This window comes from Peteryoungia aggregata LMG 23059, assembly GCF_030814435.1.
Lineage (GTDB): Bacteria > Pseudomonadota > Alphaproteobacteria > Rhizobiales > Rhizobiaceae > Allorhizobium > Allorhizobium aggregatum.
The window spans coordinates 394,295-451,393 of the sequence record NZ_JAUSUW010000003.1; the positions used below are offsets into that span (position 1 = coordinate 394,295).

At 61.8% G+C, this 57,099-nt stretch carries 55 protein-coding genes, 1 pseudogene and 1 riboswitch (2 of these 57 only partly in view); of the genes and pseudogenes, 22 read left to right on the plus strand and 34 right to left on the minus strand.

Translation table 11 applies throughout. The features are described 5' to 3' along the window. From glpK to J2045_RS07165, 12 genes are all read right to left on the minus strand, one after another. Window positions 1–725 carry the start of a glycerol kinase GlpK gene (glpK, locus tag J2045_RS07110; RefSeq protein WP_307370967.1) on the minus strand. It extends 769 nt beyond the left edge of the window, so only the first 725 of its 1,494 coding nucleotides appear in the window; its start codon is at window positions 723–725; the stop codon falls past the left edge of the window. A gap of 80 nt (window positions 726–805) precedes the next feature. Next, the gene (locus J2045_RS07115) at window positions 806–2,527 is read right to left on the minus strand and encodes an ABC transporter substrate-binding protein (RefSeq protein ID WP_166600184.1); all 1,722 of its coding nucleotides are present in this window, start codon (window positions 2,525–2,527) and stop codon (window positions 806–808) included. 84 nt (window positions 2,528–2,611) lie between these two features. Continuing rightward, window positions 2,612–2,893 (minus strand): DUF2160 domain-containing protein, encoded by a 282-nt coding sequence (locus J2045_RS07120; RefSeq protein WP_307370971.1) that lies wholly within the window; start codon window positions 2,891–2,893, stop codon window positions 2,612–2,614. A gap of 10 nt (window positions 2,894–2,903) precedes the next feature. Beyond that, the gene (locus tag J2045_RS07125; protein ID WP_307370975.1) at window positions 2,904–3,722 is read right to left on the minus strand and encodes a carbohydrate ABC transporter permease; all 819 of its coding nucleotides are present in this window, start codon (window positions 3,720–3,722) and stop codon (window positions 2,904–2,906) included. Between the two features lie 11 nt (window positions 3,723–3,733). Further along, entirely contained in the window at window positions 3,734–4,600 is an 867-nt protein-coding gene (locus J2045_RS07130; protein ID WP_166600187.1) for a carbohydrate ABC transporter permease, read from the minus strand. Between the two features lie 2 nt (window positions 4,601–4,602). Beyond that, window positions 4,603–5,673: an ABC transporter ATP-binding protein gene (locus tag J2045_RS07135; RefSeq protein WP_307370978.1), complete on the minus strand. Its 1,071-nt coding sequence runs from the start codon at window positions 5,671–5,673 to the stop codon at window positions 4,603–4,605. An 11-nt stretch (window positions 5,674–5,684) separates the two neighbouring features. Continuing rightward, window positions 5,685–6,764 (minus strand): ABC transporter ATP-binding protein, encoded by a 1,080-nt coding sequence (locus tag J2045_RS07140; RefSeq protein ID WP_307370980.1) that lies wholly within the window; start codon window positions 6,762–6,764, stop codon window positions 5,685–5,687. Between the two features lie 51 nt (window positions 6,765–6,815). Further along, a complete protein-coding gene (gene glpD / locus J2045_RS07145) occupies window positions 6,816–8,327 on the minus strand; it encodes a glycerol-3-phosphate dehydrogenase (RefSeq protein ID WP_307370982.1) in 1,512 nt (503 codons plus the stop codon). 91 nt (window positions 8,328–8,418) lie between these two features. Continuing rightward, window positions 8,419–9,207 carry a DeoR/GlpR family DNA-binding transcription regulator gene (locus J2045_RS07150; protein ID WP_307370984.1) on the minus strand — a complete coding sequence of 263 codons (789 nt, stop codon included), beginning with the start codon at window positions 9,205–9,207 and terminating at the stop codon, window positions 8,419–8,421. A 72-nt stretch (window positions 9,208–9,279) separates the two neighbouring features. Then, entirely contained in the window at window positions 9,280–10,290 is a 1,011-nt protein-coding gene (locus J2045_RS07155; protein ID WP_307370986.1) for a FecCD family ABC transporter permease, read from the minus strand. Window positions 10,291–10,347: 57 nt separating this feature from the next. Continuing rightward, the gene (locus tag J2045_RS07160) at window positions 10,348–11,304 is read right to left on the minus strand and encodes an ABC transporter substrate-binding protein (RefSeq protein ID WP_307370989.1); all 957 of its coding nucleotides are present in this window, start codon (window positions 11,302–11,304) and stop codon (window positions 10,348–10,350) included. Between the two features lie 20 nt (window positions 11,305–11,324). Continuing rightward, window positions 11,325–12,119 (minus strand): ABC transporter ATP-binding protein, encoded by a 795-nt coding sequence (locus tag J2045_RS07165; protein WP_307370992.1) that lies wholly within the window; start codon window positions 12,117–12,119, stop codon window positions 11,325–11,327. 202 nt (window positions 12,120–12,321) lie between these two features. After that, a riboswitch (cobalamin riboswitch) is annotated at window positions 12,322–12,554 on the minus strand. Window positions 12,555–12,881: 327 nt separating this feature from the next. On the opposite strand from J2045_RS07165, the gene J2045_RS07170 reads away from it, so the two are divergent. From J2045_RS07170 to hutC, 17 genes are all read left to right on the plus strand, one after another. Continuing rightward, entirely contained in the window at window positions 12,882–13,835 is a 954-nt protein-coding gene (locus J2045_RS07170) for a sugar-binding transcriptional regulator (protein WP_307370995.1), read from the plus strand. A gap of 148 nt (window positions 13,836–13,983) precedes the next feature. Beyond that, window positions 13,984–15,297 carry an ABC transporter substrate-binding protein gene (locus J2045_RS07175; RefSeq protein ID WP_307370997.1) on the plus strand — a complete coding sequence of 438 codons (1,314 nt, stop codon included), beginning with the start codon at window positions 13,984–13,986 and terminating at the stop codon, window positions 15,295–15,297. A 142-nt stretch (window positions 15,298–15,439) separates the two neighbouring features. Further along, window positions 15,440–16,312 carry a carbohydrate ABC transporter permease gene (locus tag J2045_RS07180; RefSeq protein ID WP_166600197.1) on the plus strand — a complete coding sequence of 291 codons (873 nt, stop codon included), beginning with the start codon at window positions 15,440–15,442 and terminating at the stop codon, window positions 16,310–16,312. Between the two features lie 11 nt (window positions 16,313–16,323). Then, window positions 16,324–17,148, plus strand: a complete 825-nt coding sequence (locus J2045_RS07185; RefSeq protein WP_307371000.1) for a carbohydrate ABC transporter permease — start codon at window positions 16,324–16,326, stop codon at window positions 17,146–17,148. Window positions 17,149–17,160: 12 nt separating this feature from the next. Next, entirely contained in the window at window positions 17,161–18,159 is a 999-nt protein-coding gene (locus tag J2045_RS07190) for an ABC transporter ATP-binding protein (protein WP_307371003.1), read from the plus strand. Beyond that, window positions 18,156–18,935, plus strand: coding sequence for an L-iditol 2-dehydrogenase (locus J2045_RS07195; protein ID WP_307371006.1), 780 nt, complete (start codon window positions 18,156–18,158; stop codon window positions 18,933–18,935). Before J2045_RS07190 ends, J2045_RS07195 begins: the two co-directional genes overlap by 4 nt. Before the next feature lie 34 nt (window positions 18,936–18,969). Continuing rightward, window positions 18,970–20,454, plus strand: a complete 1,485-nt coding sequence (locus J2045_RS07200) for a mannitol dehydrogenase family protein (RefSeq protein WP_307371009.1) — start codon at window positions 18,970–18,972, stop codon at window positions 20,452–20,454. Window positions 20,455–20,460: 6 nt separating this feature from the next. Further along, a complete protein-coding gene (locus J2045_RS07205) occupies window positions 20,461–21,168 on the plus strand; it encodes an HAD family hydrolase (RefSeq protein ID WP_307371012.1) in 708 nt (235 codons plus the stop codon). Continuing rightward, the gene (locus J2045_RS07210) at window positions 21,161–22,786 is read left to right on the plus strand and encodes an FGGY family pentulose kinase (protein WP_307371015.1); all 1,626 of its coding nucleotides are present in this window, start codon (window positions 21,161–21,163) and stop codon (window positions 22,784–22,786) included. Before J2045_RS07205 ends, J2045_RS07210 begins: the two co-directional genes overlap by 8 nt. 138 nt (window positions 22,787–22,924) lie before the next feature. Continuing rightward, window positions 22,925–24,298 carry a formimidoylglutamate deiminase gene (gene hutF / locus J2045_RS07215; protein ID WP_307371018.1) on the plus strand — a complete coding sequence of 458 codons (1,374 nt, stop codon included), beginning with the start codon at window positions 22,925–22,927 and terminating at the stop codon, window positions 24,296–24,298. Window positions 24,299–24,341: 43 nt separating this feature from the next. After that, the gene (locus J2045_RS07220) at window positions 24,342–25,850 is read left to right on the plus strand and encodes an HAL/PAL/TAL family ammonia-lyase (protein WP_307371020.1); all 1,509 of its coding nucleotides are present in this window, start codon (window positions 24,342–24,344) and stop codon (window positions 25,848–25,850) included. After that, window positions 25,847–27,067, plus strand: coding sequence for an imidazolonepropionase (hutI, locus tag J2045_RS07225; RefSeq protein ID WP_307371023.1), 1,221 nt, complete (start codon window positions 25,847–25,849; stop codon window positions 27,065–27,067). Before J2045_RS07220 ends, hutI begins: the two co-directional genes overlap by 4 nt. Next, complete coding sequence (gene hutH / locus J2045_RS07230; protein WP_307371025.1) at window positions 27,064–28,599, plus strand: histidine ammonia-lyase; 1,536 nt, start codon at window positions 27,064–27,066, stop codon at window positions 28,597–28,599. The genes hutI and hutH overlap by 4 nt, the downstream gene beginning before the upstream one ends. Before the next feature lie 235 nt (window positions 28,600–28,834). Further along, entirely contained in the window at window positions 28,835–29,635 is an 801-nt protein-coding gene (gene hutG, locus J2045_RS07235) for an N-formylglutamate deformylase (protein WP_307371174.1), read from the plus strand. Window positions 29,636–29,647: 12 nt separating this feature from the next. Then, the gene (hutU, locus tag J2045_RS07240; RefSeq protein WP_307371027.1) at window positions 29,648–31,321 is read left to right on the plus strand and encodes a urocanate hydratase; all 1,674 of its coding nucleotides are present in this window, start codon (window positions 29,648–29,650) and stop codon (window positions 31,319–31,321) included. Window positions 31,322–31,338: 17 nt separating this feature from the next. Further along, window positions 31,339–31,956 carry a HutD/Ves family protein gene (locus tag J2045_RS07245; protein WP_307371030.1) on the plus strand — a complete coding sequence of 206 codons (618 nt, stop codon included), beginning with the start codon at window positions 31,339–31,341 and terminating at the stop codon, window positions 31,954–31,956. Between the two features lie 88 nt (window positions 31,957–32,044). Next, window positions 32,045–32,782, plus strand: coding sequence for a histidine utilization transcriptional repressor HutC (gene hutC, locus J2045_RS07250; protein WP_307371032.1), 738 nt, complete (start codon window positions 32,045–32,047; stop codon window positions 32,780–32,782). A gap of 36 nt (window positions 32,783–32,818) precedes the next feature. Here hutC and J2045_RS07255 read toward each other — a convergent pair whose 3' ends face one another. From J2045_RS07255 to J2045_RS07290, 8 genes are read right to left on the minus strand one after another with little or no spacing between them, the layout of a single operon-like run. Beyond that, window positions 32,819–33,151: a cupin domain-containing protein gene (locus J2045_RS07255; RefSeq protein ID WP_307371035.1), complete on the minus strand. Its 333-nt coding sequence runs from the start codon at window positions 33,149–33,151 to the stop codon at window positions 32,819–32,821. Further along, a complete protein-coding gene (locus J2045_RS07260) occupies window positions 33,144–33,809 on the minus strand; it encodes a cysteine hydrolase family protein (protein ID WP_307371039.1) in 666 nt (221 codons plus the stop codon). The genes J2045_RS07255 and J2045_RS07260 overlap by 8 nt, the downstream gene beginning before the upstream one ends. Then, window positions 33,809–35,347 carry an ABC transporter ATP-binding protein gene (locus tag J2045_RS07265; protein ID WP_307371042.1) on the minus strand — a complete coding sequence of 513 codons (1,539 nt, stop codon included), beginning with the start codon at window positions 35,345–35,347 and terminating at the stop codon, window positions 33,809–33,811. Before J2045_RS07265 ends, J2045_RS07260 begins: the two co-directional genes overlap by 1 nt. Next, window positions 35,344–36,021: a biuret amidohydrolase gene (gene biuH, locus J2045_RS07270; protein ID WP_307371044.1), complete on the minus strand. Its 678-nt coding sequence runs from the start codon at window positions 36,019–36,021 to the stop codon at window positions 35,344–35,346. The genes J2045_RS07265 and biuH overlap by 4 nt, the downstream gene beginning before the upstream one ends. After that, a complete protein-coding gene (locus tag J2045_RS07275; RefSeq protein WP_307371046.1) occupies window positions 36,018–37,034 on the minus strand; it encodes a formamidase in 1,017 nt (338 codons plus the stop codon). The genes biuH and J2045_RS07275 overlap by 4 nt, the downstream gene beginning before the upstream one ends. Before the next feature lie 11 nt (window positions 37,035–37,045). Beyond that, window positions 37,046–37,966: an ABC transporter permease gene (locus J2045_RS07280; RefSeq protein WP_307371048.1), complete on the minus strand. Its 921-nt coding sequence runs from the start codon at window positions 37,964–37,966 to the stop codon at window positions 37,046–37,048. Further along, window positions 37,963–39,075 (minus strand): ABC transporter permease, encoded by a 1,113-nt coding sequence (locus J2045_RS07285; RefSeq protein ID WP_307371051.1) that lies wholly within the window; start codon window positions 39,073–39,075, stop codon window positions 37,963–37,965. The genes J2045_RS07280 and J2045_RS07285 overlap by 4 nt, the downstream gene beginning before the upstream one ends. Before the next feature lie 20 nt (window positions 39,076–39,095). Next, window positions 39,096–40,220, minus strand: coding sequence for a BMP family ABC transporter substrate-binding protein (locus J2045_RS07290; protein WP_307371054.1), 1,125 nt, complete (start codon window positions 40,218–40,220; stop codon window positions 39,096–39,098). Between the two features lie 174 nt (window positions 40,221–40,394). Here J2045_RS07290 and J2045_RS07295 point away from each other — a divergent pair, with 174 nt between their 5' ends. Next, entirely contained in the window at window positions 40,395–41,303 is a 909-nt protein-coding gene (locus tag J2045_RS07295; protein ID WP_307371056.1) for a LysR family transcriptional regulator, read from the plus strand. Between the two features lie 15 nt (window positions 41,304–41,318). Here J2045_RS07295 and J2045_RS07300 read toward each other — a convergent pair whose 3' ends face one another. The 5 genes from J2045_RS07300 to cyoA are packed head-to-tail and all read right to left on the minus strand — an operon-like array spanning window position 41,319 to window position 46,248. Continuing rightward, a complete protein-coding gene (locus J2045_RS07300; RefSeq protein ID WP_307371059.1) occupies window positions 41,319–42,023 on the minus strand; it encodes an SURF1 family protein in 705 nt (234 codons plus the stop codon). A gap of 12 nt (window positions 42,024–42,035) precedes the next feature. Continuing rightward, a complete protein-coding gene (gene cyoD / locus J2045_RS07305; protein ID WP_307371061.1) occupies window positions 42,036–42,440 on the minus strand; it encodes a cytochrome o ubiquinol oxidase subunit IV in 405 nt (134 codons plus the stop codon). After that, window positions 42,440–43,060 (minus strand): cytochrome o ubiquinol oxidase subunit III, encoded by a 621-nt coding sequence (gene cyoC / locus J2045_RS07310; RefSeq protein WP_370873018.1) that lies wholly within the window; start codon window positions 43,058–43,060, stop codon window positions 42,440–42,442. The genes cyoD and cyoC overlap by 1 nt, the downstream gene beginning before the upstream one ends. A gap of 5 nt (window positions 43,061–43,065) precedes the next feature. After that, entirely contained in the window at window positions 43,066–45,069 is a 2,004-nt protein-coding gene (cyoB, locus tag J2045_RS07315) for a cytochrome o ubiquinol oxidase subunit I (protein ID WP_307371063.1), read from the minus strand. Window positions 45,070–45,081: 12 nt separating this feature from the next. Beyond that, the gene (gene cyoA / locus J2045_RS07320; RefSeq protein WP_370873019.1) at window positions 45,082–46,248 is read right to left on the minus strand and encodes a ubiquinol oxidase subunit II; all 1,167 of its coding nucleotides are present in this window, start codon (window positions 46,246–46,248) and stop codon (window positions 45,082–45,084) included. Between the two features lie 276 nt (window positions 46,249–46,524). Between cyoA and J2045_RS07325 the strand changes: the two genes are divergently transcribed. Then, the gene (locus J2045_RS07325) at window positions 46,525–47,859 is read left to right on the plus strand and encodes an MFS transporter (RefSeq protein WP_307371067.1); all 1,335 of its coding nucleotides are present in this window, start codon (window positions 46,525–46,527) and stop codon (window positions 47,857–47,859) included. Window positions 47,860–48,030: 171 nt separating this feature from the next. On the opposite strand, the gene cydX is transcribed toward J2045_RS07325, so the two are convergent. From cydX to cydD, 5 genes are all read right to left on the minus strand, one after another. Further along, the gene (gene cydX, locus J2045_RS07330) at window positions 48,031–48,165 is read right to left on the minus strand and encodes a cytochrome bd-I oxidase subunit CydX (protein WP_307371070.1); all 135 of its coding nucleotides are present in this window, start codon (window positions 48,163–48,165) and stop codon (window positions 48,031–48,033) included. A 15-nt stretch (window positions 48,166–48,180) separates the two neighbouring features. Then, on the minus strand, window positions 48,181–49,332 hold the full coding sequence (gene cydB / locus J2045_RS07335) for a cytochrome d ubiquinol oxidase subunit II (protein WP_307371072.1): 1,152 nt from the start codon (window positions 49,330–49,332) through the stop codon (window positions 48,181–48,183). A 5-nt stretch (window positions 49,333–49,337) separates the two neighbouring features. Then, window positions 49,338–50,939 (minus strand): cytochrome ubiquinol oxidase subunit I, encoded by a 1,602-nt coding sequence (locus J2045_RS07340; RefSeq protein WP_307371074.1) that lies wholly within the window; start codon window positions 50,937–50,939, stop codon window positions 49,338–49,340. Between the two features lie 124 nt (window positions 50,940–51,063). Continuing rightward, the gene (locus tag J2045_RS07345; RefSeq protein ID WP_307371076.1) at window positions 51,064–52,716 is read right to left on the minus strand and encodes an amino acid ABC transporter ATP-binding/permease protein; all 1,653 of its coding nucleotides are present in this window, start codon (window positions 52,714–52,716) and stop codon (window positions 51,064–51,066) included. Then, window positions 52,713–54,401, minus strand: coding sequence for a thiol reductant ABC exporter subunit CydD (gene cydD / locus J2045_RS07350; RefSeq protein WP_307371078.1), 1,689 nt, complete (start codon window positions 54,399–54,401; stop codon window positions 52,713–52,715). Before cydD ends, J2045_RS07345 begins: the two co-directional genes overlap by 4 nt. A gap of 180 nt (window positions 54,402–54,581) precedes the next feature. Here cydD and J2045_RS07355 point away from each other — a divergent pair, with 180 nt between their 5' ends. Both J2045_RS07355 and J2045_RS07360 read left to right on the plus strand, forming a co-directional pair. Further along, a complete protein-coding gene (locus J2045_RS07355) occupies window positions 54,582–55,136 on the plus strand; it encodes an RrF2 family transcriptional regulator (protein ID WP_307371081.1) in 555 nt (184 codons plus the stop codon). Window positions 55,137–55,209: 73 nt separating this feature from the next. Then, window positions 55,210–55,482: pseudogene (locus J2045_RS07360) on the plus strand (ANTAR domain-containing response regulator); the annotation flags it as partial. 29 nt (window positions 55,483–55,511) lie between these two features. On the opposite strand, the gene J2045_RS23155 reads toward J2045_RS07360, so the two are convergent. Further along, window positions 55,512–55,940, minus strand: coding sequence for an integrase core domain-containing protein (locus tag J2045_RS23155; protein WP_370873020.1), 429 nt, complete (start codon window positions 55,938–55,940; stop codon window positions 55,512–55,514). A 24-nt stretch (window positions 55,941–55,964) separates the two neighbouring features. Continuing rightward, window positions 55,965–56,183 (minus strand): hypothetical protein, encoded by a 219-nt coding sequence (locus tag J2045_RS23160; RefSeq protein WP_370873033.1) that lies wholly within the window; start codon window positions 56,181–56,183, stop codon window positions 55,965–55,967. On the opposite strand from J2045_RS23160, the gene J2045_RS23165 reads away from it, so the two are divergent. Then, complete coding sequence (locus J2045_RS23165; protein WP_370873034.1) at window positions 56,080–56,406, plus strand: hypothetical protein; 327 nt, start codon at window positions 56,080–56,082, stop codon at window positions 56,404–56,406. The two genes, J2045_RS23160 and J2045_RS23165, sit on opposite strands and share 104 nt — an antisense overlap. Here J2045_RS23165 and J2045_RS23170 read toward each other — a convergent pair. Continuing rightward, window positions 56,403–56,681 (minus strand): transposase, encoded by a 279-nt coding sequence (locus J2045_RS23170; protein WP_370873021.1) that lies wholly within the window; start codon window positions 56,679–56,681, stop codon window positions 56,403–56,405. The genes J2045_RS23165 and J2045_RS23170 overlap by 4 nt on opposite strands. Before the next feature lie 70 nt (window positions 56,682–56,751). Then, window positions 56,752–57,099 carry the 3' portion of a GntR family transcriptional regulator gene (locus tag J2045_RS07370; RefSeq protein ID WP_307371082.1) on the minus strand. The gene runs 306 nt beyond the window's last position, so 348 of the gene's 654 nt are visible here — the last part of the coding sequence; the start codon falls outside the window, past its right edge; the stop codon is at window positions 56,752–56,754.

Genomic DNA, 57,099 nt, shown 5'->3' on the forward strand with positions numbered 1-57,099 from the left:
CCGGCGACCCCGAGGATCGGGATTGCGGCGCCGAGCACGGACGCATCCGTAATGCCGAAATCATCGGCGCAGTCCTTGACCTCCGGCAGCATGGCGCGTGGGATCTCAAGGATGGACAGAAGCTCATCGTCGAAGCGGTTGGCGCCGATGTCATAGATCAGGGTGCGCGAAGCATTGGTTGCGTCGGTCGCATGGACCTTGCCGCCGGTCAGCTTGTAGATGAGCCAGCTATCGACCGTGCCGAAGCAGATCTCGCCCTTTTCGGCGCGCGCCTTCAGGCCGTCGACATTCTTCAGGAGCCAGGACAGCTTGGTTCCGGAAAAATAGGGATCGAGCAGAAGACCGGTCTTTTCGGTGAAAAGCGGCTCCAGGCCCTTGTGCTTCAGCTCATCGCAGAAGCGCGCGGTGCGGCGGTCCTGCCAGACGATCGCGCGATGGGCGGGCTTGCCCGTGGCGCGGTCCCAGACGACGACGGTTTCGCGCTGGTTGGTGATACCGATTGCGGTGACATCGCCGATCTTGATCCTGGCGGCCGCGAGCGCCTTTTCGATGGTCGCCAGCACACTCTGCCAGATCTCGTCCGCATCATGCTCGACCCAGCCGGAATCCGGGAAATGCTGGGTGAACTCCTGCTGGGCGACGCCGACGATATGCATCTCGTGATCGAAGATCATCGAGCGGGTCGAGGTCGTTCCTTGGTCGATGGCCAGAATGTAACCGCTCATCAGGCGCAAACTCCTTAATTGAAGAAGCCGGGGCGTAGATTTCGCCCCGGCGGTTGTCAACGATCAGGGATTGATCGGGATCACTTCTGCCAGCTCTTGACCAGTTCGTCGTAGTTGACGGTGATCGGCTTTTCTTTTTCTTCGGCGATCTTCAGCTGCGGAGCGAGATTGCCCTTGGCAACGGCATCGGCATTCCACTCTTCGAGGGTCTTTTCCTCGGCAAGCTTCGGACCGATGTCGCCCTGAACGCCAGCGCGTTCGAGACGCTCAAGGACCTTTTCCTGCTCGGCGCAGAGCGAGTCCATGGCTTCCTGGGCAGTCTTTGCGCCCGAAGAGGCGTCACCGATTGCCTGCCACCAGAGCTGAGCCAGCTTCGGATAGTCAGGAACGTTGGTGCCGGTCGGCGACCACTGCAGGCGAGCCGGCGAGCGGTAGAATTCGACCAACCCGCCGAGCTTCGGAGCACGATCAGTGAAGGACTGGTGGTCGAGGGTCGACTGACGGATGAAGGTCAGGCCGACATGGCTCTTCTTCACATCAACAGTCTTCGAGGTGACGAACTGTGCGTAGAGCCAGGCGGCCTTTGCACGGTCTTCCGGGGTGGACTTCATCAGCGTCCAGGAACCGGCGTCCTGATAGCCGAGCTTCATGCCGTCCTTCCAGTAGACGCCATGCGGGCTCGGAGCGAAACGCCACTTCGGCGTGCCGTCCGCGTTGACGACCGGCAGGCCTTCCTTGACGAAGTCGGCCGTGAAGGCGGTGTAGGTGAACATCTGCTGGGCGATTTCACCCTGCGACGGCACCGGACCGGATTCGGAGAAGGTCATGCCCTGGGCAGCCGGAGGGGCGTACTTCTTCAGCCATTCGAGATACTTCTCGATGGCATAGACGGAAGCAGGGCCGTTGGTGTCACCGCCACGGGCGACGCAGGAGCCGACCGGCCGGGAGTTTTCGTCGACCTTGATGCCCCATTCGTCAACCGGGTTGCCGTTCGGAATGCCCTTGTCGCCGTTGCCAGCCATGGAGAGCCAGGCATCGGTGAAGCGCCAGCCGAGCGACGGGTCCTTCTTGCCGTAGTCCATGTGGCCGAAGACCTTCTTGCCGTCGATTTCGCGACCGGTGAAGAATTCGGCGATGTCCTCGTAAGCCGACCAGTTGACCGGTACGCCGAGATCGTAGCCGTACTTCGCCTTGAAGTCGGTCTTGTTCTTTTCGTCGTTGAACCAGTCGTAGCGGAAGAAGTAGAGGTTGGCGAACTGCTGGGTCGGCAGCTGGTAGAGCTTGCCATCCGGAGCGGTCGTGAACGACTTGCCGATGAAGTCATCGATGTCGAGGGTCGGGCTGGTGACGTCCTTGCCTTCGTTCGCCATCCAGTCGGTCAGGTTGCGAACCTGCTGATAGCGCCAGTGGGTGCCGATCAGGTCAGAGTCGTTGATATAGGCGTCGTAGATATTCTCGCCCGACTGCATCTGGGTCTGCAGCTTTTCGACCACGTCACCTTCACCGATCAGGTCGTGGGTGATCTTGATGCCGGTGATGGCTTCGAAGGCCGGTGCAAGCACCTTGGATTCGTATTCATGCGTGGTGATGGTTTCGGAGACGACCTTGATTTCCATGCCGGAGAAGGGCTTGGCGGCGTCAACAAACCACTGCATTTCGGCTTCCTGCGTGGCACGATCCAGTGCCGACATGTCGCCGATCTCAGCGTCCAGGAATTTCTTCGCCGCTTCCATATCGGCGAAGGCGACGCCCGTCATGGCCAGAAGCATGGCAGCCGTCGTCGTCAAAAGGTGCTTTCGCATTATGTCCTCCCTAAGGTTGCGATTGCATTCAGTTTTTCAGTCTCGAGGATGGCGACCTCCCGCCGCCATCCATCTTGTCTTGCCCTAGACGAAGCGGAAAACGCCGATGGCGTAGACCACGGACAGGGCCAGAGCCCACCACAGGTTCGGTCCAACGAGACCGAGCCAAGCGAGATTGATGAAAGCCGATCCGAGCAGCGACACGAAGAGACGGTCGCCGCGGGTCGTCTCGAAGCGCAGGATGCCGGTGCGCGGATTGCCGCCCGGCGACAGGTATTCCCAGACCGCCATCGACAGGATCAGGCCAAAGATCACGAGGAAGAATGTCGTGGTCGGTATTGTCCAGGCCATCCATGTAAAGTCCATTGGAACCTCCTCAGACGCGGCCCAGGGCAAAGCCCTTGGCAATGTAGTTGCGGACGAAATAGATCACGAGTGCGCCCGGTATGATGGTGAGAACACCGGCAGCTGCCAGCACGCCCCAGTCCATGCCGGAGGCAGAAACGGTACGCGTCATGATGGCCGCGATCGGTTTTGCATCCGTTGTCGTCAGGGTCCGGGCAATCAGCAGCTCGACCCAGGAGAACATGAAGCAGAAGAAGGCGGCGACACCGATGCCGGATGCGATCAGCGGCATGAAGATCTTCACGAAGAACTTCGGGAAGGAATAGCCGTCGATATAGGCCGTCTCGTCGATCTCCTTCGGTACGCCCGACATGAAGCCTTCCAGGATCCAGACAGCCAGCGGCACGTTGAACAGGCAGTGCGCAATCGCAACGGCAATATGCGTGTCGATGAGGCCAAAGGCGGAGTACAGCTGGAAGAAGGGCAGCGCGAAGACGGCCGGCGGCGCCATGCGGTTGGTCAGCAGCCAGAAGAACAGATGCTTGTCACCAAGGAAGCGATACCGTGAGAAGGCATAGGCTGCCGGCAGGGCGACAGCGACTGCGATCACCGTGTTCATGCACACATAGATGATCGAGTTGATGTAGCCCTTGTACCACGACGGATCGGTGAAGATCACCGCGTAATTGGCAAGTGTCGGGTCAACGGGCCAGAGCGAGAAGGCGCCGGTGATCTCCGCATTCGTCTTGAAGCTCATGTTCACGAGCCAATAGATCGGCAGCAGAAGGAAGATGATGTAGATGGTCGGAACCAGTAAGCCGAAGCGGGTGCGGTCATCAGTGCTTTTCATCGGTATCTCCCTCAGCCCTTCGCGTCACTGTTGGTCATGACGGTGTAGAAAACCCAGGACAGCGCCAGGATGATCAGGAAGTAGATGATCGACATGGCCGCCGCCGGACCGAGGTCGAACTGGCCAACCGCCATCTTGACGAGGTCGATCGACAGGAAGGTGGTCGAATTGCCGGGGCCGCCGCCGGTCAGGACGAAGGGCTCGGTATAGATCATGAAACTGTCCATGAAGCGCAGCAGGACGGCGATCAGAAGCACGCGCTTCATCTTCGGCAGCTGAATGAAGCGGAACACGGACCAGCGCGATGCGCCGTCGATCTTGGCTGCCTGATAGTAGGCATCCGGGATCGAGACGAGACCGGCATAGCAGAGCAGCACGACGAGGCTCGTCCAGTGCCAGACATCCATGACGATGATCGTCACCCAGGCATGGATCGGGTTCTGCGTGTAGTTGTAGTCGAAGCCCAGGGCGTTCAGCGAGTAGCCGAGCAGACCGATGTCAACGCGACCGAATACCTGCCAGATGGTGCCGACGACATTCCACGGAATGAGCAAGGGCAGCGCCATCAGGACAAGGCAGACCGGTACACCCAATCCCTTTTTCGGCATGTTGAGCGCGATGAAGATGCCAAGCGGCACCTGGATCGCCAGAATGATCATGGAGAAGATCAGGTTACGCCCGAGCGCATCCCAGAAGCGCTCCGATGTCAGGATATCGGTGAACCAGTCGGTGCCGGCCCAGAAGAACTGGTTGTTGCCGAAGGTATCCTGGACCGAATAGTTGACGACCGTCATCAGCGGGATCACGGCGGAAAACGCCACGAGCACCAGCACCGGGATGACCATGAACCAGGCCTTGTTGTTCCAGGTCTTTTCCATGATCAGCCCTCCATTTCCACACGCCAGCTATCGGCGAAGATGCCCATGCCGTCGGACACGAAGGTGACCTTGGGATCTGCGGGGATTTCCGAATCCTCTGGGATGACGATCGACAGCGGATTGCCGGCAAACTGTGCGCGCACGATCTTCTGACGGCCGATGTCCTCAATCTTGGCGACGGTCACGGGCAAGCCTTCGCGTCCGATACGCAGGAATTCGGGGCGGATGCCGAGTTCGATCTTGCCCTGGCCTGAAAGTTTGGGCGTGCCCGGCAGGTTTACCGTCTGATCGCCAACGATGGCGGTTGCGCCACTCACCTTCACGGGCATGACATTCATGCCCGGAGAGCCGATGAAGTAACCGACAAAGGTGTGGCTGGGGCGCTCGAAAAGTTCGGCAGGCGTTCCAATCTGGACGATCTGGCCGTCATACATGACGACGACCTTATCGGCGAAAGTGAGCGCTTCGGTCTGGTCATGAGTGACGTAGACCATGGTGAAGCCGGACTGGCGATGCAGGCGCTTCAACTGCGAGCGAAGCACCCACTTCATATGCGGGTCGATCACCGTCAGCGGCTCGTCGAAGAGGATCGCGTTGACATCCGAGCGCACGAGACCGCGACCGAGCGAGATCTTCTGCTTCTGGTCCGCCGTCAGGCCCTGCGCCTGCTTACGGGCCATGGGCTGCAAGTCGATCATGTCGAGGATCTCGTTGACCCGCTTGTGGACCTGATCGTCCGGGACATTCCGATTGCGCAAGGGGAAGGCCAGGTTGTCGTAGACGCTCATGGTGTCGTAGACGACCGGGAACTGGAAGACCTGGGCGATGTTGCGGGCAGCCGTCGGCAGGTTGGTGACGTCAACGCCGTCGAATTCGATCCGGCCATCCGAGGGATGGATCAGGCCCGAGATGATGTTGAGCAGCGTGGTCTTGCCGCAGCCTGAGGGACCGAGCAGCGCATAGGCGCCGCCATCGTCCCATTCGTGATGGACTTCCTTCAGGGCGTAATCGCCGGCTGCGCGGGCGGCCGGGGTGTACGCGTGGCGGATATGGTCGAGGTTGATGCGTGCCATGACGTTCCTCCTCACGCAGCCAGTTCGGCGGGGGCGCCAAGCGCCTTGCCGTCGGCGCCAAACGCCATCAGGTGACGGGTGTCGATGAAGACGTCGATCTCGCGGTCGGGATCAATGTCGTGGATGCCATGCGCCAGGCAAACCCAGCGGGCACTTCCATATTCGACGTGGATGAAGCTCTCGGAGCCGGCGATTTCCGAGACGAGGGTGCGTGAGCGCATGGCCATGGCGCCAGGCAGGGCAGTAAGCGACAGGTGGTGCGGGTGAAAGGCCACGGTCACTGGACCATCCGCAATGGATGAGAGATGGGCCGGCATGCCGAGGACCGGCTGGCCGTTCAGCTCGAAGCTTGCGCCCTTTTTGACGAGCGCGATTGTGTTGAGCGGCGGATCGGCGAAGGTCCGGGCCGTCAGGAGATCCGACGGGCGACGGTAGACATTGATTGTCTCGCCGAACTGGGTGATGCGGCCTTCGGAGAGCGTCGCCGTGTTGCCGCCGAGCAGCAGAGCCTCGGATGGCTCGGTCGTGGCATAGACGAAAATCGCGCCGGACTCGGCGAAGATCTTCGGCAGTTCCTCGCGCAGTTCTTCGCGCAGCTTGTAATCGAGATTGGCAAGCGGTTCGTCGAGGAGGACGAGGTTGGCCTTCTTGACGATCGCGCGCGCCAGTGCGGTGCGCTGCTGCTGGCCCCCTGAAAGGTTAAGCGGCGTGCGGTTGAGATATGGCGTCAGGCGCAGGAGATCTGCTGCCTTGCGCACCTCGCGATCGATGGTCGCCGCATCCTTGCCCGCGACACGCATCGGCGAGGCGATGTTTTCATAGACCGTCAGCGCCGGATAATTGATGAACTGCTGGTAGACCATGGCGACGCTGCGCTTCTGGACAGGCATGCCCGTCACATCCTGCCCGTCGAAATGGACGGTTCCGGATGTCGGTTTCTCAAGGCCCGCCATCAGGCGCATCAGGGTTGTCTTTCCCGAAAGCGTGGGGCCGAGCAGGACGTTGAGCGTACCCCGCTGCAGCGTCAGGTCGGTCGGGTGAATGTGATATTCACCTCCCACCATTTTCGAGACTTTACGCAGTTCCAACATATGTCCTCAGGCCTCCTCCAAACCGTCGGTCTTTTTCAGTGGGATAGGCGATCAGGCCGCCGCCAACATCCCCAGATAGGCATCCAGCCCCTTCGCCTCCTCTGGCGTCAGGAACAGACCCTGTTTCGTTCGGCGCCACAGCACGTCTTCGGCTGTGACCGCCCATTCCTGCTCGACCAGCCAGCGAACTTCAGCTTCGTAAAGCGTGCCGCCGAAGCGGCGGCCGAGATCGGCATTCGACCGGGCCTTGCCCAGGATCGATTTCGAATCCGTGCCGTAGCAGCGGATCAGGCGCTCTGCATGTCCACGCTCCAGGAAGGGATAGGCCTTCAGTAGATCCGCAACCGTCACCTCGAAGGCGGTCGCCGCAAAGTCGCCACCCGGCAGGCGGCTGCCTGCGGTCCAGGGCGTACCCTTTTCGCCAATCGATTCGCCGATCTTTTCCAGCGCATGTTCGGCGAGGCGCCGATAGGTGGTGAGCTTGCCACCGAAGACGTTGAGCAAGGGGGCATCGCCCGCCGTTCCCTCAACCTTTAGCACGTAATCGCGCGTCGCTTCCTGTGCTTTCGAAGCGCCGTCATCGAAAAGCGGGCGGACGGCGGAATAGCTCCAGACGATATCATCCGGGCGCACCGGTTCCTGGAAGTATTCGCTGGCCGCGTCGCAGAGGTAGTTCACCTCTTCGGGGCTGATGCGCACATCCTTCGGATCTTCGGTGTAGTCACGGTCGGTCGTGCCGATCAGCGTGAATTCGCCTTCATAGGGGATGGCGAAGATGATGCGGTTATCGGGGTTCTGGAAGAAGTAGGCACGCGGATCCGTGAACTTCTTGCGGACGATGATATGGCTACCCTGGACCAGGCGGACATTGTGTACGTTGTTGCGGCCAAAGGCGCCGGCCAGCACTTGATCAACCCAGGGGCCGGCGGCATTGACCAGCATGCGGGCCTTGTGCGTCACGACTGAGCCATCACGCTGTGATTTCGTCGTCACAAGCCAATAGCCGTCTTCGCGATGGGCGGACACAACGCGGGCGCGGCTCAAGATGTTTGCGCCACGGATCTGCGCGTCGCGGGCATTGAGCACGACCATGCGAGCGTCATCGACCCAGCCGTCGGAATATTCGAAGGCCTTGGAGAAGACCGGCTTCAACGGCTTGCCGGCGGGATCGCGGCGCAGGTCGAGGGTCTTCGTCGCCGGCAACAGCTTTCGGCCACCGAGATTATCATAAAGGAAGAGGCCGAGGCGGATGAGCCAGGCCGGGCGAATGCCGCCCTTCTGGAACGGCAGCACGAAACGCAGCGGCCAGATGACGTGCGGCGCCATGGCCCAGAGGACCTCGCGCTCCATCAGAGCTTCGCGCACCAGGCGGAATTCGTAATGCTCAAGATAGCGCAGGCCACCATGGATCAGCTTGGTGGCGCCCGACGAAGTACCGGAGGCGAAGTCGTTCATTTCAGCCAGGGCAACGGAGTAACCACGGCCGGCCGCGTCGCGCGCGATCCCGCATCCATTGATCCCGCCGCCGATCACAAACAGATCGTAGATTGGCTGCCCCGACATTATCCCTCCACATGTTCGCACCTGCAGCATTTGCTGCCATTGCGAAAGCATGAATATATTTTTCGAAATTTAAACGAATGTCAAACGAAACTTATTCTGCAGATATGTGATCGCTCTCCGGAGCGGTTTCGATGATGCGGACGTCCTGCTCCGCGCAGATGGCGCGAATGCTGTCAGAGGGACAGTTGTCGGTGATAAAGGTCTGAACCTGCGAGATATGGCCGATCCGGACCGGCGCCGTGCGCTCGAATTTCGAGGCGTCGGACACCAGAATGACGTGGCGCGCATTGGCGATGATCGCCTGGGCGACTTTCACTTCGCGGAAATCGAAATCAAGCAGTGCACCATCTTCATCAATGGCCGAAACGCCGATAACGGCGAAATCCACCTTGAACTGGCGGATGAAGTCCACGGCCGCCTCGCCGACGATACCGCCATCCGAGCCGCGTACCACGCCGCCGGCGATCACCACCTCAATTGAGGGGAAAACTCGCAAGTGATTGGCAACATTGATGTTATTGGTAATGACCATCAATTCCTTATGGTCGACCAATGCGTCACCGACCGCTTCCGTCGTGGTGCCGATGTTGATGAAGAGTGAGGAATTGTCGGGTATCAGGTCGGCCGCGGCGCGGCCTATCGCCTGTTTCTCGGTTGCGGCCATGGAACGGCGCGCTTCGTATTTGACGTTTTCATTTCCGCTTGGGAAAACGGCTCCGCCGTGAATGCGGTTGAGCGCCCGGGCATCACACAGGTCGTTCAAATCCTTGCGGATTGTCTGAGGCGTGACGGCAAACCGTGCCGCGAGTTCATCCACCAGAACGCGGCCCTGCTCCTTGGCCAGAGCCATGATCTCCGCCTGTCGTGCCGAAAACATCATAGCGCCCCTCCCTCTTTTCGTTTTTCTTCAGTCTAGGCCAAAACGAAACAGGGGCAATAGCCCACTTTGAAACTAACGACGCCGAAGCAGCAGAATGAAGGCGAGGCCACCGGCAAGCCCGGTGATGACGCCGATCGGCATATCCTCTGGCGCCATGATCGTGCGCGAGACGATGTCCGCGAGAATGAGGATGACGGCTCCCGCGAGCGCGGAAAGCGGAATGACGCGGATGTTGTCGCTGCCTGCCGTCAGGCGGATGAAATGGGGCACGAGCAGGCCCACGAAGCCGATGGCGCCCGAGAAGGCAACCATGACGCCTGTCAGCAGCGCCGTGACAACGAAGAGTTCGGCGCGGAAGCGGGCGACCGGTACGCCGAGGGTCGCAGCCGTTTCGTCGCCCATGGCCATGGCGTTGATTTCCCGCGCCCGCACAACGAGGAAGACAAGACAGGCGGCGAGCACGATCGCGGGATAGATGAGCTGCGACCACTGGGCGAGGCCGAAGCCGCCCAGCATCCAGAAGACCACCGTATGGGCCGCTCTCGGATCGCCAAGGAAGATGGCGAGATTCCCGAGAGACGTAGCGACGAAGGCAATCGCCACACCCGAGAGGACAAGGCGATCGGCGCCGGCGCCGGTGAAACGGGTCACGGCGACAACGGCAAGCGTCGCAAGCAGCGAGCCGCCGAAGGCGAAGAGCGGGACGGTGACCAGGCCGAAGATCAGCCCGGTGTGGAGGAGCGCGATGATCGCGCCCAAAGCGCCACCGGAGGAGACCCCGAGCAGATGAGGATCGGCCAGCGGATTGCGTGTCACGGATTGCAGGACGGCACCGACCGTTGCCAATCCGGCGCCGACGAGGCCGGCGAGGATGACGCGCGGGAAGCGAACGTCCCAGACGATGCTTTCGCGCCCTGCCGACCAGGTCGGCTCGAAGGTGCCGGGCGCGAGTTTGTTGATGAGGATCGACCAGACGGTCTCCGCCGGAATGGCGGCAGAGCCTAAGGACACGCCAGCCGTCACACATAGGGCCAGCAGGACAAAAGCCAGCCCCGCCCAGAAAAACAATCGACCCTGCATCATGCTGCCTTGTGTATCTCCTGCCGGGCGGGGCTGCAAAGCGGCCCCGCCTCAGGCGCATTACATGTTGCGCGGGTGGAAGGCGTTCGCGAGGCGATCGATCGCCTGGACGTTACGCGGGCCTGGTGTTGCCTCGACATATTCGAGCACGACGAAACGATCCTGCTTGACCGCATCCAGGTTCTTGAAGGCCGGGTTTTCCTTCATGAAGGCGATCTTCTGCTCGGCGGTCACATCGCCGTAGTTGACGATGACGATGACTTCCGGGTTTCGCTCGATCACCGGCTCCCAGGAGACTTCCGTCCAGCTCTTTTCAACGTCGTCCATGATGTTGACGCCACCAGCCGCCTCGATCATCGCCGTTGGGATGCCGAAACGCCCGGAGGTGAAGGGCTTCTCCGTGCCGGAATCATAGACGAAAACGCGCACGGGCTTTGCGACGCCACCGATTCGCGTGGTGATCTCGTCAAGCTGCTTGCGGTAGCCGGCAACCAGCGCGTCGGCACGATCCTCGACGCCAAAGATCTTGCCGAGGTTGACCAGGTCCACGAACATGTCGTCCATGGTCGGCTTGTTCTTGTTCATGATGTGAATGCAGGATTCGGTGAGTTCGTAGACCTTGATGCCGAGGGGCTCCAGCGTCTCGGGCGTCACCTCGCCGCCAACCTTCATGCCGTAGTTCCAGCCGGCGAAGTAGAAGTCCGCATCGGCGTTCAGCAGCACTTCCTTGGTCGGATATTTCGGCGAAAGCTCCGGCAATTCCTTCACGCCTTCGCGCAGGCCCTCATCCAGCGTCTTCCAGCCGGAAATGCCGGTGTAGCCGACCATGCGGTCCTGCAGTTTAAGGGCCAGCATCATCTCGGTCAGATTGACGTCGTTCGAAATCGCGCGAGCGGGTGCGGCGTCGAAGGTGACGTCACGATTGCAGCTCTTGACAGTCACCGGATAGGCAAAGGCGGATGAGGCGACGAAGACCGAAGCAAAAAGCGTGGCGGACAGTAGAAGACGGGAAGCCATAGGGGCGGATCCTTTCAAAATCAGTTCAAAGCAAGAGAGAAGGAAAAGTGATGATGGCGGAGGCCGCCCGCCTGCTGGCGGGCGGCGAGAACGCCGAATGTCCCGGACAGAGCCTGCTCGGTCAGAACCGCTTCCGGGGCGCCAAAAGCGCTCATCCGTCCGCCCTGCATCAGGGCGACATGGGTGGCGAATTCGGCTGCGAGATTGATGTCGTGCAGCGTCGTGATGATCGTCAGGTTCAGGGCTCCGAGCAGGTCGAGGATCTCGAGCTGGTGGCGGATATCGAGATGATTGGTCGGCTCATCGAGGATCAGGATCTCGGGCTTCTGGGCGAGTGCGCGGGCCACGAGGACGCGTTGCTTCTCGCCGCCCGACAGCGTCGAGAACTGCCGATTCGCCAAGCGCAAAAGGTCGAGGTGATCGAGGGCATGCTCGGCTTCGGCGCGGTCCTGATCGTTCCAGCCGGCAAGCCCCTCGCGCCAGGGAACCCGGCCCATCATGACCACATCCCGAACGGTGAAAGGGAAATCTCCCGGCATTTCCTGGAGAACGACGGCAACACGGCGGGCAACCTGGCGCGCACTCAGCTGCCAGATATCCTGGCCGTCAACTTCGACGCGACCTTCGAGCGGAGCGACGCCGCGATACAGGCAGCGCAAAAGCGTGGTCTTGCCGGCCCCGTTGGGTCCAACGATCGCCAGCCGGTCGCCTGCGTCGAGCACGAAGGACACATCCCGCACGAGGAAATGTGATGGTTTCGGACCCCAGCCGATATCGGTGACGCGGATGGGGCACCCCTTACTGCTGCAGCTCATGGCCGAGCCTCCGAAAGGCAAGAGCCATAGGCTGTCATGCCAGGGGCATGAACAAGGGCCGGACTTGCCGGCTCACAATCTGGAAGGAAATGCATGCCCGTCCTCCGCAGGATTTCTCCGGAGGTAAAATGGCATGTGATCGGCGCGCCAGACAGCGCGGCGCGAAAGCCAGTTTTTATCCATCGGAACACCCCGTCCGCTTCGTTTTCAACACTTGACGGCAGGTCTCCTGGCTCGCGGATATGCGCTGCTCCATTTGCCTTCCCACGGTGACCCGCAGTGGCCCGACGCTCTCACGCCGCGAGAATGGACAGCAATCCGCTTACAGTTGCGGGGGCAGCCACGGTCTTGGTCCCTTTTGGGTCTTCCGCACCGTGTTCCCTATTAATCCCCTCGGAGTCATCCGGTGGGGGAACCGTCACCTGCTTGCATAGGACCTGCAGACCCAGGCGGTCAAGCCTTGATCTTTTTCGTTATGTAATACCATTACGTTTATCGTCTGTTTTTCCTGTTGTCCACACCCGATCTCACCCCTTCGAATCTCCGGCCATGCCCCTGGAAAAGATCAGCAACTCGCAATCGCCGAATGGTGGCTGTGCGGCGGCGCGTCCGGTCACAGTGGCTCAAAGCAATGATCAGGGCCGTTCTTGCGCCCTGCAAAACCGCGCAGACACCCGCACATTCCAGTCGGCACCGGGCGACCGCTGATTTGACAGGACAGGGCAAACTTGGCAGCAGTGTTGCAGACGGGGAGGAGACCGCATGGCACGGCGCAGCGAGGGACAGACGAGACTGGATGATGCGGCACGAGCCGGCTGGCTCTACTATGTCGCCGGCCGGACTCAGGACGAGATCGCAGCAGCCATGGGGATTTCTCGACAGAGTGCCCAGCGTCTCGTTTCGCTCTCCGTCGCGGAAAAGCTCATCAAGGTGCGGCTTGACCACCCGATCGCCGCCTGCCTCGAACTGGCGGAAGCACTCAAGCGGAAGTTCGGATTAAAGGAGGTGGAGATTGTTCCGACCGATCCGACATCGGAGTCGGCGACCGTCGGTGTTGCCGAAGCAGGAGCAGCACAGCTGGAGCGCTGGCTCAAGCAGACCGATCCGCTGGTCATCGCGATGGGCACCGGTCGTACCCTGCGTGCAATGATAGACCAGTTATCGCCGATGGAATGTCCGCAGCACAAGATCGTTTCGCTGACGGGCAATATCAGCCCTGATGGTTCGGCTGCCTATTTCAACGTCATCTTCTCGATGGCCGATGCGATCAAGGCGCCGCACTTCCCGATGCCCCTTCCGGTCATCGTGTCTTCACCCGAAGAAAAGCAGCTTCTGCACCAGCAGCCGCTGGTGGCGCCGACAATTGCGCTCGGCCGTCAGACGGACGTGACATTTGTCGGCATCGGCGAAATGAACATGAACGCGCCGCTGCTCGTCGATGGGTTCCTGAAACCGGGCGAGATGGAGGACCTGCTCGCCGCAGGTGCGGTGGGAGAAATCTGCGGCTGGATCTTCGGAGAAAATGGCATGCTCCTCGCGCACCCCGTCAATGAGCGGGTGGCCAGCCTCGAGGTTCCCTCGCGCGAAACCTCCAGCGTGATTGGTCTGGCCAAGGGGCGACGAAAGCATCCGGCCATCCTTGCTGCGGTTCGCGGCGGCCATATCAACGGCCTGATCACAGACGAAGAGGCTGCGCGGCACCTTCTCGCCAGTTGATCTCAATTAAAATTTTCAATCTCTGAACAAAGACTTAGCTGGACCTTGCGGCGCTGCAGCATGGAATCCGGATTGACATTTCGTGCGCCTAAACTGAGTATTTGCCCATGAGCAAAGCGAATGCTCATTACTCTTCTGGGAGGAAGACATGAACTTGAAGACGATTTTGCTGGGCGCCTGCTCAGCGCTGGCGCTTGCCGGCATGGCCTCGGCCGAAACCCTGACGATCGCGACCGTCAACAATGGCGACATGATCCGGATGCAGGGGCTGACCTCCGAATTCACCTCTAAAAATCCCGAGATTCAGGTCGAATGGGTCACGCTCGAAGAGAACGTGTTGCGCGAGCGCGTGACGACGGACATCGCGACGAAGGGCGGCCAGTACGACATCATGACGATCGGCACCTATGAAGTTCCGATCTGGTCCAAGCAGGGCTGGCTGCTGCCGCTCGAAAATCTCGGCGCGGACTACGACGTCGATGATCTGCTGCCGGCGATCCGCTCAGGCCTGACCGGCGGCGACGGCAAGCTCTATGCTGCCCCGTTCTACGGCGAGTCCTCGTTCATCATGTACCGCAAGGACCTGATGGAGAAGGCCGGGCTCACCATGCCCGATGCTCCGACCTGGGAATTTGTTGCCGACGCCGCTCGCAAGATGACGGACCGCGCCAACGACATCAACGGCGTCTGCCTTCGCGGCAAGGCCGGCTGGGGCGAGAACATGGCCTTCCTGACGGCCACGTCGAACGCGTTCGGCGCCCGCTGGTTCGACGAGAACTGGAAGCCGCAGTTCGACCAGCCGGAATGGAAGAACACGCTCGACTTCTACGTCAAGCTGATGAACGACGCCGGCCCGCAGGGCGCGTCCTCAAACGGCTTCAACGAGAACCTCGCGCTCTTCCAGCAGGGCAAGTGCGGCATGTGGATCGACGCCACCGTCGCCGCTTCCTTCGTGACCAACCCGAAGGATTCGACCGTTGCCGACAAGGTGGGCTTCGCGCTCGCCCCCGACACGGGCCTCGGCAAGCGCGGCAACTGGCTCTGGGCCTGGAATCTCGCCATTCCGGCAGGCTCTCAGAAGTCCGAAGCTGCCGAGAAGTTCATCTCCTGGGCAACCAGCAAGGCCTATCTCGAACTCGTCGCCTCCAAGGAAGGCTGGGCCAACGTTCCTCCGGGCACGCGCACCTCTCTCTACGAGAACCCGGAATACCAGAAGGCGGCGCCTTTCGCGAAGATGACGCTCGACTCGATCAACGCGGCTGACCCGAAGAACCCGACCGTCAAGCCGGTGCCTTATGTCGGCGTGCAGTTTGTGGCGATCCCCGAGTTCCAGAGCCTCGGCACCTCCGTCGGTCAGCTCTTCTCGGCAGCGCTTGCAGGCCAGATGCCGGTCGATGATGCGCTGGCCCAGGCCCAGAGCCTGACGGAGCGCGAAATGACCCGCGGCGGCTATACCAAGTAATCCACCTCCCAAACCTGCCTGCCCGGATCGCGATCCGGGCAGGAGAGACCTCGACCGCTTGCGGCCAATGCCGGTCGTTGTCACCTAGCCTCCAACGGGTCCCGGACCTTGTCCGCTTGGGGCCATCAGGGCGAGCTTTATCATGGCTACTCAAAACACACGCACCCTGGCCCGTCTGATGATGGCGCCGTCCGTCGGTCTCCTGCTGATCTGGATGATCGTGCCGCTGGCGATGACCTTGTGGTTCTCCTTCCAGAACTACAATCTGCTCAATCCGGCCAATGTCAGCTTCGGTGGGTTGTTCAACTATCGCTACTTCTACACCGATCCGGCCTTCTTCCAGTCGGTCTGGAACACGCTGCTGATCGTTGGTGGCGTGCTGTTCATCACCATCGTCGGCGGCATTCTTCTCGCCCTGCTGCTGGACCAGCCGATGTTCGGCCAGGGAATCGTGCGCATTCTGGTGATCTCACCCTTCTTCGTCATGCCGCCGGTTGCCGCGCTGATCTGGAAGAACATGATCATGCATCCGGGCTACGGCGTGCTCGCCGACATCAACCGCGCGCTCGGCTTCCAGCCGGTGGACTGGTTCGCGCAATATCCGCTGCTCTCGATCATCATCATCGTTGCCTGGCAGTGGCTGCCATTCGCGACGCTCATTCTCCTGACCGCCCTGCAGTCGCTCGATGGCGAGCAGCAGGAGGCGGCCGAGATGGATGGTGCACGCTTCATCGACAAATTCATCTATCTGACGCTGCCGCATCTCGCCCGCGCGATCACCGTGGTCATCCTGATCCAGACGATCTTCCTGCTCGGCGTCTATGCAGAGATCCTGGTCACGACCAATGGCGGTCCGGGCTATGCCTCGACCAACCTCGCCTTCCTCATCTACCGCACGGCATTGCTCGGCTACGACGTCGGCGGAGCCTCTGCGGGTGGCATCATCGCTGTCGTGCTTGCCAATCTCGTCGCCATCTTCCTGATGCGCGCCGTTGGCAAGAACCTGGACCGGTAAGGAGACCCGCCATGGCCCGTGCCACAAGCCCCCGCCGCAAGATCCTCTTCACGGTCCTCGCCTGGAGCATCGCCTTCGTGATCTTCTTCCCGATCCTCTACACACTGATCACCAGCGTGAAGACGGAGACGGAGGCGATCCAGGGCTTCGACCTGATCCCGACCTTCACGCTGGAAAATTACGTGACGGTGCAGACGCAGCGCGACTACATCAAGCCGTTCATGAACTCGGTCATCCTATCCGTGGGCTCGACGATCCTGGCACTGATCGTCGGCATTCCCGCCGCCTGGGCCATGGCGTTTTCGCCGACCAAACGGACGAAAGACATCCTGATGTGGATGCTCTCGACCAAGATGATGCCGTCCGTTGCCGTACTCGTGCCGATCTATCTGCTGTTTCGCGATTTCGGCCTGCTCGACACCCGTATCGGCCTCACATTGATGCTGACGCTGATCAATCTGCCGATCGTCGTGTGGATGCTCTACACGTATTTCCGTGAAATCCCGGGCGAGATCCTCGAGGCCGCCCGCATGGACGGTGCCTCGCTGTTCAACGAGATCGTCTATGTGCTGACGCCCATGGCGCTGCCGGGGATCGCCTCGACCTTTCTCCTCAACATCATCCTCGCCTGGAACGAAGCCTTCTGGACGATACGGCTGACCACCACCAACGCGGCGCCGCTCACCGCCTTCATCGCCTCTTTCTCCAGTCCGCAAGGCCTGTTCTGGGCGAAGCTGTCGGCGGCTTCGACGATGGCAATCGCGCCGATCGTCATCCTGGGCTGGTTCAGCCAGAAACAACTCGTGCGCGGCCTCACCTTCGGCGCCGTCAAGTAAGGATACCCCATCATGGGCAGCATCAAACTCGAACAGCTCTCCAAGTCCTTCGGCGAGCATGCGGTCATCCCGGGGATCGACCTGGAAATCAACGACGGCGAGTTCGTCGTCTTCGTCGGCCCCTCGGGCTGCGGCAAGTCCACCCTTCTGCGCCTGATCGCAGGCCTGGAAGACGCGACAGGCGGCCGGATCCTGATCGACGGCAAGGACCAGACGCAGACACCGCCGTCCCAGCGTGGTCTGGCGATGGTGTTCCAGTCCTATGCGCTTTATCCGCATATGAGCGTGCGCTCGAACATCGGCTTTCCGCTGAAGATGGCGAAGATCGACCCGGCCGAGATCAGCCGCAAGGTGGAGGAGGCAGCCCGTATCCTGAACCTCACCGACTATCTGGAACGTCGTCCGGGGCAGCTCTCGGGCGGCCAGCGCCAGCGCGTCGCCATCGGACGGGCCATCGTGCGCAATCCGCGCTGCTTCCTCTTCGACGAGCCGCTCTCCAACCTTGATGCCGCCCTGCGCGTCGCGATGCGCCTCGAGATTACCGAACTGCACCAGAAGCTGAAGGCGACCTCGATCTATGTGACCCATGACCAGGTGGAAGCCATGACCATGGCCGACAAGATCGTGGTCCTCAACAAGGGGCGCATCGAGCAGGTGGGCTCGCCGCTCGAACTCTATCGCAGCCCGGCCAACCTCTTCGTCGCCGGCTTCATCGGCTCGCCGAAGATGAACCTGATTTCCGGCCAGGCGGCTTCGGCACAGGGCGCCCATACGATCGGCATCCGGCCGGAGCATGTGAGGCTGTCGACCACCGAGGGCATGTGGCGCGGACTGGTCACGGTTGCAGAGCATCTCGGCTCCGACACCTTCCTGCATGTTCAGGTGGAAGGTGTCGGCACGATTACCACACGCACCGGTGGGGAATTCCCCGTTCGTCACGGCGACACGGTTCACGTCACGCCGGATCTTACCCGACTGCATAAATTCAATGACAAGGGACTGGCCCAATGACTGGCAGACTGAACGGAAAATCGGCAGTGATCACGGGGGCAGCACGCGGCATCGGTCGCGCCTTTGCCGAAGCCTATGTGCGGGAAGGGGCAACAGCCGTTGCCATCGCCGACATCGACTTCGACCGTGCTTCGGCAACGGCTGCAGAAATCGGCTCGGCCGCCTATGCCGTGCGTATCGATGTCTCAAACCAGGAATCGATCGACGAGGCCGTTGCGGCCTGCGTGGCGCGCGCCGGCGGCATCGACATCCTGGTCAACAATGCCGCCATCTTCGACCTCGCGCCGATCGTCGAGATCAGCCGAAAGAGCTATCAGCGGGTTTTCGATATCAATGTCGGCGGTACGCTTTTCACCCTGCAGGCCGTAGCCAAGCAGATGATCTCTCAGGGACGCGGGGGCAAGATCATCAACATGGCGAGTCAAGCCGGTCGACGCGGCGAATCGCTGGTCGGCGTCTACTGCGCCTCGAAGGCTGCCGTGATCTCGATCACCCAGTCAGCCGGCCTCAATCTCATCAAGCACGGTATCAACGTCAACGGCATCGCACCGGGCGTCGTCGGCAGCGAGATGTGGGACGAGGTCGATGCGCTGTTTGCCAAATATGAAAACCGGCCTCTCGGCGAGAAGAAGAAGCTTGTCGGTGAAGCGGTGCCGCTGGGACGCATGGGCCGGGCCGAGGACCTAACCGGCATGGCGATCTTCCTTGCTTCGGCAGAGGCCGATTACATCGTTGCCCAGACCTACAATGTCGACGGCGGAAACTGGATGAGCTGACGGCTCCCCGAGCCCCAAGCCAAGGAATGCACCCATGACGACCAAACTCTCGCTTGCAACTCTTAATGACATCGGCGACCGGGCTTCCCTGCCCGCCTACCGCCGCGATGAGATCCGTCCCGGAATCCTGCATTTCGGTGTCGGCAATTTTCATCGCGCCCATATGGCGATCTATCTGCACGAGCTGTTCAACAGGGGGCGCGACCTCGACTGGGGCATTGTCGGTGCCGGCGTGATGCCGTCCGACCAGCGGATGCGTGACACGCTGAAGGCGCAGGATTTCCTGACGACCGTGGTCGAGCAGGATATCGACCGCTCGGCTGCGACGATCACCGGGCCGATGCTCGACGTGATCACGGCACCCGACTTCGACCGGATCATCGCGACGCTGGCTTCGCCGGAGATCCGCATCGTGTCGTTGACGATTACGGAAGGCGGCTATTTCATCGATCCGGCCACCGGTCGGTTCGATCCCAATCACCCGGCGATCGTTGCCGATGCCAAGAACCCGGAGCAGCCGAAGACCGTCTTCGGTCTGATCATTGCCGGCCTGAAGGCACGCAAGGCAGCCGGGATTCCGGCCTTTACCGTGATGTGCTGCGACAATATCCCCGGCAATGGCGAGGTCACCGAAGCGACCGTCTGCGGGCTCGCGCGACTGTCCGATCCTGAAATCGCCGACTGGATCCACCATAATGTCGCCTTCCCGAATTCGATGGTGGACCGGATTACGCCGGCGACCGGGCAGCGGGAGATCGACATCACCCGCGACGCTTATGGCATCGATGACGGCTGGCCGGTGTTCTGCGAAGGCTTCAAGCAGTGGGTGCTGGAAGACAAGTTTCCGCTCGGCCGGCCGGCACTCGAAGATGTCGGCGTCACCTTCGTGCCCGACGTTGCGCCCTATGAGCTCATGAAGTTGCGTATCCTCAACGGCGGCCATGCGGCGATCGCCTATCCGGCGGCGTTGATGGACATCCATTTCGTGCATGAATCGATGGAGAACCCTTTGATCCGTGGGTTCCTCGCAAAGCTGGAAAACGACGAAATCATCCCGGTCGTCCCCCCCGTACCGAACACCAGTCTTCAGGACTATTTCTCCCTGATCGAGGCGCGCTTCTCGAACCCGAAGATCGGCGACACCATTCCACGCCTTGCGCAGGACGGATCGAACCGACAGCCGAAATTCATTCTGCCCTCGACAGCCGACCGGCTGGCCAAGGGGCTCGACGTTCAGGGCCTGGCACTGGTTTCGGCCCTGTGGTGCCGTTATTTCGAGGGGGAGAGCGACAGCGGCAAGGCGATTGCCTTCAACGATCCAAGTGCCAAACGGCTGCATGCCGCAGCGCTCGCCTCCCGCAGTGATCCCGATGCCTTCATCGGGATCACCGATATCTTCGGCTCGATCGGCACCGATCCCCGTTTCCAGAAGCGATTCGGTGAGGCGATCGGCAGCTTGCGGAGCCACGGCGCCGCCGCTACGCTCCAGCGTTACATCGATGGAACCCTTGCCAGCTGAGTGATCATGGACCCGCAGCCGATCCGCCTTGTGATCTTCGACTGTGACGGGGTTCTCGTCGACAGCGAGGGGATTGCGCTGGAGGTTCTGGTCGAGGCGCTGGCGAAGAAGGGGATCCTGCTTTCGACGAACGAGGCGGCAGAGCGCTTTCTGGGGCGAAGCCTCGGATCTCTGGCGAAGGTCGTGCGCTTAGAATTCGGCGTCGCGATCGATCCGCCCTTTCTCGCTGACATGCGCGAAGTGCTCTACGCCCGCTTCAGAGGCGAACTCAAACCCGTGTCCGGCGTCGCTGCTGTAATCGATAGCCTGAAAGCCGCAGGAATTGCGTGTTGCGTGGCGTCATCGAGCCAGCGGGAGCGGATCGAGCTGTCGCTTTCGGTGACGGGCCTCCTTGCACGGCTGAAACCGTATATCTTCAGCGCCACAATGGTGGAAAACGGCAAGCCTGCCCCGGACCTCTTCCTGCATGCCGCGCAGCAGATGGGATATCAGCCATCGCAGTGCCTCGTCATCGAAGACAGTCCCGCCGGGATCCGTGCCGCCCAGGCGGCGGGCATGCGGGTTCTTGCCTTCACCGGTGGGTCGCATACGCAGCATGCCAGCTACGAGACATCCCTTGGCCAATTGCATCCGGACGGACAGTTTGACGCCATGGAAAATCTGCTCCACTTTGTCCTCGGAGTGAGGAGACCGGAAGATCTGACTGATGCGTGAACACCTCTTGGCCGTGGATGTCGGCACGGGCAGTGCGCGGGCGGGGGTGTTTGACCTCAGCGGCCGGCAGCTGGCGCGGTGCGTCGTCCCGATCAGCGTTCACCACTCCCTGCCCAAACACATGGAGCAGAACAGCGAGGAAATCTGGTCGGCGGTCTGTGGGGCCGTGAAGGCTGCGCTGGCCGAAAGTGGCATCGGCGCGGCAAGCGTTCTGGCCATCGGCTTCGACGCGACCTGCTCGCTGGTCGTCCGCGATCGAGATGGAAAACCGCTCTCCGTGTCGGAGACGCAAGCGCCCGCGCTCGATACGATCCTCTGGATGGATCATCGGGCGCTGGCCGAGACCGAGGCTTGCAATGCGGTCGCCGATCCAATTCTGGAGCATTTCGGTGGGCGGCTTTCGGTGGAGATGCAGATCCCCAAGCTGCTGTGGCTGAAGACCCACAGACCGGACCTCTGGGCCGCCTGCGGACAGATCTTCGATCTTTGCGATTACCTGACCTGGCGGGCGACGGGATCGGCAAAGCGCGGCCATTCGGCGCTTGCCTCGAAATGGGGCTATACGCCCGAGGCGCCGGGCACACCTCCGACCGACTATCTGAAGAAGATCGGTCTCGGCGATCTGATGGAGCGGGCGGGTCTCCCACTGCAGTCGGAGCCGCCGGGCCGGCCGATCGGCGGGCTTTCGGAAGTCAGCGCCCGTGAACTGGGCCTCGACGAGGACTGCCTCGTGGCGCCTGGATTGATCGATGCCTATGCGGGGACCGTCGGCCTGTTTGCAGCCGGTGTGCGTCCCGAGGTGCCGTTGACATCGGAAGCCGTGCTGATTGCGGGAACCTCGAGCTGTATCGTCCGGCTTTCCCGAGAGCCTGTCTCCGGGACCGGATGCTGGGGCGGGTTTCGCGATGCGGCTATTGCGGACCTATGGCTGACCGAAGCGGGTCAATCTGCATCCGGCGCCTTCCTCGACCATATCGTCTCCCTGCATCCGTCTGGCGGCATACCGACAAAAGCCCGCCACCGGGCAATCCTCGATGCGATCGCCGAGCATCTGGCCACCGAAGGCCCGGATTTCGGACTGCCGATCAGTGTGCTTCCCGATCTGCACGGGACCCGATCACCGGTGTCTGATCCCTTTTTGACGGGCATCCTTGCCGGCGTGGATCTCGACCGGAGCGAGCGCTCGTTGCACAGGCTTTATTGGCGCAGCTGCGTGGCGCTTGCCTGCAGCATCCGCCATATCCTCGACCATCAGCCGCGACGGGCCGGAGCACCGAAACAACTGCTGCTTGCCGGCGGGCTCGCGGACCATCCGCTGCTCGCTCAGCTCTATGCCGATGCCACGGGCTGCGATGTCTTCGTGCCAGGGGAATGCGATGCCGTGCTGCTCGGCTGCGCGCTGCATGCGGCCGTCGCCGCCGGCGCCTTTGCGACGACAGCGGAAGCCGGGGCGCAGATGCGGTTTGCCATGGCGCATTTCCCCGCGTCACCGACCCGCCAGGCTGCCCTTTCCCGCGACCATGCACTGCTCAAGGCGATGATGCGCCACCGCGACGAGCTCACCTTGCTGGCCTCGCCGCAGATCGCCGAGCCGAGTGCGATTCCCCTCGCCATCTGACATTTGGCGAAAGCCCAGCGGGATTTCGACACCCGCCTGGCAGTGATTTTCGACTTCGACAGCAGCACATATCCAAGCCCTCTTGCGCCAAAACTCCGAACCTGTCATGTTGCCTATACAACTTGCAAAGGTTTCGCGATGAGAGCTTCTCAAAGTCTGTTCTGTGAGCGCGTGCTCCTGCCCGAGGGCTGGGCAAGCGATGTGACAATCGGGGTCGATCAGAACGGCAAGATTGCCTCGATCGAGCACGGGATGGTGCGTGGACCGGATTCGACGATGCTCTCCGGTCCGGTTGTTCCGGCCCTGAAAAACCTGCATTCCCACGCCTTTCAGCGCGCCATGGCGGGTCTCGCCGAGCAAGCGGGATCGACCGATGACAGCTTCTGGACCTGGCGCGAGACGATGTATCGGCTTGTCGCAAAGATGTCGCCTGACGATGTCGAGGCTGTTACGACGAAGTTGTATAGTGAACTTCTGAAAGGTGGCTTTGGTCAGGTGGTGGAATTTCACTATTTCCACCATGCCCTGATCGAGGTTGGCACCTCCAACGGCTTCGAAATGTCGAGCCGCATTCTGCGGTCGGCAGCGACGGCAGGGATCGGTCTCACGCATCTGCCCGTCTTCTATGCCCATGCCGGCTTCGGTGGGCTCGCGCCCAATGCCGGACAGCGCCCGTTCATCCATAGCATAGACAGTTTCCTCGCCCTGCTCGATCAGCTGACACCCGCGTGCAAGGCTGCCGACGTGGAGCTCGGCCTCGCCATCCATTCGCTGCGGGCGGCCACCCCCGATGAGATGCGTGCCGTGCTTTCCGCAGAGCAGACGGGCGGACCGATCCACATTCATGTGGCGGAGCAAGAGCGCGAAGTCGGGGATTGCCTTGCCTGGAGCGGTCGCCGACCGGTCACTTTCCTGCTCGATGAGTTTGCGGTCGACCAGCGCTGGTGTGCCATCCATGCGACGCATATGACAGCGGAGGAGACGGCGCGGCTGGCGAAATCCGGTGCGGTCGCGGGACTTTGCCCGGCCACCGAAGCCAATCTCGGTGACGGGATCTATCCTGCAACGGACTTCATGGCCCAGGGCGGACGCATAGGGATCGGCACGGACAGCCATGTCGCAACTTCCGTGGCGGAGGAACTGCGCGTGCTGGAATATGGTCAGCGGCTTCGCGATCGGCGCCGCAACCGGCTTGTATCCGGTCCTGGAGCCTCGGTCGGCCGCACGCTCATTGACGCCAGCCTGTCGGGCGGGGCCCAGGCTGCGGGTCTCAAGACGAGCGGCATTCGCGTCGGCGCGCGCGCCGATCTCGTCGTGCTCGACGGCGCCAACCCGTTCATCGCTGCGGCCAAGGACGACCAGATCCTCGACCGCTGGATCTTTGCACTCGGCAGCGAGGCCGTGCGCGACGTGATGGTTCGCGGAGACTTCGTGGTTCAGGAGGGTCGCCATCGGGCCGAGGAACGCATCGACAACGACTTTGCCCGTGCGCTGAAGAGAATACTTCAATGAGTTTCATTAGCCGGCGAATCGTTTTCAACGGATGGAGCGCCTGATGGTGCAGACGATCACTCTCGATACTGTTCTGACATCAGATGCGATCGCAGCCATTGCGGAGGGCGCCAGGCTGGCCTTGAGCGAGACGGCGCGGCAGCGGATTCTCGATGCCCGCGCGATCGTCGAGGCCCTGGTCGACCAGGGCATCCGTGGCTATGGGATCAATACCGGCGTCGGCGCACTCTGTGACGTGGTCATCGACCGGCAGGAGCAGGCGTCGCTTTCCCGCAATCTGCTGTTCAGTCATTCCTGTGGTATCGGTGAGCCGCTCTGGCGGGTGGAAACACGCGCGATAATGGCAGCCCAGATCGCCAACTTCGCCCATGGTTATTCGGGCATCCGGCTTGAGGTCGTGGAGACGCTCATCGCCCTCCTGAACAAGGATATGCTTCCGGTCATCCCATCCAAGGGTTCGGTCGGTTACCTGACACATGGCGCGGCGATCGGGCTCGTCGTCATCGGCGCTGGCGAATGCCGACACGAAGGCAAGCTGATCTCGGGCGCCGAGGCGCTGGCAGCGCTCGGTCTCAAGCCGCTCGTGCTCCAGGCGAAGGAAGGTCTGAGCCTGATCAACGGTACACCCTGCGCCACCGGCCTTGCTTCGCTTGCCGTCACCAGGCTCGCGCATCTCGTCGACTGGGCAGATGTAGCAGCCGCGATGAGTTATGAGAACCTCGGCGCGCAGACCGATCCATTTGCGGAAATGCCACTTTCCCTGCGGAAGTCCTATGGCCTGCAGCAGGTCGGAAAGAACTTGCGGACATTGCTGGCGGGGAGCGCCCTCCTGGCAGAATCAGCTGGCAAGCGGACGCAGGATCCGCTCAGTCTCAGGGCCGTGCCGCATGTGCATGGCGCGGTGCGCGATGCGCTCGTGGAGGCGCGGGCGGTGGTGGATCGGGAGCTGGCGAGCGTCACCGACAATCCCGCCGTCAGCGGATCGCCTGCAGACCCGAAAGTGCATTCGCAGGCGCATGCGGTCGGGGCAGCCCTTGGCCTTGCCATGGATCATCTGGCAACGGCCGCAGCGGAACTCGCTGCCATTTCCGAGCGGCGGATAGACCGGCTGGTCAACCCGCTGGTGAGCAGCCTGCCGGCCTTCCTCGCCTCGGGCAGCGGCGTCGAATCCGGCTTCATGATCATCCAGTATACGGCGGCAGCGCTGGTGGCGGAAAACCGCCGGCTCGCGATGCCCGCGAGCCTCGACGGTGGCATCACCTCCGGCCTGCAGGAAGACATTCTCACCCATGCGACGCCGGCAGCGGCCAAGGCGCTCGCCATCCTCGACAATCTCGAGACGGTGCTTGCCATCGAACTGACCGCCGCCGCGCAGGCCCATGACCTGCAGTCTTCAAAGGCGGCCAGGGCTTTGATGACCCAACGGATCTATGAGCGGGTTCGTCACGCGGTGCCCTTCTACCGGGACGATCGGCCCCTGAACGGCGACATCCAGCAGATCCGGACACTCCTGAAGACGACGGCCGCCTGGTCCGAAAGCGAGGGCGCATGACGACTATCCTCACCAATGCACGACTGGCGACCATGGCGCCTGACCGGCCAGGGCTTGGTGTAATCGATAATGGCAGGGTGATGATCGAGGGCGGGCGGATCGTCGCCGTCGGAGAGGCGAGCGAGATCGCAGTCTCCGCTGGCGCCGAGGTGATCGACTGCGAGGGGCGCTGGGTGACGCCGGGCCTTGTCGATTGCCATACGCATCTGGTGCATGCCGGCAATCGGGCACGAGAATTCGAGATGCGTCTTGCCGGCGCTTCCTACGAGGAAATCGCACGCGCTGGCGGCGGCATCGTTTCGTCGGTGCGCCAGGTGCGCGAGGTGAGCGAGGCGGATCTTGTCGCGCAAACGCTTCCCCGGTTGGATGCGCTGATTGCCGAGGGCGTCACGACCGTCGAGGTCAAGTCAGGCTATGGGCTCACCGTCGAAGACGAGCTCAAGATGCTGCGGGCCGCCCGACAGCTCGCCGAGAAGCGTCCGGTCGCCATCACCACGACCTATCTCGGCGCCCATGCCACACCTGCCGACTACAAGGGACGCAATCGCGACTTCATCGAAGACATCGTGCTGCCGGGATTGAAAGCCGCCCAGGCGCAAGGACTGGTCGACGCGGTGGACGGCTTTTGCGAAGGCATCGCCTTTTCGCCGGATGAGATGCGGCTTGTCTTCGATGCGGCGAAATCTCTCAGACTGCCGGTAAAACTGCATGCTGACCAGCTTTCGAATCTGCAGGGGGCAGCGCTTGCCGCCGGGTATCAGGCGCTGTCAGCCGACCATCTGGAATACACCGATGAGGAAGGTGCTGCTGCGATGACCCGGGCCGGAACCGTCGCGGTGCTGCTGCCCGGCGCCTATTACTTCATCCGCGAGACGAAGAAGCCGCCGATCGATCTCTTCCGCAAACAAGAAACTGCCATGGCGCTTGCCACGGACTGCAATCCCGGCACCTCGCCCCTCACCTCCCTGCTGCTGACCATGAACATGGCCGCCACGCTGTTTCACATGACGGTCGAGGAATGCCTTCTCGGCGTGACCCGCAGTGCCGCCCGCGCGCTGGGGCGTCTCGACACGGTCGGGACCATCGAGGTCGGCAAGCAGGCAGACCTTGCCATCTGGTCGGTCGAGAGCCCGGCGGAGCTCGTCTACCGCATCGGCTTCAACCCGCTCTACCTACGCATCTGGAACGGCCACATCACCAAAGGAATTCTGTCGTGACCATTACGCTTCACCCCGGCCGCGTTTCTCTCGCCGAACTCGCACAGATTTACTGGAGCGGTGAAAGTGCCGTGCTCGACCGCAGCTTCGACGCCGGCATCGAGAAGGCCGCAGCGCGGATCGCCGAAATCGCCGCCGGCAACGCGCCGGTCTACGGCATCAATACCGGCTTCGGCAAACTCGCCTCGATCAAGATCGATGCGGCCGACACCGCGACGCTGCAGCGCAATCTGATTCTCTCGCATTGCTGCGGCGTGGGCCAGCCGCTGGGCGCCAACATCGTCCGGTTGATCATGGCGCTGAAGCTGATCTCGCTCGGTCGCGGCGCCTCCGGTGTCCGCCTGGACCTGGTGCGCCTGATCGAAGGCATGCTGGACAAGGGCGTCACCCCGCTCATTCCGGAAAAGGGCTCCGTCGGCGCATCGGGCGATCTTGCGCCGCTCGCGCATATGGCAGCCGTGATGATGGGCGAGGCGGAAGCCTTCTTTGGGGGCGAACGGCTTTCCGGCGCCGAGGCGTTGAAGCGCGCGGGGCTGGCGCCCGTCGTGCTGGCGGCCAAGGAAGGTCTGGCCCTGATCAACGGTACGCAGGCCTCCACCGCGCTGGCGCTGGCCGGCCTCTTCCGTGCCCATCGCGCCGCCCAGGCGGCACTGATTACCGGCGCGCTCTCGACCGATGCGGCCATGGGCTCCTCGGCGCCTTTCACCGCCGACATCCACACGCTGCGGGGCCACAAGGGCCAGATCGACACGGCAGCGGCCCTGCGCGGACTGCTCGCCGGTTCCGTCATCCGGGAAAGCCACCTGGAAGGCGACGAGCGGGTGCAGGACCCCTATTGCATCCGCTGCCAGCCGCAGGTCGATGGCGCCTGCCTCGACCTGTTGCGCATGACCGGCCGCACGCTCGAAATCGAAGCGAATGCCGTCACCGACAATCCGCTCGTGCTTTCCGACATGAGCGTCGTCTCGGGCGGGAACTTCCATGCGGAACCGGTGGCCTTTGCCGCCGACCAGATCGCGATTGCCGTCTGCGAAATCGGCGCCATTGCACAACGGCGCATCGCGCTCTTGGTCGATCCGGCCCTCTCTTATGGACTGCCGGCCTTCCTCGCCAAGAAGCCGGGGCTAAACTCCGGTCTGATGATTGCGGAGGTCACGTCAGCTGCCCTGATGAGCGAAAACAAGCAGGTGGCGCATCCGGCCTCGGTCGATTCGACCCCGACGTCCGCCAATCAGGAAGACCATGTCTCGATGGCCTGCCACGGCGCACGGCGCCTGCTGCAGATGACCGACAACCTCTTCTCGATCATCGGCATCGAGGCTCTGACGGCAGCGCAGGGCGTGGAATTCCGCGCGCCCCTGACAACAAGCCCGGAACTGAGACAAGTGATCGCCACCCTGCGTGCCCACGTCGCCACCCTGGAGGAGGACCGGTATATGGCGCCGGATCTCGAGGCTGCCGGTCGCCTGGTGGCGGATGGGACACTGGTTTCCGCCGTGTCCGCCGGCTTGTTGCCGGGTCTGGAGGGGTGAACGTGATGTTGGCAATCATGGTACCCCCCTCTGCCCTGCCCGACATCTCCCCCTCAAGGGGGGAGATCGGCAAGACGCTTGCGCCTTACCTCCTTAATACGTCTCTTCCGGCTGATGACTCTACCTGCGGATGGAAGCTTTGGCCTTGCCGCGGATCGATCTCCCCCCTTGAGGGGGAGATGGTCGGCAGACCAGAGGGGGGTATCACAGCCTCCGACAGAGGAGGTTTGCAATGATGCCGGTCTTCGAAATCAACCAAGGCACCTCCCCCGTCATTCTCGCCTTCCCGCATACGGGCACGGATGTGCCGCCTGCGATCTGGGATCGTTTGAACGACAATGGCAGACTGCTGGCCGATACCGACTGGCACATCCACGAGCTCTATGCCGGATTGCTGCCGGATGCGACGACGGTCCGGGCGACCTTCCATCGCTACGTGATCGATGCGAACCGCGACCCTGATGGCGTCAGCCTGTATCCCGGGCAGAATACCACCGGACTTGTGCCGGAAACGGATTTCGACGGTGTCGCCATCTGGAAAAGCGGGGAAGAGCCAACGAGCGACGATATCGCCGAGCGGCTGGCAAGCTTCCACGCGCCCTATCATGCGGCGCTGAAAGCCGAGATCGAGCGCGTAAAGGCGATCCATAGCGTGGCGGTGCTGTATGACTGCCACTCGATCCGTTCGCTCATTCCCTTCCTGTTCGAAGGACCTCTGCCGGATTTCAACATCGGCACGGATATGGGCCGCACCTGCGATGCCAGGATCGAAAAAGCCGCCACCGAGATCGCCGGTCGGGCGGAGGGATACACCTCTGTGATCAACGGCCGCTTCAAGGGCGGCTGGACGACACGGCATTACGGCAAACCGGACACCTGCGTGCATGCCATCCAGATGGAACTGGCGCAGATCACGCATCTGGCCACCGAAGCCCCGCCCTTTGCCTATGACGCCGGGAAGGCCGACGCGCTGCGACATCATCTCAAGGACATTCTGACAACAATCGAAGCCATCGCGCTCGAACTGAAACGCTGAGGAGCGAGGATCATGAGCAATCCAAGACACAATATCCGCGACGTCCGCGCCGCAACCGGAACCGAACTCTCGGCCAAGAGCTGGATGACGGAAGCGCCGCTGCGCATGCTGATGAACAATCTCGACCCCGACGTCGCCGAGCGGCCGCATGAGCTGGTGGTCTACGGTGGCATTGGCCGGGCGGCGCGCACCTGGGATGATTTCGACCGGATCGTCGAGACGCTGAAGACGCTCACCGAAGAAGAGACGCTGATCGTGCAGTCGGGCAAGCCGGTCGGCGTGTTCCGCACCCACAAGGACGCACCGCGCGTGCTGATCGCCAATTCCAACCTGGTGCCACACTGGGCGACCTGGGATCACTTCAACGAGCTGGATAAGAAGGGTCTCGCCATGTACGGCCAGATGACCGCCGGCTCGTGGATCTATATCGGCACCCAAGGCATCGTGCAGGGCACTTACGAGACCTTCGTGGAGGCTGGCCGCCAGCACTATAACGGCAACCTGAAGGGCAAATGGATCCTGACGGGTGGCCTTGGCGGCATGGGTGGTGCCCAGCCGCTCGCCGCCGTGATGGCCGGCGCCTGCTGCCTTGCCGTCGAATGCGACGAAACCCGCATCGATTTTCGCCTGCGCACCCGTTACGTCGATGCCAAGGCGCATACGCTGGACGAGGCGCTTGCCCTGATCGACCAGTGGACCAAGGCGGGGGAAGCGAAATCCGTCGGCCTGGTCGGCAATGCCGCCGAGATCTTCCCGGAACTCGTGCGTCGCGGCGTGCGCCCGGACATCGTCACCGACCAGACCTCAGCCCATGACCCAATCCACGGCTATCTGCCGGTCGGCTGGACGGTTGCCGAATGGCGGGTACGCCAAGAGAGCGACCCGAAGGCGGTGGAAGTCGCTGCCCGGGCCTCGATGAAGACCCATGTGCAGGCGATGGTCGACTTCTGGAACATGGGCATTCCGACGCTCGACTATGGAAACAACATTCGCCAGGTCGCCAAGGAAGAAGGCTTCGAGAATGCCTTCGCCTTCCCCGGCTTCGTGCCGGCCTATATCCGTCCGCTCTTCTGCCGCGGCATCGGCCCGTTCCGCTGGGCCGCACTTTCGGGCGATCCGGAGGATATCTACAAGACGGATGCCAAGGTGAAGGAGCTGCTGCCCGACAACAAGCATCTGCACAACTGGCTGGACATGGCACGCGAGCGCATTGCCTTCCAGGGCCTGCCGGCGCGCATCTGCTGGGTCGGCCTCGGCGATCGCCACAAGCTCGGCCTTGCCTTCAACGAGATGGTTCGCAATGGCGAGCTGAAGGCGCCCGTCGTCATCGGCCGCGATCATCTCGATTCCGGTTCGGTCGCCTCGCCCAACCGCGAGACGGAAGCGATGAAGGATGGCTCGGACGCCGTGTCCGACTGGCCGCTTCTGAACGCACTTCTGAACTGCGCCTCGGGCGCGACCTGGGTCTCGCTGCATCATGGCGGTGGTGTGGGCATGGGCTTTTCCCAGCATTCCGGCATGGTGATCTGCGCCGATGGCACTGATGATGCTGCACGCCGGCTGGAGCGGGTTCTGTGGAACGATCCGGCAACCGGCGTGATGCGCCATGCCGATGCTGGTTACGACATCGCGCTGGATTGCGCCAAGGAAAAGGGCCTTCGTCTGCCCGGCATCCTCGGCAATTAAGGGGACACGACACGCCCATGTCCATCCGCATCCAGCGCTTTGACGAGCACCTGAAGATGCCCTGGAAAAACGGGCTGGGGATCACCCGCGAGGTGATCTCCAGGCCTGCTTCGGATGAACCCGGCGGGTTCGACTGGCGAATCAGTCTGGCCACCGTCGGGGCATCCGGTCCGTTCTCGATTTTTGCCGGGATCGACAGGACCATCGCCGTTCTCCAGGGGGACGGCATGCAGTTGACGGTCGATGGGAGACGGGAACCACCGCTTCTCGTGGGCTCGCCGCCCTTCGCCTTTTCCGGCGATGCGGAGGTTCAGGCGGATTGTCTGGGTGGGGAGACGCTGGACCTCAACATGATGAGCCGTCGCGGGCGTTTCGTTCATCGCATGACGAAGATCGTCGTGTCTGATGCGCAGACGCTTTCGCTCCCCGCCGAAACTGTCGCCGTCGTCTTCCGAGATGAAGCCCTTGTTGCGATTGATAGCCTGCGATCGGACGCGGGGCTCGGTGACGTGCTCGTCGGCCTCGACGGGCCGCTCGAGCTTTCGATCGTGCCCCGTGGTTCCGGGTGCATGCTCTACATCATCGAAGTGACTGCCTTGTCCGGCCAGACACCGGATGCGGAACAGGTTGCCTAGACAAGGCCTCTGCCGATAAAGGGAGCGACTGAGGCGTTCCGGCAGAGGCAAATGCCGATACGCTCCTCAACCATCAGGGTCGACCACCATGTCCGAAGAGCAGCCAGGATTTGCACTCCCCGAGGAACGGCAGGATACGCCGCTCTACGAGCAGATGAAATCCGAGATCAAAGCGCGGATCGAGCGCGGCGAATGGCCGACGAATCATCGCATCCCTTCCGAGAACGAGCTGGTGGAGCTTTTGGGCGTCAGCCGGATGACGGCGCATCGGGCGCTGCGGGAGCTTGCCAGCGAAGGCGTGATCATTCGCGTCCAGGGGCGCGGCTCGTTTGTTGCGCCGAAGAAGCGCAGCGCCAACGTTGCGGATGTTCGCAGCATTACGGACGAGATCGCGGAGCGTGGCGGGCTGCATTCGGCCGAGCTCGTGCTGAAACAGGCCGAAGTCTGCGACCACGACCTTGCCGATCGGCTTGAGGTTGCCGCCGGCACAACGGCTTTCCATTCAGTCATCGTGCACAAGGAAGACGATCTTCCGATCCAGATCGAAGACCGGTTCGTGAATGCGGAAGTGGCGCCCGACTATCTCGACCGCGATTTTCACACGATCACGCCGAGTGCCTATCTGAGCTCCATCGCGCCGATCTCGCGCGCCGAGCAGTTCGTCGAGGCGGTGCTCCCACAGCCCTGGGAATGCCGGCTGCTGGCGATTGCCAAATCGGAACCCTGCCTTCAGGTCAGGCGAAGGACCTGGTCAGGCGACCGGTTGGTGACTTCGGTGCGGCTTCTCTATCCCGGCAGCCGTTACAGCCTGGAGAGTTCCTACTAAGCGCACGAACAGCAGAACATTAGCCGGCAACATATTTTAGAGAATTTTGACCGGCTTCGTCCACTGGATCAAAACCACGCAGCCCTCCTCCGACGAGACGGAATGCGTTGTCCCTTCTGGATTGGCGATCAAAGATCCCTTGGGATAGTGGCCGAATTCATCACTCTGGGATCCTTCCAGCACCAGGATCGTCTCGAGCCCGACATGCAGGTGCCTCGGCACGGAGGCGCCAGGGGCATAGCGCAGCAGTGCCAGTTCGGGCTCGCCCGATACCAGCCGGCAGATCTCGACCCCTTCGCGAAAATATTCGAACTGAAGGTGCTGCCAGCCGCCGCTCAGGAAATCCGGAAAACTGAGAGCTTCAGACATCGAGCGCCTCCACGATCTGATCGACGGTGGCTGCCCATCCGACGATCGCTCCTTGCGCGGTGATCATGTCGATGGCCGCCTGTTTGAATTCGGGGAAATAGCTCTCTGTGGCGTCGGTCGCGAGCAGACATTCGAAGCCGCGATCATTGGCCTCGCGCATCGTGGTCTGGACGCAGACTTCGGTGGTGACGCCTGCGAAGACCAACTGGCGGATCTTCCCCTCGGCCAGGATATCTCCGAGCGGCGTGACGTAGAAAGCGCCCTTGCCAGGCTTGTCGAGCACGATTTCGCCCTCCACCGGATAGAGTTCCGGAATGATGTCGGCGCCGGGTTCGCCCGAGATGAGGATGCGGCCCATGGGACCGGGATCGCCGATGCGCAGAGACGGCTTGCCGCGATCGCGCTTGGCGGGCGGGCAATCGGAAAGATCCGGACGATGGCATTCGCGGGTGTGGATGACAGGCAGTCCGGCGGTGCGGAAGGCAGCGAGCAGGCGGGCCGTCGCCGGGATGATCGCCTGAAGGAGCGCGACCTTGTTGCCCAGTGTTTCGCCGAAGCCGCCGGGCTCGACGAAGTCGCGCTGCATGTCGATGATGATGAGGGCCACATGATCCCGATCAAGGTCGAAATCGAAGGGCCGCGCCTTGATGATTGCCATCAGTGATGTCCTGCCATGTGCCGGCCGATCTCGCCAATATCGGCGTTCGCGGCTGGTGTCTCATACGCGATATGCCCTTCCGACATGACCAGGATCCGGTCGGAGAGTTCGAGGATTTCGTCGAGGTCCTCTGAGATCAACAGCACCGCAGCACCGGTATTACGTGCCGCCATGATGCGGGCGCGGATTTCGGCGACAGCCGAGAAATCGAGACCGAAGCAGGGATTGGTAATGATCAGAAGATCTACGTCGCCGGTGAGTTCGCGGGCAAGAACCGCACGCTGGACATTGCCGCCTGAGAGCGAGGCAATCGGGGACTGGAGGGAGGCGGTCTTCACCTTGTACTCGCCGACCAGATGGCCTGCCTGTTCGAGCATGCGGCTGCCATCAAGCCAGAACTGGCGGCTGCCTGCGGTGAAGTCGAAATCGCGGAAGAAGATGTTTTCCGCTACCGTCATGCGTGGCGCGCACGCATTCTTCAATGGCTCCTCGGGCAGATAGCGTACGTTGAGCTTGCGCGCTTCGCTACGGCGCGCGTGATAGGGCTCCGCCTTCACCCGGATCTCCCCCTTTTCCAGTGGCCGCTGGCCGGTCAGGATCTCCATCAGCTCCATCTGTCCATTGCCGGAGATGCCGGCGATGCCGACGATTTCGCCGGACTTTACGGTGAGATCGGCGATGTCGATGGTCTTCAGGCCGGAGCGATCCGGGGCCCTGACGCCGGAGGCGGAGAGGATGGGCACACCCTGATAGGCGACGCGGGCAGCCGGCTTCACCAGCTCCTTTTCGCCAATCATCATGGCCGCCATGTCCGAGGTCGAGAGATCGGAGACCTTGCCGCCGCCGACATATTCGCCGCGTCTCAGGATCGAGACCTCGTCGGCGAAGGCCGTGACTTCGCGGAACTTGTGGCTGATCATCAGGCAGGTGAGTTCACCGGCGCTGGTGAGACCCCTGACCATGCCGAGCAGTTCGTCGGCTTCCGCCGGTGTCAGCACCGAGGTCGGCTCATCGAGGATCAGGAAACGGCGGCCGAGATAGAGCTGCTTCAGGAGTTCCAGCTTCTGCTTTTCGCCAGCGGCTAGCCGGCCGACGGGGATGTCGAGCGGCACGGAAAAGGGCATGCGGTCCATGAAGACGGAGAGCGCCTGGCGCTCCTTTTTCCAGTCGATCAGCGCCGGTGCATCCGCCCGGCTGATGACGAGGTTTTCGGCGGCGGTCAGCGAGGGAACAAGGGTGAAATGCTGGTAGACCATGCCGAGCCCGAGATCATGAGCGGCACGGGGGTCGGGGATCTCGACTTCGAGGCCTTCGACCATCATCTGACCCGAGGTCGGCTTGTAAAAGCCCATCATGCATTTGACGAGGGTCGACTTTCCCGCGCCGTTTTCGCCAAGCAGCACATGGAAAGAGCCGGCGGCGACACGGATCGAGACGTCGTTGAGCGCCGTGAAGCTGCCGAAGCGCATGGTCATGCCGACGGTTTCCACCGACATGGCGTGATCGGGTGTCCTGAACTCTTGCGCCGGGACCCTCATGGCAGGGCGTCCACGAGCTTTTCACTGTCGGAGACGGAGCCGAAGACGCCACCCTGCATCTTCACCATCTTGATGGCGGCGGCGTGGTTGCCGGGATCGGTGGCGCCACAGCAGTCCTCAAGGAGGACGCATTCGAAGCCGCGGTCATTGGCCTCGCGCATCGTCGTGTGCACGCAGACATCCGTAGTAATGCCGGTCAGCACGATGTTTTCGATGCCGCGGGTGCGCAGGATGAGCTCGAGATCGGTGGCGCAGAAGGAGCCCTTACCCGGCTTGTCGATGATCGCCTCGCCCGGCAGCGGGGCCAGTTCGTCGATGATCTCCCAGCCCGGCTCGCCGCGCACGAGAATGCGGCCGCAAGGACCGGCATCACCGATGCCGGCGCCAATCTGCTGCGAGCGCCAGCGCTTGTTCGGCGGCAGATCGGAGAGATCAGGGCGATGGCCCTCTCGGGTGTGGATGATGTGGTAGCCCTTGGCGCGCATGGCCGAGAGCACCTTCTTGATCGGCTCGATCGGCGCGCGGGTGAGCGAAAGGTCGTAGCCCATCTTGTCGACATAACCACCGACGCCGCAGAAATCGGTCTGCATGTCGATGATGATGAGCGCGGTGTTTTCCGGACGGAGATCGCCGTTATAGGGCCAGAGATAGGGATCTGCCTTAATGGTCGTCATTCCGCCGCCTCCTTGTTGGTCTCGCCATAGCGACGCACGGGTTTCGGGAAGCCACAGGATGTGCCGTCGGTCATCTGGACCTCGTCCTCCCAAGGCAGTTTGTACTCTCCGGCCACCAGGTCCTGCATGAAGGTGTAGGGGCAATCGCCTGCACCGCCGGCAACGGCCGAGAAGCCGCGATGGCCGAGCTGATAGATGTTGTTTTCGACACCCCAGACGCGGCGCGCCTCACGCACGAGATCGGGGCGGACTTCCGCCGTGATGATCTCATCCGGTCGACCCGACGTGCCATGGGCGATGATGCTGCCGTCGAAGTTGACGATCATGCCCTCACCCATGGAATCGAAGGTGCCGTCCGATCCGCACATGCAGACATTGGCGGTCACCATGAGATTGCAGAAGGAATTGGACTGGTTGGTGAAGCGCCAGGCCTCGCGCATCGGGGCGGTGTAGCCCGCAGTGCGCAGCATGATCTCGGCGCCCCTATAGGCTGCCTCGCGTGCCATTTCCGGGAACATGCCGTCGTGGCAGATGATCAGCGAGAGCTTGCAGCCCTTCGGGCCTTCGATGACAGGGATGCCGAGATCGCCGGGTTCCCAGGGTTCGACCGGCACCCAGGGGTGGAGCTTGCGGTAATAGAGTTTGATCTCGCCCTGGTCATCGATAACAAGACCGGTGTTCCACGGATTGCCGCCGGGATTGTATTCCATGATGGAAAAGCAGCCCCAGATGCGGTTGTCGCGGCAGGCCTCTCTGAAGGCTGCGACTTCAGGACCATCCATCCGGCACATGATCTCCGGGTTCGTATCCATCGACAGGCCATGCAGGGCATATTCGGGGAAGACGACGAGATCCATGCCGGCGATATTGCGGCGCGCTTTGGCGACCATGCCGACCACCTTGTCGGTCTGGGCCGCGAGATCGGCCCGGGTGACCGTGTTCGGCAATTGCAGCTGTACGAGGCCGATGACCACGCCCTCGGGCGACTTGTTGAGACCGCCAAGTCCGTTCATGGATCCTGCTCCTATTTGGTGATGCTGAGTTCGCCGGGGGCCGAGACCATGGCCCGGCTGCGCGAACTGATCGCGATCAGAAGGCCGAGGGTGAGCACATAAGGTGCGGCGTAGAAAAGATAGTAGCCCTGGGTGACGCCGACTGATTGAAGCGCAGGCCCAAGCGCGCCCGCGCCGCCAAAGAGCAGCGAGGCGTAGAGGCAATGGACCGGGTTCCAGCGGGCGAAGATGACCAGTGCGACCGCCATCAGGCCCTGGCCTGAGGAAATGCCTTCGTTCCAGCTGCCGGGATAAAAGAGCGAGAGATAGGCGCCACCGACGCCGGCCAGCGCACCACCCACCGCCGTCGACCAGAGGCGCACGCGGTTAACGTTGATGCCAAGCGCACGCGCGGCATCGGCACTGTCACCCGCAACCCGGATGGTGAGGCCGACGCGGGTGTTTTTCAGAACCCAGGCGGCGAGGAAGGCGAGCGCGATGCCGACCAGAAAGAGGACGTTGACGTTGAGGGCCGCCTGGACCTGCGGGATATCCGACCAGAAACCGAGCGGGATGGACGGCAGATCGGGGGCGACAGGCTGGACATAGGGCTTGCCGAAGAAGAAGGCCAGGCCCGAGCCGAAGATCATCAGGGCGATGCCGATCGCGATGTCATTGACCTTGGGAAACTTGCAGATCCAACCGTGCAGGAGGCCGAAAAGAAGACCGCAGACGGCCGCCGCGAGCGTACCCGCCCAGGCGGAGCCAGTATGATAGGCGACGGCATAGCCGCTCATCGCACCGAAGACGAGCGTGCCTTCAAGGCCGAGATTGATGCGACCCGAGCGTTCCGTCAGGCATTCACCGATGCTGACGAAGATGAAAGGGGTGGAGACACGGATGGCGCCGCCGAGGATGGCAAGGGGGACGCCCCAAAGACCGATATCCGTCATGCGCGCTTTCCCTTCAGCAGGAGGCCTTCCAGCGTGATGCGATCACGGAATGCGTCGGACAGGAGGATGGCGATGAAGATCATGCCCTGGAAGACCACGATGGTCGCATCCGGCAGGTCGAGCCTTCGCTGGACGAGGCCACTCGACGCCTCGAAGCCGGCAAAGAGCAGGGTGGCCGGGATGATCGCCAGGCAGTTGTGCCGGGCAAGGAAGGCGATCAGGATGCCCGTATAACCATAGCCACCGGCGAGCGAGGCATTGGCCGAGCCATGGACGGCCGCGACCTCGAAGGCTCCGGCGAGGCCAGCAAGTGAGCCGCCAAGTGCTGTGAAGCCGATCATCAGCAGGCCGGCCGGCAGCCCCTGCACCTGAGCGGCCCTGAGGTTTCCGCCGACAATGCGCGCCGCAAATCCGAAGGTCGTCTTTTCGATCAGCCCCCAGCACAGGATGCAGGCGATGATGCCGGCCGCGAGCCCCCAATGCACGCCGATGCCGGGGATTTCGCCGATCCGGTAGAGCTCCGGCAGAGGCGACGTGGACGGCTTGTTGAGGCTGGCGGGGTCGCGCAGCGGCCCTTCGACCAGATGGTTCATGAGGGCGATCGCGATATAGGCAAGCAGCAGGCTGGAGATCGTCTCATTGACCCCACGAAAATGCCGGAGAGCCCCGATGCCGCCAATCCAGATGGCGCCGACGAGCGCACCCGCGATCATCATGGCGAGGATGCCGACCGGACCCGGCATGCCAGGGGCCAGCATGGCAACCGCACCGGCACCGACGCCGCCCAGCACGATTGCCCCCTCTCCGCCGATCACCACCAAACCAAGCCGGGCCGGCAGGGCGACACAGAGGGCTGCGAGAAGCAGCGGTGCTGCACGGGCAAGCGTGTTGGTCCAGGAGAAGGACGTGCCGAAGCCCGCCTTGTAGACGAGGGTGTAGAACTCGATTGGCGAGGTGCCGATCAGGAGCAAGAAGACGGCAAAGAGGAGCATGCCGGCGAGAAGTGCCGCCAGCGGCAGGAAGAGCGGATCAAGCCAGTGCAGAACCGTCTCGAACGAGACACTGCGTTTGGCCAGGTCCTGGCTTGCGAGATCCGCCGGTGCACTCATGGCATGCCCCTCCCGGACGATTACGAGGTCGATCCGACGACGCCCTCGACGAGGTAGCCCATGCTTTCGAGCGCCACATCCGTCTCGGCGAAAGCCTGGCCCTCGGTGGCGATGACATTGCCCTTGTTGTCCTTGAGCGGTCCCTTGATGACCGAAAAGCCGCCCTTCATGATGTCAGCTAGGGTCGCATCAAACTGCTTGCGCGCCGGTTCGGTGACTGCCGGTCCGAGCGGGCTCATCTTGACGAAGCCTTCGGCGAGGCCGCCGCGGACGAAGTTGTCGATGGTGCCGCCAGCCAAGGTCGTGTTGACCATGTCTGTATAGACCTTGGACCAGTTCCATTCGGCACCGGTCAGATACTTCTCGGGTGCCAGCGGGCTCTGGTTGGCATGGTAGCCGCAGAGGAACATGCCGCGGCCGGCGCCGGTTTCCATGACGACCTTCGGGCCGTCGACATGGCAGGTGACGACGTCGACGCCCTGGTCGGCGAGTGCATTTGTGGCTTCCGCTTCCTTGACGGCGAGCGACCATTCACCGGTGAAGATGACCTGGCAGGTGATCGTCGGATCGACGGCGCGGGCGCCGAGCAGGAAGGAGTTGATGTTGAGCAGAACCTGCGGGATGGGCTTAGCCGCGACGAAGCCGATCTTCTTGCTCTTGGTCATGTGACCGGCGACGATGCCGTTCAAATACTGGCCCATGCCGATATAGCCGAAATAGGAGCCGGTATTGGCCGGCTTGTCCGGGGTCCAGAGGCCGCCGCAATGTTCGAAGCGGACGTTGGGATATTTCGGCGCCATGGTCAGGATATGGGGATCGAAATAGCCGAAGGAGGTCGGGAAGAGCAGTGTGGCGCCGTCGAAGTTGATCATGCTCTCCATGGTCTTCTGGACGTCGACCGTTTCCGGAACCTGTTCCTCCTCGACCACGGTCACGCCCTCGATCGACTTGATCGCGGCAGCGCCCTCGGCATGGGCCTGGTTGTAGCCGAAGTCATCCTTCGGGCCGACATAGATGAAGCCGACGGTCAGGCCTGCGGCGCGTGCGATGTCGAAAGGAAGCACGCTGCTGGCAGCAGCAAGACCGGCGAGACCGGCTGACTGGCGCAGAAACTGGCGGCGGTTCGGCATAAGAAACTGGCTCATGAAGGATCTCCCAGATCACGGAATGGACGGCGAATAGGCGGGCGGGCGCTGGTTCCCCTGATTATTGATGGCGCTCCGCGTTCACCTTTGAGTAACCCATATGGCGCTGCTTCTGTCTTGTGCTAAGTTTTGGTCAAGCTGCTGCAAATTTTGCATCACGATGGGAGAGCTCGCATGCGGCACCTGACTTCGCTTCGTTACATCGATGCCGTTGCCAAGGCGGGGTCTATCCGCGGCGCGGCCGAATCCCTTGCGATAACCTCAACGGCACTCAATCGGCGCATTCTGGCGCTGGAAGAGGAGCTCGGCGTGCCGGTCTTCGAGCGGCTGCCGCATGGGGTGCGGCTGTCGAGTGCCGGAGAGATCCTGATCCATCACATCCGCAACCAGATCTCCGACATGGAACGGGTGCGCTCGCAGATCGCCGACCTTTCAGGGGTTCGCCGCGGTCATGTGTCGATCGCCTGCAGCCAGGCGCTCCTGCCCTATTTCCTGCCGCATCAGATCGCTCACTATCGGAAGGACCATCCGGCGGTGACCTTCGGTGTGCATCTGCGCGACCGCCAGGCGGCGGAACAGTCGCTGGTCGATCACTCGGCGGATCTGGCGATCGTGTTTGAGCCGGTGCGCATGGCGGATTTCATGACACTGATCCGGGTGCATCAGCCGGTGCATGTGGTGATGGCGCTGCATCATCCGCTGGCCGCGAAAGGAACAATCCGCCTGAGCGACTGCCTCGCGCATCCTTATTCGTTGCCGACGGCGCCCTTCGGCGTCCGTCACCTGATGGACATGGCGGCGCAAAAGTCATCCTACCGGCTGGAGCCGGTGATCGAATCCGACAGTTTCGAGTTCCTGCGCAACCATGCGGTCGCGGAGAACATCATCACCTTCCAGATCCCGATCGGGCTTTCGGACCATACGATGACGGGGGAGATGATCACACGACCGCTCGACAAGCGCGATGTGCCGGCGGGCGTGCTCTATATGGGGCAGTTGCGCGGCCGCACGCTTCCGGTCGCGGCGGCCCGGTTTGCCGCTCAGCTGTCGACGGCACTTGCCAGCCGATACGAAGTGTCGTGACGGGCTAGCCGAAACCTAGCGATCGACCGCGTCCGGTCGCGTGGCACGGTAGAGCAGATAGGCGAAAACGGCAGCCAGGCCGAACCAGGTCAGGGCGTAGCCGAAATGCTTGTTGGGAAAGGACACGACGGTGAGCCCGCCGACGGGTATGCCGTCGCCCTGTTCATCGACATCGACGAAATAGGGCGCGACTTCTCCCAGCCCAAGGGCCTCAGCCATGACGACGGTGTCACGGGAGAACCATCGGTTAGCCGCGGGGTCGTTATCCCGGAGAAAAGCACCGCCCGGCTGGGTGAGGCGCAGGAGGCCGGTGGCCGACTGCTCACCCTCAGGTCTCGGCCTGTCGACGGCCGAGGTGCGGTCATCCGGCACGAAGCCGCGGTTGATGAAGAGGCGCCAGCCGTCATCCGTCTGGAAGGGCGTCATCACCCAGAAGCCGGAGCCTCGCGAGGTGACTGCCTTCACGAGCGTGTCGTCAGACGGAAGATACTGCCCTCGCACTTCGACACGCCGATACTCCGCCGTGTCGAATGTGACCCCAGTCCAAAGATCTGGTCCGGGCGCTGCGGACGGCGGGGCGACGAGCCCCGCTTCGACGCGTTCGATCAGGGCCGTCTTCCACTGCAGGCGCTGGAGTTGCCAGACGCCGAGGCTGACAAGCAGGCTGACCGCAAGCACACCCAGCCCGATGAACCACCATGGTCGGCGCGCTCGCGTCATGATTTTTTCCCGTCAGGAACCGAAGCCCTGGAAGCTCTCGTGATCCATTGATGGCATCATGTTGGTGTTGAGGTTGTACATGACCCAGACGGATCCGGCGATCATGATCACCACCACGATGATCGTGAAGATCATCGACAGCATGGTCCAGCCTTCGTCAGACCGGGTGTTCATGTGCAGGAAGTAGACCATGTGAACGAGGATCTGGACGACGGCAAAGCCGATCACCGTCACCGCCGTCAGCACGCGGCTGTCAAAGCCGCCGCTCATGACGATGGCGAAGGGAATGATCGTCAGGATCGCCGCCAGCACGAAGCCGGTGAGATAGGAGCGATAGCTGCCGTGGTCGTGACCGCTGTTGTCGTGACCGTGGCCCTGTTCGTGGTGGCCGTGGGGCTGGATGGAAGGTTTGGACATCAGATCATCCCCAGGAGGTAAACGAAGGTGAAGACACCGATCCAGATCACATCGAGGAAGTGCCAGAACATGCTCAGGCATTCCATGCGTCGGGTGTTGGCCGGGATCAGGCCGTTCTGATTGATCTGGACCATCAGCGTCACGAGCCAGATGCAGCCGAACAGGACGTGCAGGCCGTGCGTCCCGACCAGCGCGAAGAAGGCCGACAGGAAGGCAGACCGCTGCGGACCGGCGCCGAGCTCGATCAGGTGATGGAATTCGTAGATTTCGAGCGCCAGGAAGGCGAGGCCGAGCAGCAGGGTGACGGCAAGCCATGCCTGCATGCGGGCCTGGCGGCCTTCATACATGGCGAGCATCGCAAAACCGAAGGTGATCGACGACACCAGCAGGAAGCCGGTGTTGATCGCAATCAGGTTCAGATCGAAAAGCGCCTTCGGGCCGGGGCCGGCCGCATAGCTCTGGCCGACCACGCCAAACACGGCGAAGAGGACCGCGAACATCAGGCAGTCACTCATCAGGTAGATCCAGAAGCCGAGCCGCGTGGACGCGCCTTCCGGATGATGATGCGGTTCAGTTTCCCAATAGACGGCGGGTGCGTCGGATTTGGTGATGGTGCTCACGGTCGTCACGCTCCCACGCTTGCCAGTTCGCGGTCACGTGCCTTTTCGACACGCTCGACCTCGTCGACGGGGACGTAATAGTCCCGGTCGTAGTTGAAGGTATGGGCGATCGCGACGGCGATGATCGCCACGAAGGACACAGCCGCCAGCCACCAGATGTACCAGACCAGCGCAAAGCCGCAGAGCGTGGCCAAGGCCGAGATCACAACACCCGTGCCGGTGTAACGCGGCATGTGGATCGGGATGTAGGGCGCCTTCGGACGCTTCTGCCCGACCTGCTTCATGTCGTGCCAGGCGTCCAGATCATGGACGACGGGCGTGAAGGCGAAGTTGTAGGCCGGCGGCGGAGACGAGGTCGCCCATTCCAGCGTGCGGCCATCCCAGGGGTCGCCGGTCACGTCCATGTTGTCCTTGCGGTTCCAGATCGAGACGGCGATCTGGATGAAGAAGGCGGCGATGCCGACAGCGATCAACAGTGCGCCAAGGGCTGCCAGGATGAACCAGATTCTGAGATCCGGATCATCGAAGACGCGCATGCGGCGGGTTACACCCATCAGGCCGAGCACATAGAGCGGCATGAAGGCGAGCCAGAAGCCGCTGACCCAGGTCCAGAAGGAAACCTTGCCCCAGAAAACATTGAGCTGGAAGCCGAAGGCCTTGGGCCACCAGTAGGCGATTGCGGCAAAGCAGCCGAACAGCACGCCGCCGATGATGACGTTGTGGAAGTGCGCCACCAGGAAGAGCGAGTTGTGCAGGACGAAGTCTGCCGGCGGAACCGCGAGAAGCACGCCCGTCATGCCGCCGATGGTGAAGGTCAGCATGAAGGCGACCGTCCACATCATCGGCAGGTCGAAGCGCACCCGTCCCTGGTACATGGTGAAGAGCCAATTGAAGATCTTGGCCCCCGTGGGCACCGAGATGATCATCGTGGTGATGCCGAAGAAGGCGTTCACCGAGGCCCCCGAACCCATTGTGAAGAAGTGGTGCAGCCAAACGATATAGCTCAGGATCGTGATGCAAACGGTGGCATAGACCATCGAGCTGTAGCCGAAGAGCCGCTTGCCGGAGAATGTGGACGTGATCTCCGAAAAAACGCCGAAGAGCGGCAGGATCAGGATGTAGACTTCCGGGTGACCCCAGATCCAGATGAGGTTGATATACATCATCGGGTTGCCGCCGAGATCGTTTGTGAAGAAGTTCGTTCCCACGTAGCGATCAAGCGTCAGGAGGATCAGCGTCATCGTCAAAACCGGGAAGGAGGCGACGATCAGGATGTTGGTGCAGAGTGCTGTCCAGGTGAAAACAGGCATGCGCATCAGGGTCATGCCTGGTGCCCGCATCTTGACGATGGTGACGAGCAGGTTGATGCCTGAGAGCGTGGTTCCGACGCCGGCGATCTGCAGGCCCCAGATATAATAGTCGACCCCAACCCACGGGCTGTAGCCGATGCCCGACAGCGGCGGGAAGGCGAGCCAACCGGTCTGGGCGAACTCGCCGACGAAGAGCGAGGCCATGACAAGCACGGCGCCGCCGACGGTCATCCAGAAGGAGAAGTTGTTGAGGAAGGGGAAGGAAACGTCGCGCGCGCCGATCTGCAGCGGCACGACATAGTTCATCAGACCCGTGACGAAGGGCATCGCCACGAAGAAGATCATGATGACGCCGTGGGCGGTGAAGATCTGGTCATAGTGGTGGGCGTTGAGATAGCCCTCGGATCCGTTGAAGGCGAGCACCTGCTGCAGGCGCATCATAATGGCATCGGCAAAGCCGCGCACCAGCATGACCAGCGCCAGGATGATATACATGATGCCGATCTTCTTGTGATCGACGGAGGTCAGCCACTCGCGCCAGAGGTAGCCCCAGAGGCGGTAATAGGTGAGCGCGCCGACCGTGGCGGCGCCGCCGACCACGACGACTGCGAAAGTCGCCAGAACGATCGGGTCCGTCGGGATCGCGCTCCAGTTGAGGCGACCGAGAAGAAGCGTGGTGGAATGGTCTATCGTAGCCATGCCAAATTCCTGTCAGAGTTGCGGCGCGTTGCCGGATGCCTGCCGGACGAGCGTGAGGAAGCGTTCGGCCTCACCGCCAAAGGGCGATACCGGCTGCGGCATGTTGTGTCCCATCAGGGGACCCGAGATAACGGGCTTGTCGTTGAAGGATGCGGGCTTTGCAGCCAGCATCTGCTCGAGTTCCTCGACCGAGCAGAAGCCCAGAACCTTGAAGGGTTCCCAACCGAAGATCGGCTCGCGGGTGCCCCGGCGCTCGTGCTTGTCGTAGATCAGCGCGCTCATATTGACCGTGCCGGCGAGACCCGTGCCGCCCTGGGCGTCGAGCGCCATCATTTCGGCCATGCAGATCTTGCCCTCTTCAACGCACATGTTGACAACGCGCGGGAAGAGCTGCGGATCGACGCTGGCGAAGGTCAGCGGCTTCACGTTTTCGCTGGGGCGTTCGAGCTCAAGATACTTGGCACGGTCGAGCTTTTCAGCGCCCGCACGGGCCTGTTCAACCCAGGCCTCGAAACCGGCGGCATCGGTTGCCTTCGCCTTGAAGCGCATGCCTGAGAAGCCGGCGCCGGAATAATGAGAGGCAAGACCCTGGAAGGTGCCTTCCTGATTGAAGACACCATGCAGCGTCGTCTGCATGCCGGGCATCGCATAGATCATGCCGGCCATGTGCGGGATGTAGAAGGCGTTCATCACCGAGGACGAGGTCAGCGAGAAGCGAATCGGGCGATCGACCGGGACCGGGAGCTCGTTGACGGCGGCGACGCCATACTGCGGGTAAATGAACAGCCATTTCCAGTCGAGCGCCACGACCTGAACGTCCAGCGGCTCCTGCTGCGGATCGAGCGGCCGCTCTTCCGAGACCCGCGCCAGCGGACGATAGGGATCGAGGAGATGGGTTCCGACCCAGGTCAGCGCACCCAGGCAAATGATGATCATCAGGGGGATCGCCCAGATGATCAACTCGAGCTTGGTCGAGTGGGACCAGTTCGGCTTGTAGATCGCTTGCCTGTTGGACGCGCGGTAATGCCAGGCGAACCAGCAGGTCAGCAGCATCACCGGAATGATGATGATCAGCATCAGCAGCGTGGAGATAACGAGAAGGTCGCGCTGCTGGGCAGCGACATCTCCCGTGGGTGCAAGGACTTCTGCCTTGCAGGCGGAAAGGAACAAGACCGCCACCAAAGCGGTCACTATTTTCGGGAGGCGAAGCTCTTGCATCTCGTACCCTGATACACTGAAGGGTCGATGAGCAGGGGTCCCCCCGAACTCCACTCAACGACCATTGATATTCGTCAAGCTAGTTAGTTGGATTTTGCGGTGCAGCACATACGACAATTTGTCACCTGTCAATTTGGCCGCAGCTGCGGCATCGCTTCTCGGCATGTTAGACTGACGTGCGGACTGCATCTCCCCCGGCAAAGTCCGCCTGTTCAAGCAAGAAAGTGATTACGTGTTATGGCGAGCATGACCGGTTCTGCCTCCCCCGCCGCACAGAGTGGCCGCACCACCTCCGAAGACGATCACCACGTCTCGCCTTCGGACATCGCGGTCGGCGTCATCATTGGGCGCACGTCGGAGTTCTTCGATTTCTTCGTCTTCGCCATCGCGTCCGTCATCGTGTTTCCGGCGCGGATCTTCCCGTTCCTGGATCCGCTGACCGGTACGCTCTGGTCCTTCGTGCTTGTGGCACTTGCCTTCGTGGCGCGCCCGCTTGGGACCGTGCTGTTCACAGCCCTCGACCGCCGACATGGCCGCGTGACCAAGCTGACGGTGGCGCTTTTCCTGCTGGGCACATCGACCGTCGCCATGGGACTGGTACCGTCCTATGAGACTGCTGGCTGGTGGGCGATTGCCATGCTCGCGCTGCTGCGCATCGGGCAGGGCCTGGCGCTCGGCGGGACCTGGGATGGTCTGGCACCGCTGCTCGCCATCACAGCGTCGAAAGACAAGCGCGGCTTCTATGCGATGATCCCGCAGCTCGGTGCCGTTGTCGGCCTGGCGGTTGCAGCCGTGCTCTTCGCCTATCTGGTGATGACCCTTTCGGCGGCCGACTTCCTCGACTGGGGCTGGCGTTACCCATTCTTCGTCGCCTTCGCGATCAATGTCGTGGCACTTTTCGCGCGGCTTCGCATCGTCGATACGCCGGAGTTCAAGGAGCTGTTCGAAACCAACGAACTGACCCCGACGGGGCTGCGTGCCACGATGTCGCAGGACGGCCGCACGGTGCTGCTCGGCGTCTTCGTGCCGCTGGCGAGCTTTGCCATGTTCCACATGGTCACCGTCTTCCCGCTCTCCTGGATCTTCCTTTACACGGATGAGGCCCCCGGCACCTTCCTGTTGATCGAAGCTGCGGGGGCCGGCGTCGGCGTGCTCGCCATGCTGGTTTCGGGCTGGCTTTCGGATCGTATCGGGCGCGAGAAGATCCTCGTCTGGGGCGCCTGGGCGATCGGCGCCTTTGCCTTGACGGCGCCGCTGCTGCTGAACGGCGGTCAGGCCGGTGTCGTCGCCTATATGATGGTTGGTTTCGTCGTTCTCGGTTTCAATTTCGCCCAGTCGTCCGGGACCATCGCCTCGCTCTTTGATCGTCGAAACCGTTATACGGCCTCGGCCATGGTGTCGGCTCTTTCCTGGATGTTCGGCGCAGGCTTCGCGCCCCTGGCGGCGCTCTTGCTCTCAACCTGGTTCGGCCTGTTTGCGGCAGGTCTCTACCTTCTATCGGGTGCGGTCTGCACGCTGATCGCGCTTGCGCTGGCGCGGCAGATATCGCTGCAGCCGAAGGGGCACGACTGACAGCGTTCAGACGAGGCTTCAGGCATTCGTCTGCCACGCCCGTCCAATCTTTGGCCAAAACCAATGCGGCGATGCCATCGCTGGCATCGCCGCTTCTTGCCGTCACGCGATCTGCCGGGGGATGAGGCAACGTGGTCGGCTAGGGCTGATTCCGTTCGACGAGCCCTTGGATCAGGGCTGCATCTCATCCTGTCCTGTTTCAGCGGCCATCATTCGACGGTCTTCCTGCATCTCAAGCCACATGGCGTTGACGACGGCGAAGAGTGCGGCGAGTGGAAGGCCGAGCAGCCAGGCAAAATACCACATGATCATGTCTCCTTGTCAGTAGACGGTGCTTTCGTTGTCATTGATCGCCTCGGGTGTCACCTTGCCCCAGAGGACCTTGTAGACCCAGGCGGTGTAAGCCAGGATGAGCGGCATGAAGATCACCGTGGCAACCAGCATGACGAAAAGCGTCTGATGCGAGGACGATGCGTTCCAGACCGTCAGAGACGACTTCGGGTCGATCGAGGACGGAAGAATGAGCGGGAACATCGTCAGGCCGACAGACGAGACAATGCCGGTTATGGCCAGCTTCGAAAACAGGAGCGTCGCCACGTCCCGCCCCGCACGCAGGCCGAAATAGGTGAGACCGGCACCGATGAATGCAATCGCTGGAGCAACGGCAATCCAGGGCCGGTCGGCATAGGCTGCGTACCAGCTGGCGGTCCGCACCGTCTCGCCAAGCAGCGGATTTGACGGACCGTCCGTGACCACGGGACCAACCAGGCCGTAACCCTGGAGACCAAAGGCGAGCCAGATCCCGGCAACTGCATAGGCGACGATCGTGACGAGGGCCGCAACAGAGCCGATGGCGCGAGCTCGGTCGCGAACCGCTCCATCTGCCTTCAGCTGCAACCAGGCAGCCCCATGCATGACCAGCATTGCGAGCGAGACGACACCGGCAAGCAGCGCGAAGGGATTCAGAAGGCCGAAGAAACTGCCATCATAGAAGATCATCAGGTCTTCGTTGAAGCGGAAAGGAACACCCTGCAGGACGTTGCCCATGGCGACGCCGAAGATCAAGGCAGGCACAGCGCCACCTACAAACAGAGCCCAGTCCCAGCCATTGCGCCAGGCCACACTTTCGCGCTTGGAGCGGTACTTGAAGCCGACCGGTCGCAGGATGAGGGCCGCGAGCACCGCGAACATCGCCAGATAGAATCCGGAGAAGCTGACGGCATAGAGAGGGGGCCAGGCTGCGAAGATGGCGCCTCCGCCGAGGATGAACCAAACCTGATTTCCCTCCCATACCGGACCGACCGTGTTGATGGCAACGCGGCGCTCGACGTCGGTCCGACCGACAAAGGGGAGCAGCGTTCCGACGCCGAGGTCGAAACCGTCGGTCAGGGCGAAGCCCGTGAGCAGAACGCCGAGCAGCAGCCACCAGACGACACGCAGGATTTCGAAATCCATGAGTTCATGAAGGATCATGGGAATTACTCCGCAGCTTGGGAATAGGTGGGCTGGCCAAGAAGGCGCTCACGGTGACGCCGTTGCCAGTCATCGGTTTCCGGTCCATCGAGATGCGGGCCCTTGCGGATGTATTTCAACATCAGCCCCATCTCGATGATGAAGAGCACCGTGTAGAAGAGAACGAAGCCGGCCAGGGTGATCAGGAGGTCGGTGACCGAGAGATTGGAGGCCGACAAGGCCGTGGGCAAGACACCGTCCACAGTCCAGGGCTGACGCCCGAACTCGGCGACGAACCATCCCAGTTCTGCGGCGATCCACGGCGCGGGAATGATTGCGACAGCCAACCACAGGGCATAGCGGGGAAACTGCATGTTGCGGAAGGAGGCCATCCAGAAGAACCAGACCATGACCGCGATAAAGGCGAAGCCCAGTGCGACCATCAGACGGAAGGCCCAGAACAGCGGCCAGACAGTAGGTACCGTGTCTTCGGCAGCCTGAGCGATCTGCGCTTCGCTTGCCTGACGCGGATCGTCGACGTAGCGCTTGAGCAGGAGGGCAAAGCCGAGGTCCTTGCTGTGGGCCTCGAAGGTCGCCGCGACGTCCGGCGAGACGTTCCCCTTGGTTGCGCGGTAGGTCATCATCGCATCATAGGCGACTATGCCGGAGCGGATCCGCTCCTGCGCCTGGTCGACCAGGTCGGCGATCCCCGGGATCTCGTGGGTCAGGGAGCGGGTGCCGATGAGGCCCATAACGTATGGCACATGCAGGGCATAGTGCGTTTCGCGGGCTTCCTGATCCGGAAAACCGACCAGCGTGAATGCTGCCGGCGCCGGCTGGGTTTCCCACATGCCTTCGATCGCTGCCAGTTTCATCTTCTGCGAATGGGTAACGGAGTAACCGGATTCGTCGCCGAGAACGACCACCGAGAGAGCAGACGCGAGACCGAAGGAGGCAGCGACAGCAATCGAACGTCGTGCGAGTTCGGTATGACGGCCCTTCAGGAGATACCAGGCGGAGACACCGAGCACGAAGACGGATGCCGTCACATAGCCAGCCGAGACCGTGTGTACGAACTTGGCCTGCGCCACCTCGTTGAACATGACATCGAAGAAGGACGTCATCTCCATGCGCATGGACATCGGGTTAAACTCGGCTCCCACCGGGTTCTGCATCCAACCGTTGGCGATAAGAATCCAGAGCGCGGAGAAGTTGGAACCGATCGCCACCAGCCAGGCGACCATCAGATGCGCCCGCTTGGACAACCTGTCCCAACCGAAGAAGAAAAGGCCGACAAAGGTCGCTTCGAGGAAGAAGGCCATCAGCCCCTCGATCGCGAGCGGGGCGCCGAAGATGTCCCCGACATAGTGGCTGTAGTAGCTCCAGTTCATGCCGAACTGAAACTCCATCGTGATACCGGTTGCGACACCGAGGACAAAGTTGATGCCGAACAGCGTGCCCCAGAACTTGGTCATTTGGCGCCAGATCGGTCGATCGGTCATCACGTAGACCGTCTCCATGATCGCGACGATGATGGAAAGCCCCAGTGTCAGGGGTACGAATAGGAAATGATACATAGCTGTCATTGCAAATTGCAGTCGTGACAGCTCGACGACGTCAATATCCATGGTGATGGTCTCGCCTATAGAAACATAGAAGTGCTCATATGTTTAGACGATCAGAGCGCCGCGCGTATTGATCGAGGTCAATAAGGTGTATTCTTTATACACTTTTGCGCCGTTGTGTCGCAGGTCACGGCATGCGCAGGACCCGATGGGCAAATGCGACCTCTTCGATCCGATGCGACGCCATCAGGATCGCCGCATGCGGCAGGAGCCTCCGTGTCGCCTGGAGAACCTCGATTGCGGTCTCTCGATCGAGGCCCTCGGTCACCTCATCCAGCAGCAGGATCTGGGGCTTTCTCAGGAGAAGGCGTGCCAGGGCGAGACGCCGCGTCTCCCCCCCGGACAGACCAAGACCACCCTCTCCCAACCGGGTGGAGAGGCCTCCACGCCCATGGAGAGCGTCGCCCAGGCGCAAAGCTTCGATCACCTCATGCAAGCTGGCATCGTCCGCATCGGGAGCGGCCAGGCGCAGATTCTCGGCCACCGTACCACTGACCAGACTGGATCGCTGCGTGAGGTAGCCGAGCACCCGAAAGCGTTGTGCTTCAGGGAGATCAGGACTTATTTGTCCTAGGATGCGCGCCGTACCTCTGGCAGGCACCAGAAGGCCGGCTGCAATATCAAGGAGGGTGGTCTTGCCGGCACCGCTCGGCCCTGTGATCGCTACCGTTTCTCCTTCGGCCACAGCCAGCCGGAGATCGCCGAACAGGGAATGATCGCCACGTCTCATGGCAACGCCCTCCATCGAAAGAGGCAACGCAAGGGAACCGGGCTCTGTGGCGGCGGCGATGCAGGCTGGCGCCGCCGTTGCCTCCTGCAGAGATGGTGCCAGGCGCCCAGCAGCGTCAGACATCTTGCCCAGTTCCGCCAGCCCGCGGGTGAGCGGCGTGGCCAGTTCACCAATCCCAAGCGCAGCGAAGAAGGCAAGTGCGGCCAGTTCCGGCGCAAGATGACCGGAGACGGCGGCGAACCCACCCAGAACCAAAGCTCCGCCGGCCGCCAGCATGGTCCCTGATCCAATCAGGAATGCGGCTCGCCGCTCCAGCCGGTCGAGCTCAGCCTGCGCTGTCTGCAGGCGGGTTCCGGCCTCCATCACCTGCTGTCGGGCCAGTTCCAGACGTCCCGCTACTGCGAGATCCACCTGCCCCCTGAGGAGATCGATCAGGCGCATCCGCAAGGCCCACAGGGCCCTGTGAACCCGTCGGGACGGCCGACGCGCCCGGCCGACGACATAGACTGCAGCCACAAGAGCAAACAGAAGGAAGCTGCCGCCGATCCATGCCGCCGTCTCGAGGCTGACTAGGTACCAGATCAGGAGGCAGGCAAGCACGAGCACAATGGTAGCGGCGGCGATCGGCATCATGAGCCGCAGGGCCAGCCCATCGAGCGCATCGACATCGGCGGTGAACTGCTGCAATCGCTCGGAGCCCCTCATTCGCATGAGGTCGCGTATCGGCCGCTTCATGAAAGACCGCAGGAGATCGACCCGCAGGTCGGCGAGCACCCTCAACGTGGCATCATGCGTGGCGAGCCTTTCCCCGTATCGGGTCGCGGCACGCCCGAGGGCGAGGAAACGAACGCCCGCACTCGGTCGAAACACATCGAAGGTCAAGCCTGCACCAGCGACGCCAGCCGCACCGGCCGCGGTAATGAACCAGCCCGACAACCCAAGAAGCGCCATGCCTGCTGCAAGGACGGCAACGGAAAGGCTCGTTCCGAGAATGAGAGACCGGAGCCTTCGCGACCAAAGATGACGCGCAATGCCGACTAATCTCCTCATGTCCCGGCTCCCAGAACGATGCGGCGATCCATGTGCCTGAGAAGCCTCTCGTCGTGGCTGGCGATGATCAGGGTCGTGCCTCTGTCGGCCAGAGACAGCAGCGTCGCGACGATCCGGTCGGTCGTTTCATCATCAAGATCGGCGGTCGGTTCGTCGGCGAGCAAGAGGTCGGCTTCGGCGTGAAAGGCGCGGGCGAGCATCAAACGACGGGCTTCGCCTCCAGACACGCCCGCTCCGACCTCACCCAGCCTCGTCAGATCGCCGCGCGGCAAGGACTGTATTAGGTCGGATATACCAGCGTCCTTGATTGCTGCTGCCACTCCGGCCCGATCCGGCTGCCGTTGTTTCAGCCCGATATTGGCCCGTACACTTGCCTGAAAGAGATGCGGGAACTGGCCCGTATAGGAAAGACGACCGCGCCAGGCGTCGGCGTGATCGTCATCGAGTGGAACGCCGCACACCTTGATCTGGCCACTGTCGGGTCTCAGAAGGCCGGCGAGAAGGGCTAGAAGCGTCGTCTTGCCCGCACCACTCGGCCCCGTCAGAGCAACACGCTCCCCCACGCCCACGTGAAAATCGGGAAAGTGCAGGACCTGCCCGATGACTGCGGAAACCGAGAGGTCGCGAGCCTCGATCGTCAGCATGCCGGGGAGAGCGGGCACCTTTGATCCAAGTCCGAGCAGAGTCGAGGCTGATGCCACCTCGAGCTTCACGGCCTCCTCGGCCACCGCATTGGCGGCGGCGCGATCATGCCAGGCAGCAGCAAGATCGCGAAGCGGCTGGAAAAATTCGGGCACGAGCAGCAGGATGAAAATTCCTTCTGCGGGCGTCATCGGTGCCCCCCATGTGCCGAACGACAAGGTTCCCAACAGGGAAAAGCCGACATAGACAGCCACGAGCGCTACCCCGAGTGCGGCAAAAAGCTCCAGCACGCTCGATGACAGGAATGCAATCCGCAGCACGGCTAATGTCTTCGACCGCAAACGCTCCGCCGACTCGCTAAAGGCCTCAATCACGCGTGGCGCCGCATCGAGCAGACGCAGATCGGCAGCTGCATTGAGCCATTCAAGCACGGCGCTGTTCAGTGAGAGCGACTCGGAAAGCTGCCGTTCTGTCGCATCACGCGCGGCAAACCCGATCAAGGCCATGAACATGGGAATGAGCGGCCCGGTGACGAGGAGAATGAGGCTGGTGATCCAGGAGATGGGCAGGAGCACGACCAATAGGACGATTGGAACTACGAGAACGCGCATTTCCGCAAGCCTGTAGCGGGTGAACCAGGGAATGAGCTGGTCGAGGCCCGGTCCCGCCAGCGTGGCAATCGAGGCCGAAGCCCTGCGGTCAATTGCCGTCATCGTGGTTATGGACTGGCGACCGACGATGCGGTTGCGCCAGTCCCGGACGATCTGCTGGCCCAGGCCAAAGGCCAGGCGACCGGCCATCTGCTCCAGCCCATGACGCAGGAACCCGGTCAGGACGAAGACCAACGCAGTGATCAGCACATCGTTTAGCGAGGCCGTCCTAGCAATCAGGACGCCGAGCAGCCAAGCAACGGCAGCCGCCTGGGGCAGAACGAGAAAACTGGCGCCTAGCGAGAGGATCACTGCTTCCCGTAGCGGAGCCTTGGCCGGCTCGACAATGCTGTCGAGAGCCGTCACGGCCCGCGGGGCCGGTCTATTCGTCATTCTCACTGATGCCTGCTCCGCAAAGATGTACCATGCTTACATCTTTTGCCGATCGGGCCGCCTCCCGGATATGATCCAAATCAATTCCGCCAGATCGCATGCAACTGACCTGGATCAAACCGCCGATCAAAACAGCATGCGATACAAGGCAATATCGGGTCTCGTCTTGGATAAGATATCTTGCGCATCACGCTTCGAACCAATCTCGCCCTCAGGGCTTTGATGTATTGTGCGGTCAACAATGGCCGGACAGTCCGCAAGATGGACGTCGCGAATGCCTGCAATGCCTCCGAGAACCATCTGGCCCAAGTGATCCGGATCCTGTCGCACAACGAGTTCATCGATGCGACGCGGGGCCGCCATGGCGGCATGCGACTGATGCGATCGGCACATCTCATCAACATCGGTGCAGTCTTCCGCCTGTTCGAGGCCGACATGCCGTTTGCCGAATGTTTCGGCAAAGACAATACCTGCCCGCTGGTTTCGGTATGCTGGCTGCGTGGGGCCATCTCCGATGCTGTGGAAGCCTTCTACCGGTCTCTCGATCGCGTTCATCTGTCGGATCTTGTGACTGGCAATAACGGCTTGTCGGAGATGCTGACGCTAGCTTCCCCAGGGATAAGAACGCCAGCGTGCGCCGCGACTGCTCGCTTGACACTGCCCGTCCTTGGGGGTGACTTGGCCAATGTCGATGGCCCGGGGCAAGTCCCCAATAGCGGAATTGCACAAAATTAGCGCTACCCCTTCCTCAGCTTATTTATTAGGCTTATTGTTTGCCAATACTGCTGCATTGCGTCATCAATCGCGCATGAATCACCTCGACCTCACAATTCTCGCGATTGATGGAAATGCCGTTCGCGCGGCAATCATCGAGGACGGCTTGCGAGAGGCGGGACACAGGCATGTCACCGTTGCACTCGAGGTACAGGGTATCGCAAGGACAATCGAGACGCTTGCTCCGGACGTCATCATCATCGATATCGAGAACCCGAACCGCGACATGATGGAGCATCTGTTCCAGCTAACCCGCACAGTCAGCCGACCCATCGCAATGTTCGTCGATCGCTCCGACAGCGTGGCCTGCCCCCATTGGGTGATCCGGGTTTAATGTTAGTCCATGCTTGGTCTGTCCGCCACTGCTGGCGTTGAATCAGGTCCGTTCTGGCGCGGCCACACGGTGGCTTCAGGTGCGGGTGGCTTGTCGTTCAGTGACGAGTGCGGACGAACGGTGTTGTAGTGCTGCCGCCAACCCTCGATAATGATCTTTGCCTCCTTGAGCGTGTAGAAGATTTCTCCATTGAGCAGCTCATCCCGGAGCTTCGAGTTGAAGCTTTCGCAATAGCCGTTTTCCCACGGGCTGCCCGGCATGATGTAGGCCGTCTTGGCACCGACCAGCGTAATCCACTCCCTCAAAGCTTTGGCGATGAACTCAGGGCCGTTATCGCAACGAACATGCGCAGGAATGCCGCGCAGAATGAAGAGATCGGAGAGCACATCGATCACGTCGACAGCCTTCTGTCGACCCTGATGGCGATGCATTCTCCCGTGAACTCGTCGATCACGTCAGCGCAAACGCGAAGCGTTTGTCGCGGGCATGCGGATTTTCTTTCCATTATGGGTCCGGTCCTCGACAAAATCGTAGGACCAGACATGGTTGGGGTACTCCGGCCGAAGCCGGATGCATGAGCTGTCGGTCAGCCAGGGCCGACCACGCTTGGGCTGCTTGGATGGAACCTTCAGCCCCTCCCGTCGCCATATCCGCTCGACCCGTTTGACGTTCACGATCCAACCTGCCTGGTGCATCATCGCGGTGATATCCAAAGCGGCCATATTGGATGGCGAGCGCCGTGATGTCGGCGGTCAATGCCGCTTCGTCATCTGGTATCTTTGCGACTTTGCGCTGTGTGGAACGATGCTGGCCGAGAACCCGGCATGCCCGTCGTTCGGACACACCAAATTCTGCAGTGACATGGTCAACACAGGCACGGCGGCGGGCGGGGCTTAGAAGTTTTCCCTGGCCGCCTCCGCAAGGATCATCTTGTCCAAGGTCAGATCAGAAACTGCCCGGCGGAGGCGAGCGTTCTCGGTCTCCAATTCCTTCAGACGCTTCACCTGATCGCCCTTCAGGCCACCGTATTCTGCCCGCCAGCGGTAATATGTAACTTCCGTCACGCCTATCGACCGGATCGCCTCCGCTATCGATTTGCCATGTGCATTCAGCACGTCAACCTGACGAAGCTTCGTGACGATCTCTTCTGCCTTGTGTCTTTTCGCTGCCATTTCAATGTCCTTCTTCGGCTCGTAAGCCATACTTCAAAAAGGACCACTTTTCAGGGGGCAGGCCACTCCTTCAGCCCATGTTGATGAAGTCCTTATCGAGATGATGGATATGGATCTCCAGAAGGCGACACGCTGCTTGTGGATCGCCAGCCTCACAGGCTGCAAGGATTTGCCGGTGTTCGTCCATGGACCGCATGGGATGCGGACTGCCTGACATGAAGACATGGGTCCGGACGCCGATGACCGTGCTGATCGATCGGCTGTAGGCCGATTCCAGCTGCCTGTTGTCGCAATGGCTGAGGAATGCGAGGTGAAACGCCATGTCATGACGGGAATAGGCCTGCAGATCCTTGGCCTGCAATGCACCTTCCATTGCTTCCACCGACGCACGCATGCTGGTGAGCAACAGCGGCGACTG

Coding starts and splice junctions, on each gene's coding strand:
- J2045_RS07135 (WP_307370978.1), bottom strand. CDS start 5,673: ATGGCACGCATCAACCTCGACCATATCCGCCACGCGTACACCCCGGCC.
- J2045_RS07220 (WP_307371020.1), top strand. CDS start 24,342: ATGGTGCAGACGATCACTCTCGATACTGTTCTGACATCAGATGCGATC.
- J2045_RS07205 (WP_307371012.1), top strand. CDS start 20,461: ATGGACCCGCAGCCGATCCGCCTTGTGATCTTCGACTGTGACGGGGTT.
- cydB (WP_307371072.1), bottom strand. CDS start 49,332: ATGATCCTTCATGAACTCATGGATTTCGAAATCCTGCGTGTCGTCTGG.
- hutU (WP_307371027.1), top strand. CDS start 29,648: ATGAGCAATCCAAGACACAATATCCGCGACGTCCGCGCCGCAACCGGA.
- J2045_RS07125 (WP_307370975.1), bottom strand. CDS start 3,722: ATGAAAAGCACTGATGACCGCACCCGCTTCGGCTTACTGGTTCCGACC.
- J2045_RS07210 (WP_307371015.1), top strand. CDS start 21,161: ATGCGTGAACACCTCTTGGCCGTGGATGTCGGCACGGGCAGTGCGCGG.
- J2045_RS07290 (WP_307371054.1), bottom strand. CDS start 40,220: ATGAGCCAGTTTCTTATGCCGAACCGCCGCCAGTTTCTGCGCCAGTCA.
- cyoB (WP_307371063.1), bottom strand. CDS start 45,069: ATGGCTACGATAGACCATTCCACCACGCTTCTTCTCGGTCGCCTCAAC.
- cyoD (WP_307371061.1), bottom strand. CDS start 42,440: ATGTCCAAACCTTCCATCCAGCCCCACGGCCACCACGAACAGGGCCAC.
- J2045_RS07190 (WP_307371003.1), top strand. CDS start 17,161: ATGGGCAGCATCAAACTCGAACAGCTCTCCAAGTCCTTCGGCGAGCAT.
- hutG (WP_307371174.1), top strand. CDS start 28,835: ATGCCGGTCTTCGAAATCAACCAAGGCACCTCCCCCGTCATTCTCGCC.
- J2045_RS07150 (WP_307370984.1), bottom strand. CDS start 9,207: ATGATGTTTTCGGCACGACAGGCGGAGATCATGGCTCTGGCCAAGGAG.
- hutF (WP_307371018.1), top strand. CDS start 22,925: ATGAGAGCTTCTCAAAGTCTGTTCTGTGAGCGCGTGCTCCTGCCCGAG.
- biuH (WP_307371044.1), bottom strand. CDS start 36,021: ATGACGACCATTAAGGCAGATCCCTATCTCTGGCCCTATAACGGCGAT.
- J2045_RS07130 (WP_166600187.1), bottom strand. CDS start 4,600: ATGGAAAAGACCTGGAACAACAAGGCCTGGTTCATGGTCATCCCGGTG.
- hutC (WP_307371032.1), top strand. CDS start 32,045: ATGTCCGAAGAGCAGCCAGGATTTGCACTCCCCGAGGAACGGCAGGAT.
- cydX (WP_307371070.1), bottom strand. CDS start 48,165: ATGTGGTATTTTGCCTGGCTGCTCGGCCTTCCACTCGCCGCACTCTTC.
- J2045_RS07160 (WP_307370989.1), bottom strand. CDS start 11,304: ATGGCTTCCCGTCTTCTACTGTCCGCCACGCTTTTTGCTTCGGTCTTC.
- J2045_RS07295 (WP_307371056.1), top strand. CDS start 40,395: ATGCGGCACCTGACTTCGCTTCGTTACATCGATGCCGTTGCCAAGGCG.
- J2045_RS07245 (WP_307371030.1), top strand. CDS start 31,339: ATGTCCATCCGCATCCAGCGCTTTGACGAGCACCTGAAGATGCCCTGG.
- J2045_RS23165 (WP_370873034.1), top strand. CDS start 56,080: ATGCATGAGCTGTCGGTCAGCCAGGGCCGACCACGCTTGGGCTGCTTG.
- J2045_RS23155 (WP_370873020.1), bottom strand. CDS start 55,940: ATGCATCGCCATCAGGGTCGACAGAAGGCTGTCGACGTGATCGATGTG.
- J2045_RS07180 (WP_166600197.1), top strand. CDS start 15,440: ATGGCTACTCAAAACACACGCACCCTGGCCCGTCTGATGATGGCGCCG.
- J2045_RS07260 (WP_307371039.1), bottom strand. CDS start 33,809: ATGGCAATCATCAAGGCGCGGCCCTTCGATTTCGACCTTGATCGGGAT.
- J2045_RS07285 (WP_307371051.1), bottom strand. CDS start 39,075: ATGAGTGCACCGGCGGATCTCGCAAGCCAGGACCTGGCCAAACGCAGT.
- J2045_RS07185 (WP_307371000.1), top strand. CDS start 16,324: ATGGCCCGTGCCACAAGCCCCCGCCGCAAGATCCTCTTCACGGTCCTC.
- J2045_RS07255 (WP_307371035.1), bottom strand. CDS start 33,151: ATGTCTGAAGCTCTCAGTTTTCCGGATTTCCTGAGCGGCGGCTGGCAG.
- cydD (WP_307371078.1), bottom strand. CDS start 54,401: ATGACGAATAGACCGGCCCCGCGGGCCGTGACGGCTCTCGACAGCATT.
- J2045_RS07340 (WP_307371074.1), bottom strand. CDS start 50,939: ATGGATATTGACGTCGTCGAGCTGTCACGACTGCAATTTGCAATGACA.
- J2045_RS07300 (WP_307371059.1), bottom strand. CDS start 42,023: ATGACGCGAGCGCGCCGACCATGGTGGTTCATCGGGCTGGGTGTGCTT.
- J2045_RS07165 (WP_307370992.1), bottom strand. CDS start 12,119: ATGAGCTGCAGCAGTAAGGGGTGCCCCATCCGCGTCACCGATATCGGC.
- J2045_RS07345 (WP_307371076.1), bottom strand. CDS start 52,716: ATGAGGAGATTAGTCGGCATTGCGCGTCATCTTTGGTCGCGAAGGCTC.
- J2045_RS07170 (WP_307370995.1), top strand. CDS start 12,882: ATGGCACGGCGCAGCGAGGGACAGACGAGACTGGATGATGCGGCACGA.
- J2045_RS07200 (WP_307371009.1), top strand. CDS start 18,970: ATGACGACCAAACTCTCGCTTGCAACTCTTAATGACATCGGCGACCGG.
- J2045_RS07275 (WP_307371046.1), bottom strand. CDS start 37,034: ATGAACGGACTTGGCGGTCTCAACAAGTCGCCCGAGGGCGTGGTCATC.
- J2045_RS07265 (WP_307371042.1), bottom strand. CDS start 35,347: ATGAGGGTCCCGGCGCAAGAGTTCAGGACACCCGATCACGCCATGTCG.
- hutI (WP_307371023.1), top strand. CDS start 25,847: ATGACGACTATCCTCACCAATGCACGACTGGCGACCATGGCGCCTGAC.
- J2045_RS07140 (WP_307370980.1), bottom strand. CDS start 6,764: ATGTTGGAACTGCGTAAAGTCTCGAAAATGGTGGGAGGTGAATATCAC.
- J2045_RS07120 (WP_307370971.1), bottom strand. CDS start 2,893: ATGGACTTTACATGGATGGCCTGGACAATACCGACCACGACATTCTTC.
- J2045_RS07195 (WP_307371006.1), top strand. CDS start 18,156: ATGACTGGCAGACTGAACGGAAAATCGGCAGTGATCACGGGGGCAGCA.
- J2045_RS07115 (WP_166600184.1), bottom strand. CDS start 2,527: ATGCGAAAGCACCTTTTGACGACGACGGCTGCCATGCTTCTGGCCATG.
- J2045_RS07280 (WP_307371048.1), bottom strand. CDS start 37,966: ATGACGGATATCGGTCTTTGGGGCGTCCCCCTTGCCATCCTCGGCGGC.
- J2045_RS07325 (WP_307371067.1), top strand. CDS start 46,525: ATGGCGAGCATGACCGGTTCTGCCTCCCCCGCCGCACAGAGTGGCCGC.
- J2045_RS23170 (WP_370873021.1), bottom strand. CDS start 56,681: ATGGCAGCGAAAAGACACAAGGCAGAAGAGATCGTCACGAAGCTTCGT.
- J2045_RS07155 (WP_307370986.1), bottom strand. CDS start 10,290: ATGATGCAGGGTCGATTGTTTTTCTGGGCGGGGCTGGCTTTTGTCCTG.
- glpD (WP_307370982.1), bottom strand. CDS start 8,327: ATGTCGGGGCAGCCAATCTACGATCTGTTTGTGATCGGCGGCGGGATC.
- J2045_RS07175 (WP_307370997.1), top strand. CDS start 13,984: ATGAACTTGAAGACGATTTTGCTGGGCGCCTGCTCAGCGCTGGCGCTT.